General features: G+C 72.3%; 48 protein-coding genes (1 of these 48 running past the window's edge). 23 read left to right on the forward strand and 25 right to left on the reverse strand.

The window, feature by feature from the left end; translation table 11 throughout:
• From AB0J64_RS22335 to AB0J64_RS22350, 4 genes are all read left to right on the forward strand, one after another.
• On the forward strand, window positions 1-1,366 hold a 1,366-nt coding region (locus tag AB0J64_RS22335), incomplete at its 5' end, for a DUF5060 domain-containing protein (RefSeq protein WP_364029611.1).
• A gap of 2 nt (window positions 1,367-1,368) precedes the next feature.
• Window positions 1,369-2,364 (forward strand): DUF5605 domain-containing protein, encoded by a 996-nt coding sequence (locus tag AB0J64_RS22340; protein WP_364029614.1) that lies wholly within the window; start codon window positions 1,369-1,371, stop codon window positions 2,362-2,364.
• The gene (locus AB0J64_RS22345) at window positions 2,361-4,382 is read left to right on the forward strand and encodes a hypothetical protein (protein WP_364029617.1); all 2,022 of its coding nucleotides are present in this window, start codon (window positions 2,361-2,363) and stop codon (window positions 4,380-4,382) included. Before AB0J64_RS22340 ends, AB0J64_RS22345 begins: the two co-directional genes overlap by 4 nt.
• The gene (locus AB0J64_RS22350; RefSeq protein ID WP_364029620.1) at window positions 4,379-5,674 is read left to right on the forward strand and encodes a glycoside hydrolase family 28 protein; all 1,296 of its coding nucleotides are present in this window, start codon (window positions 4,379-4,381) and stop codon (window positions 5,672-5,674) included. Before AB0J64_RS22345 ends, AB0J64_RS22350 begins: the two co-directional genes overlap by 4 nt.
• On the opposite strand, the gene AB0J64_RS22355 is transcribed toward AB0J64_RS22350, so the two are convergent.
• From AB0J64_RS22355 to AB0J64_RS22365, 3 genes are read right to left on the reverse strand one after another with little or no spacing between them, the layout of a single operon-like run.
• Window positions 5,665-7,434, reverse strand: coding sequence for an ABC transporter ATP-binding protein (locus AB0J64_RS22355; RefSeq protein ID WP_364029623.1), 1,770 nt, complete (start codon window positions 7,432-7,434; stop codon window positions 5,665-5,667). The genes AB0J64_RS22350 and AB0J64_RS22355 overlap by 10 nt on opposite strands.
• Window positions 7,431-9,248: an ABC transporter ATP-binding protein gene (locus tag AB0J64_RS22360; protein ID WP_364029626.1), complete on the reverse strand. Its 1,818-nt coding sequence runs from the start codon at window positions 9,246-9,248 to the stop codon at window positions 7,431-7,433. The genes AB0J64_RS22355 and AB0J64_RS22360 overlap by 4 nt, the downstream gene beginning before the upstream one ends.
• A 49-nt stretch (window positions 9,249-9,297) precedes the next feature.
• Window positions 9,298-11,184, reverse strand: a complete 1,887-nt coding sequence (locus tag AB0J64_RS22365; protein ID WP_364029629.1) for a beta-L-arabinofuranosidase domain-containing protein — start codon at window positions 11,182-11,184, stop codon at window positions 9,298-9,300.
• A gap of 103 nt (window positions 11,185-11,287) precedes the next feature.
• On the opposite strand from AB0J64_RS22365, the gene AB0J64_RS22370 reads away from it, so the two are divergent.
• Complete coding sequence (locus AB0J64_RS22370; protein ID WP_364029632.1) at window positions 11,288-13,018, forward strand: hypothetical protein; 1,731 nt, start codon at window positions 11,288-11,290, stop codon at window positions 13,016-13,018.
• Window positions 13,019-13,109: 91 nt separating this feature from the next.
• Window positions 13,110-14,192 (forward strand): GDSL-type esterase/lipase family protein, encoded by a 1,083-nt coding sequence (locus tag AB0J64_RS22375; protein WP_364029635.1) that lies wholly within the window; start codon window positions 13,110-13,112, stop codon window positions 14,190-14,192.
• Between the two features lie 6 nt (window positions 14,193-14,198).
• On the opposite strand, the gene AB0J64_RS22380 is transcribed toward AB0J64_RS22375, so the two are convergent.
• The 3 genes from AB0J64_RS22380 to AB0J64_RS22390 all read right to left on the reverse strand — a co-directional run bounded on the left by AB0J64_RS22380 (window position 14,199) and on the right by AB0J64_RS22390 (window position 20,146).
• Complete coding sequence (locus tag AB0J64_RS22380; protein WP_364029638.1) at window positions 14,199-15,509, reverse strand: ATP-binding protein; 1,311 nt, start codon at window positions 15,507-15,509, stop codon at window positions 14,199-14,201.
• Between the two features lie 64 nt (window positions 15,510-15,573).
• Window positions 15,574-17,217, reverse strand: coding sequence for an acyltransferase (locus tag AB0J64_RS22385; RefSeq protein ID WP_364029641.1), 1,644 nt, complete (start codon window positions 17,215-17,217; stop codon window positions 15,574-15,576).
• Window positions 17,218-17,221: 4 nt separating this feature from the next.
• Window positions 17,222-20,146 (reverse strand): glycoside hydrolase family 2 TIM barrel-domain containing protein, encoded by a 2,925-nt coding sequence (locus AB0J64_RS22390; RefSeq protein ID WP_364029644.1) that lies wholly within the window; start codon window positions 20,144-20,146, stop codon window positions 17,222-17,224.
• Between the two features lie 161 nt (window positions 20,147-20,307).
• Here AB0J64_RS22390 and AB0J64_RS22395 point away from each other — a divergent pair, with 161 nt between their 5' ends.
• The 6 genes from AB0J64_RS22395 (at window position 20,308) to AB0J64_RS22420 (ending at window position 28,011) form a co-directional block, all read left to right on the forward strand.
• Window positions 20,308-21,807: an alpha-L-fucosidase gene (locus AB0J64_RS22395; RefSeq protein ID WP_364029647.1), complete on the forward strand. Its 1,500-nt coding sequence runs from the start codon at window positions 20,308-20,310 to the stop codon at window positions 21,805-21,807.
• 15 nt (window positions 21,808-21,822) lie between these two features.
• Window positions 21,823-24,315 carry a family 78 glycoside hydrolase catalytic domain gene (locus AB0J64_RS22400; RefSeq protein WP_364029650.1) on the forward strand — a complete coding sequence of 831 codons (2,493 nt, stop codon included), beginning with the start codon at window positions 21,823-21,825 and terminating at the stop codon, window positions 24,313-24,315.
• Window positions 24,291-25,298 (forward strand): hypothetical protein, encoded by a 1,008-nt coding sequence (locus AB0J64_RS22405; protein ID WP_364029652.1) that lies wholly within the window; start codon window positions 24,291-24,293, stop codon window positions 25,296-25,298. The genes AB0J64_RS22400 and AB0J64_RS22405 overlap by 25 nt, the downstream gene beginning before the upstream one ends.
• Before the next feature lie 9 nt (window positions 25,299-25,307).
• Window positions 25,308-26,699 carry a glycoside hydrolase family 28 protein gene (locus AB0J64_RS22410; protein WP_364029655.1) on the forward strand — a complete coding sequence of 464 codons (1,392 nt, stop codon included), beginning with the start codon at window positions 25,308-25,310 and terminating at the stop codon, window positions 26,697-26,699.
• Between the two features lie 79 nt (window positions 26,700-26,778).
• Window positions 26,779-27,387 (forward strand): hypothetical protein, encoded by a 609-nt coding sequence (locus AB0J64_RS22415; protein WP_364029658.1) that lies wholly within the window; start codon window positions 26,779-26,781, stop codon window positions 27,385-27,387.
• 81 nt (window positions 27,388-27,468) lie between these two features.
• Window positions 27,469-28,011 carry a hypothetical protein gene (locus AB0J64_RS22420; protein WP_364029661.1) on the forward strand — a complete coding sequence of 181 codons (543 nt, stop codon included), beginning with the start codon at window positions 27,469-27,471 and terminating at the stop codon, window positions 28,009-28,011.
• Between the two features lie 20 nt (window positions 28,012-28,031).
• Here the strand turns inward: AB0J64_RS22420 and AB0J64_RS22425 are convergent, their stop codons facing one another.
• Entirely contained in the window at window positions 28,032-28,334 is a 303-nt protein-coding gene (locus AB0J64_RS22425; RefSeq protein ID WP_364029664.1) for a hypothetical protein, read from the reverse strand.
• A gap of 146 nt (window positions 28,335-28,480) precedes the next feature.
• On the opposite strand from AB0J64_RS22425, the gene AB0J64_RS22430 reads away from it, so the two are divergent.
• Entirely contained in the window at window positions 28,481-29,080 is a 600-nt protein-coding gene (locus tag AB0J64_RS22430; RefSeq protein ID WP_364029667.1) for a hypothetical protein, read from the forward strand.
• Between the two features lie 4 nt (window positions 29,081-29,084).
• Here AB0J64_RS22430 and AB0J64_RS22435 read toward each other — a convergent pair whose 3' ends face one another.
• A complete protein-coding gene (locus AB0J64_RS22435; RefSeq protein WP_364029670.1) occupies window positions 29,085-29,966 on the reverse strand; it encodes a MurR/RpiR family transcriptional regulator in 882 nt (293 codons plus the stop codon).
• Between the two features lie 147 nt (window positions 29,967-30,113).
• On the opposite strand from AB0J64_RS22435, the gene AB0J64_RS22440 reads away from it, so the two are divergent.
• Genes AB0J64_RS22440 through AB0J64_RS22460 form a run of 5 tightly spaced genes read left to right on the forward strand, consistent with a single transcriptional unit; the run spans window position 30,114 to window position 35,258 of the window.
• Window positions 30,114-31,487 carry an MFS transporter gene (locus AB0J64_RS22440; RefSeq protein ID WP_364029673.1) on the forward strand — a complete coding sequence of 458 codons (1,374 nt, stop codon included), beginning with the start codon at window positions 30,114-30,116 and terminating at the stop codon, window positions 31,485-31,487.
• Window positions 31,484-31,912 carry a GAF domain-containing protein gene (locus AB0J64_RS22445; protein WP_364029676.1) on the forward strand — a complete coding sequence of 143 codons (429 nt, stop codon included), beginning with the start codon at window positions 31,484-31,486 and terminating at the stop codon, window positions 31,910-31,912. Before AB0J64_RS22440 ends, AB0J64_RS22445 begins: the two co-directional genes overlap by 4 nt.
• A complete protein-coding gene (locus AB0J64_RS22450) occupies window positions 31,909-33,120 on the forward strand; it encodes an amidohydrolase family protein (protein ID WP_364029679.1) in 1,212 nt (403 codons plus the stop codon). Before AB0J64_RS22445 ends, AB0J64_RS22450 begins: the two co-directional genes overlap by 4 nt.
• Complete coding sequence (locus tag AB0J64_RS22455) at window positions 33,117-33,914, forward strand: alpha/beta fold hydrolase (protein WP_364029682.1); 798 nt, start codon at window positions 33,117-33,119, stop codon at window positions 33,912-33,914. Before AB0J64_RS22450 ends, AB0J64_RS22455 begins: the two co-directional genes overlap by 4 nt.
• A 36-nt stretch (window positions 33,915-33,950) precedes the next feature.
• The gene (locus tag AB0J64_RS22460) at window positions 33,951-35,258 is read left to right on the forward strand and encodes a penicillin-binding transpeptidase domain-containing protein (protein WP_364029685.1); all 1,308 of its coding nucleotides are present in this window, start codon (window positions 33,951-33,953) and stop codon (window positions 35,256-35,258) included.
• Here AB0J64_RS22460 and AB0J64_RS22465 read toward each other — a convergent pair.
• Genes AB0J64_RS22465 through AB0J64_RS22475 form a run of 3 tightly spaced genes read right to left on the reverse strand, consistent with a single transcriptional unit; the run spans window position 35,253 to window position 38,469 of the window.
• Window positions 35,253-35,918, reverse strand: a complete 666-nt coding sequence (locus AB0J64_RS22465; RefSeq protein WP_364029688.1) for a GntR family transcriptional regulator — start codon at window positions 35,916-35,918, stop codon at window positions 35,253-35,255. The two genes, AB0J64_RS22460 and AB0J64_RS22465, sit on opposite strands and share 6 nt — an antisense overlap.
• A complete protein-coding gene (locus AB0J64_RS22470; RefSeq protein ID WP_364029691.1) occupies window positions 35,915-37,039 on the reverse strand; it encodes a CoA transferase in 1,125 nt (374 codons plus the stop codon). The genes AB0J64_RS22465 and AB0J64_RS22470 overlap by 4 nt, the downstream gene beginning before the upstream one ends.
• Window positions 37,036-38,469, reverse strand: a complete 1,434-nt coding sequence (locus tag AB0J64_RS22475) for an aldehyde dehydrogenase family protein (RefSeq protein WP_364029694.1) — start codon at window positions 38,467-38,469, stop codon at window positions 37,036-37,038. Before AB0J64_RS22475 ends, AB0J64_RS22470 begins: the two co-directional genes overlap by 4 nt.
• Window positions 38,470-38,536: 67 nt before the next feature.
• Here AB0J64_RS22475 and AB0J64_RS22480 point away from each other — a divergent pair, with 67 nt between their 5' ends.
• The gene (locus AB0J64_RS22480; protein ID WP_364029697.1) at window positions 38,537-39,700 is read left to right on the forward strand and encodes an acyl-CoA dehydrogenase family protein; all 1,164 of its coding nucleotides are present in this window, start codon (window positions 38,537-38,539) and stop codon (window positions 39,698-39,700) included.
• 1 nt (window position 39,701) lies between these two features.
• Here the strand turns inward: AB0J64_RS22480 and AB0J64_RS22485 are convergent, their stop codons facing one another.
• The 9 genes from AB0J64_RS22485 to AB0J64_RS22525 form a co-directional block, all read right to left on the reverse strand.
• Window positions 39,702-40,769, reverse strand: a complete 1,068-nt coding sequence (locus tag AB0J64_RS22485; RefSeq protein WP_364029700.1) for a C45 family peptidase — start codon at window positions 40,767-40,769, stop codon at window positions 39,702-39,704.
• A 136-nt stretch (window positions 40,770-40,905) separates the two neighbouring features.
• Window positions 40,906-41,397, reverse strand: a complete 492-nt coding sequence (locus tag AB0J64_RS22490; RefSeq protein WP_364029703.1) for an FMN-binding negative transcriptional regulator — start codon at window positions 41,395-41,397, stop codon at window positions 40,906-40,908.
• Between the two features lie 2 nt (window positions 41,398-41,399).
• The gene (locus AB0J64_RS22495) at window positions 41,400-42,386 is read right to left on the reverse strand and encodes a P1 family peptidase (protein WP_364029706.1); all 987 of its coding nucleotides are present in this window, start codon (window positions 42,384-42,386) and stop codon (window positions 41,400-41,402) included.
• A complete protein-coding gene (locus AB0J64_RS22500; protein WP_364029709.1) occupies window positions 42,383-43,120 on the reverse strand; it encodes a dipeptide/oligopeptide/nickel ABC transporter ATP-binding protein in 738 nt (245 codons plus the stop codon). The genes AB0J64_RS22495 and AB0J64_RS22500 overlap by 4 nt, the downstream gene beginning before the upstream one ends.
• Window positions 43,117-44,043, reverse strand: coding sequence for an ABC transporter ATP-binding protein (locus AB0J64_RS22505; protein ID WP_364029712.1), 927 nt, complete (start codon window positions 44,041-44,043; stop codon window positions 43,117-43,119). Before AB0J64_RS22505 ends, AB0J64_RS22500 begins: the two co-directional genes overlap by 4 nt.
• Window positions 44,040-44,858, reverse strand: a complete 819-nt coding sequence (locus AB0J64_RS22510; RefSeq protein ID WP_364029715.1) for an ABC transporter permease — start codon at window positions 44,856-44,858, stop codon at window positions 44,040-44,042. Before AB0J64_RS22510 ends, AB0J64_RS22505 begins: the two co-directional genes overlap by 4 nt.
• Window positions 44,855-45,835 (reverse strand): ABC transporter permease, encoded by a 981-nt coding sequence (locus AB0J64_RS22515; RefSeq protein WP_364029718.1) that lies wholly within the window; start codon window positions 45,833-45,835, stop codon window positions 44,855-44,857. The genes AB0J64_RS22510 and AB0J64_RS22515 overlap by 4 nt, the downstream gene beginning before the upstream one ends.
• Window positions 45,836-45,837: 2 nt before the next feature.
• Complete coding sequence (locus tag AB0J64_RS22520) at window positions 45,838-47,475, reverse strand: ABC transporter substrate-binding protein (protein ID WP_364029721.1); 1,638 nt, start codon at window positions 47,473-47,475, stop codon at window positions 45,838-45,840.
• 14 nt (window positions 47,476-47,489) lie between these two features.
• Window positions 47,490-49,403: a primary-amine oxidase gene (locus tag AB0J64_RS22525; protein ID WP_364029724.1), complete on the reverse strand. Its 1,914-nt coding sequence runs from the start codon at window positions 49,401-49,403 to the stop codon at window positions 47,490-47,492.
• Window positions 49,404-49,582: 179 nt separating this feature from the next.
• Between AB0J64_RS22525 and AB0J64_RS22530 the strand changes: the two genes are divergently transcribed.
• Window positions 49,583-50,647, forward strand: a complete 1,065-nt coding sequence (locus AB0J64_RS22530) for a LacI family DNA-binding transcriptional regulator (protein ID WP_364029727.1) — start codon at window positions 49,583-49,585, stop codon at window positions 50,645-50,647.
• Window positions 50,648-50,651: 4 nt separating this feature from the next.
• Here AB0J64_RS22530 and AB0J64_RS22535 read toward each other — a convergent pair whose 3' ends face one another.
• The gene (locus AB0J64_RS22535; protein ID WP_364029730.1) at window positions 50,652-51,314 is read right to left on the reverse strand and encodes a lytic polysaccharide monooxygenase; all 663 of its coding nucleotides are present in this window, start codon (window positions 51,312-51,314) and stop codon (window positions 50,652-50,654) included.
• Between the two features lie 305 nt (window positions 51,315-51,619).
• On the opposite strand from AB0J64_RS22535, the gene AB0J64_RS22540 reads away from it, so the two are divergent.
• On the forward strand, window positions 51,620-52,204 hold the full coding sequence (locus tag AB0J64_RS22540; RefSeq protein ID WP_364029917.1) for a Uma2 family endonuclease: 585 nt from the start codon (window positions 51,620-51,622) through the stop codon (window positions 52,202-52,204).
• A 6-nt stretch (window positions 52,205-52,210) separates the two neighbouring features.
• On the opposite strand, the gene AB0J64_RS22545 is transcribed toward AB0J64_RS22540, so the two are convergent.
• The 4 genes from AB0J64_RS22545 to AB0J64_RS22560 form a co-directional block, all read right to left on the reverse strand.
• Window positions 52,211-53,095 carry a TauD/TfdA family dioxygenase gene (locus tag AB0J64_RS22545; RefSeq protein ID WP_364029733.1) on the reverse strand — a complete coding sequence of 295 codons (885 nt, stop codon included), beginning with the start codon at window positions 53,093-53,095 and terminating at the stop codon, window positions 52,211-52,213.
• A gap of 64 nt (window positions 53,096-53,159) precedes the next feature.
• Complete coding sequence (locus tag AB0J64_RS22550) at window positions 53,160-53,891, reverse strand: response regulator (protein ID WP_364029736.1); 732 nt, start codon at window positions 53,889-53,891, stop codon at window positions 53,160-53,162.
• A 130-nt stretch (window positions 53,892-54,021) separates the two neighbouring features.
• Window positions 54,022-55,140: a hypothetical protein gene (locus tag AB0J64_RS22555; RefSeq protein ID WP_364029739.1), complete on the reverse strand. Its 1,119-nt coding sequence runs from the start codon at window positions 55,138-55,140 to the stop codon at window positions 54,022-54,024.
• On the reverse strand, window positions 55,137-56,291 hold the full coding sequence (locus tag AB0J64_RS22560) for a hypothetical protein (protein WP_364029742.1): 1,155 nt from the start codon (window positions 56,289-56,291) through the stop codon (window positions 55,137-55,139). Before AB0J64_RS22560 ends, AB0J64_RS22555 begins: the two co-directional genes overlap by 4 nt.
• A 287-nt stretch (window positions 56,292-56,578) precedes the next feature.
• Here AB0J64_RS22560 and AB0J64_RS22565 point away from each other — a divergent pair, with 287 nt between their 5' ends.
• Window positions 56,579-57,340 (forward strand): SpoIIE family protein phosphatase, encoded by a 762-nt coding sequence (locus AB0J64_RS22565; protein WP_364029745.1) that lies wholly within the window; start codon window positions 56,579-56,581, stop codon window positions 57,338-57,340.
• Between the two features lie 80 nt (window positions 57,341-57,420).
• A protein-coding gene (locus tag AB0J64_RS22570; protein ID WP_364029748.1) for a M6 family metalloprotease domain-containing protein crosses the window boundary here: on the forward strand, window positions 57,421-57,671 show its 5' end (the start). Its footprint extends 1,630 nt past the window's final position; only the first 251 of its 1,881 coding nucleotides appear in the window; the start codon lies at window positions 57,421-57,423; the stop codon falls past the right edge of the window.

The following is a 57,671-nucleotide window of genomic DNA, read 5'->3' on the forward strand; positions in this document are numbered from 1 at the left end:
ACGCTGGGGCGTCCACGAGCTCGAGCTGGCCGGTCCGGCGGGCGGCAACCCCTTCGCGGAGGTCCGCCTGTCGGCCCGGTACCGGTACCGCAACCGCATCGTGGAGGCCGAGGGCTTCTACGACGGCGACGGCGTCTACCGCGTCCGGTTCATGCCGGACGCGGTGGGTCCGTGGAGCTACACGACCGTAAGCAATGTGACCGAGCTGGACGGGCACGCGGGCGCCTTCGAGGTGTCGCCTGCCTCCGAGGGCAACCACGGCCCGGTGCGGGCCTCCGGCATCGACTTCGAGTACGCCGACGGCACGCCGTACCTGCCGTTCGGGACGACCTGCTACCACTGGACGCACGACATGGACGAGGAGCGCGAGCGCGAGACGCTGCGCACGCTCGCGGCCTCGCCGTTCAACAAGGTCCGCATGTGCGTGCTGCCGACCGGGCAGATGACGCCGCCGGAGGTGCCGTTCGCCGGCGACGACCCGGACGGCCTGGACAAGACCCGCTTCAACCCGGTGTTCTTCCGCCATCTGGAGGCCAGGATCCGGGACCTGCGGGACATCGGGGTCGAGGCCGACGTGATCCTCTTCCACCCGTACGACGGCGGCCTGCGCGGCGTGGAGGACATGGGCCGGGAGACCGACCACGCCTACCTGCGCCACGTCATCGCCCGGCTGGCGGCCTACCGCAACGTGTGGTGGTCGGCCGCCAACGAGTACGACTTCAACCAGGCCAAGACCGTGCACGACTGGGACGACATCCTGCGGACGATCCTGCGGCTGGACCCGTATGAGCACCTGCGCTCGATCCACAACGGGACCCGGATGTACGAGGTGGCGCCGCTGTACGACTTCACCAAGCCGTGGGTGACGCACCAGAGCGTCCAGCACTGGGACGCCACCCTGACCGACGCGTGGCTGCGGGAGTGCCCCAAGCCGGTGGTGATCGACGAGATCTCGTACGAGGGGAACGTGGGCAAGCGCTGGGGCAACATCACCGGCGCCGAGCTGGTGGACCGGTTCTGGGAGGGCATGGTGCGCGGCGGCTACGTCGGGCACGGCGAGGCGCTGACCGGTTTCCAGGAGCGGGCGTGGATCGGCAACGGCGGCGGGCTGCACGGCGAGAGCCCGCCCAGGATCGCCTTCCTGCGCGAGGTCATGGAGGCCCGCCGCGACGGCGTCGTCCTGCGCTACCTCGGGCGGCGCCAGTCCGCCGAGGTCACGGTCGAGCTGCCGGACGGGGAGCACGAGGTGGAGCTGATCGACACGTGGAACATGACGATCACCCCCGTGGACGGGGTGCATCGGGACCGGGTCCGCGTCGCGCTGCCGCGGCGGCCGTACCTGGCGCTGCGAATGACAAGGGTGTGATCATGACGTCGATGGCGACCACCGCGCTCGGCTGGCACCTCCACGGTGACAAGCGGCGCGCGCAGACGCTCGCCACGCTGGAGTCCTCGCCGTTCGACCGGGTGCGGATGGCGGCGTTCGCGACCAGGTGCACGCTCGACGAGCTCGAGGAGCGGCTTGCGGAGCTGGCGGCGATCGGCGTGGACGCGGAGCTGGTGCTGCTGCATCCCGGCGACGGCATCGCCGACCTGGGCGCGGCGGTCCGTTACCTGGAGGAGGTGGTCCCGCGGCTGGCTCCCCACGCGAACGTGTGGTGGTCGCTGGCCGCCGACCCCGGCGCCTTCCCGTTCCTGTCGGAGCACGACTGGGTGCGCCTGGCCGAGCTGGTGGCGGAGGAGGACCCCGGCCACCATCCGCTGTCGATCACCGTCGAGGCGGGGTCGCCGCTGCTGTGGCGGCGGGCCTTCACCCATGGGAGCGTGCGCGCGCCCAGCCCGCGGGACGCGTGGGTGCGGACGCGCGACCATCACAAGCCGGTGCTCATGGACATGTGCGGGTACGAGGGGGACGCGCACGATCCGTGGCTGAGCCTGACCCCGCAGGAGGTCGTGGCCCAGGCCTGGGACGGGGCGATGCGGCGGCGGTACGTGACGCACGGGGAGTCGTACCTGGACGACGACGGGCTGACCTGGTCGCAGGACGGCGGCACGCTGACCGGGGCGGCGGTGCCCCGGCTGGCGCTGCTGCGCCGGGTGCTCCGGGAGACGCCGCCGGAGGCACGCTACGTGGACCGCGACGCGCCGATGCTGGAGCTTCCCGGCGAGTTCTCCCTCGAGTTCTGCGGGGATCACCGGTTCCCGCAGCGGGAGTACGAGGTGCCCGCCGGGCGGTACGAGGTCGAGGTGATCGACACGTGGGAGATGACCGTCACCCCGCTGGGTGTGCGGGAGGGCGGGACGGTGACCGTCCCGCTGCCCGTCACGGTGGGGCAGGCCATCCGGCTGCGGCGGCTCCCGTGACGGGGGTACTCGCCGCCGTCGCGGAGCCGGGCGGGAAGGTCGTCGAGGTGGTGGCGGGCGCGGACGGTCCGGAGGTGTGGCTGCGTCACCGCGACGCGGGCGCCCCGCACCTCCGGGCGCCGCTCCACGGGATGCTCACGGCCTCCACCGGCCGCCCGTGGCGCATCGAGCCCGCCGAGCCCGGCTCCTTCGAGGTACGGGACGCCCAGGTGGTGGTGACGGCGCGGTGCGGGCCGCTGGGCGCGCGCCTCGTGCTGGCCTTCACCGCCGGCGGGCTGCTCGCCCTCACCACCACCTGGCGCAACGACTCCGCCCACGAGGTCACCGACGTGGCGGCCGGGCTGCTGCTGCCGCTCTCCACGCAGGACCCGTACGTCACCATGCCCGGCGTCCTCTACAACGACAATCCCTCCTCCGACCCGGACCGCCGGGTCCCCCACCTCGGGTACGTGTGCGAGGAGCACCGCCTGCCCGTTCCCGCCGTCAACGCCGCCTGGGACGACCGGTACATCAGCCTGTTCGCCCACCCGGAGCCCGCCCGCGCCGCCGACGGCACGGTGCGCTACGGATCGTTGGGCGTCATGCGGTCGCCGGGTCTCACGGTGGCGGCGATGACCGGGGTGATCGCGTTCGACGGCGCGCCGGACGTCTGCTACGTCAGCAAGGCCGAGGTGGCGGACCTGCCGATCGGCTACCGGGACCTCACGCCCGGCGAGACGATCGTCACCCGGCACACCGTCGACTGGGGCCCGGTCGAGCCACGCGGGCTCGGCTTCAGGAAGCTCGTGCACACGAAGCTCTACCAGGAGGACCGGGGCGCGCGTCCGCTGGAGCGCGAGGACATCGTCCGGCTCAAGACCGGCGCCATGGACGCGCGCTGGGCGGGCCACGGCTACCTCGCCTACGAGGGCACCCGCCACGGAAGGCCCCGCTCGTACCTGTACGGCTGGACCGGACAGTGCATGAAGCTGGCCCGCTGCGACGCCCTGCTGGGCCTCGACCGCGGCGAGCCCGAGCGGGTCGAGCGGGCCCGCCGCGCCGCTGACTTCTACGTCGAGGGCAGCACGACGCCGGTGCGCGGCCTGCGCTCCGGCCGCTACCTGCTCGACGACGGCAGGTGGGAGATGTTCCGCAAGGACGGCCCGGAGAATTGGCCCGAGTTCGTCTCCAGCCGCGCCCACGGCGAGACGATCGCCGACCTGGCCGAGCTGGCGCTCCAGTTCCGGGAGGCGGGGCTGGAGGTGCCGCCGGCGTGGGAGGAGGCGGTGGCGGACGCCGCCGCGCTCTTCTGGCACTCGAGGCTGCCCGAGGGCGTCGTCCCGCTCGGCTGGACACCGGCGGGCACGCCGGTCACGCGCCTGGTCTCCGCCGCTGGCGCCGCGTGCGTGCAGGCCATGCTGGGGGCGTACCGCCTCAGCGGCGAGCGGGTGTGGCTGCTGCGGGCCGAGGAGATGCTCGGCCACTACCACCGGCTGCACGCGGCCACGTTCGAGCGGCCGTTCGCGCACGCCACGCTGGACGCCTCCGGCGAGGACAAGGAGGCCGGGATGTACTACTTCCAGGCCGCCTTCGACCTGTACCGGCTGACCGGCCGTGAGAGGTACGCGGAGTGGGCGGAGGCGGCGGCCGACTGGCTGCTGACGTTCGTCTACGTATGGTCGCCGGAGTTCGACGCGGGCAGCACGTTCGAGCGGCGCGGCTTCAAGGCGTGCGGCTGGCCGGCGGTCAGCGTGCAGAACCACCACCTCGACGTGTTCTTCCCGACCTCCGAGCTGATGGAGTTCGGCCTGGCGACCGGCAGGCCCTGGTACGCGGCCAGGGCCGACACGATCCTGCACGCCATGGGCCAGGGCATCTGCCAGGAGCCCGGCGACTGGGGCTTCGAGACGCCCGGTGAGCAGGGCGAAGGGTTCTTCCAGACCAACTGGCAGCGCAAGGGCGAGGCGAACACGTGGAACCCGTCCTGGGTGATCGCCCTGCCCCTCTACCACGCGCTGCGCATGAGGAAGGCGACATGACGGAGGAAGAGGCCTGGCGGTACGCGGACGAGCTCCGGGACCGGGTGCGGCCACCGGAGTTCCCCGACCGCTGGTTCGACGTCACCGAGTTCGGCTCGGGAACGCAGGCGTTCCGCGCCGCCGTCCGGGCATGCCACGAAGCGGGCGGCGGCCACGTGCGGGTGCCCCCGGGGACGTACCCCACCGGCGCCGTCCACCTGCTCAGCAACGTGGACCTGCACGTCGAGGCGGGCGCGACGATCCTGTTCAGCACCGACCCCGCCGACTATCTCCCGGCCGTCTACACCCGCTTCTCGGCCATCGAGTGCTACAACTACTCCCCCTTCATCTACGCCTACGGCCAGGAGAACATCGCGATCACGGGCGCCGGGACGCTGGACGGCGGTGCGGGGCCCGAGCACTGGTGGCCGTGGGTGGGCACGCCGGAGTTCGGCTGGCGGCCGGGCACGCCGCACGAGGCCGAGGACTGGGCCGCGTTGCAGCGGATGGCCGCCGAGGGCGTGCCGGTCGAGGAGCGCGTGTTCGGGGCGGGCCACTACCTGCGGCCCAACCTGATCCAGCCGTACCTGTGCCGCAACGTGCTCGTCGAGGGCGTGCGGATCGTCCGCTCCCCCATGTGGGAGATCCACCCGGTCCGGTGCGAGAACGTCCTGGTCCGCAACGTGACGATCCACTCGCGCGGCCCCAACAACGACGGCTGCGACCCCGAGTCGTGCCGGTCGGTGGTGATCTCGGGCTGCGTGTTCGACGTCGGTGACGACTGCGTCGCCATCAAGGCGGGGCGCGGTCCGGACGGGCGGCGGGTGGGGGTGCCGTGCGAGGACGTGCTGATCGAGGACTGCGACATGCGCTACCGGTACGGGTCCGTCGCGATCGGCACCGACACGACCGGCGGCATCCGCAACGTGTTCGTCCGCCGCTGCCGCTGGGGCGGCGACGGGCTGTACTTCGGCCTCTACATCAAGACGAACTCGGTGCGCGGCGGCTTCGTGGAGAACGTCTACGTCAAGGACATCGAGATCGACGGGCTGACCAAGGAGGCCGTCTCGATCGACCTCTACCACGGCGACGGGCACAACGGCGACGAGGCGCCGCTCGTCCGCGACATCCACGTGAGCGGGCTGCGCAGCGACCGGACGCGCAGCGCGTACCTGCTGCGGGGCTATCCGGAGCAGCCGCTACGGCAGATCACCATCAGGGACAGCTCGTTCACCGGGGTGCAGCGGGCGGACGTGGCGTGCGACGTCGAGGGCCTCTCGGTCACGGGCGTCATGGTCGAGCCTCACGAGTAGGCCTCGGCCTGCGCGCTGTAGAGCGTGGCGTACCGGCCGGCGAGCGTCATCAGCTCCTCGTGGGAGCCCTGCTCCGTGACCCGGCCCTCCTCCAGGACGACGATGTGGTCGGCGCTGCGGACGGTGGAGAACCGGTGCGAGACCAGCAGCGTGATCCGGCCGCGCCCGGTGGCCGCGTGGCGCAGGAAGTGCTCGTACAGCTCGTGCTCGGCCTGCGGGTCGAGTGCGGCGGTGGGCTCGTCCAGCACCAGCAGCAGCGGGTGCGGCCGCATCAGCGCGCGGGCCAGTGCCAGCCGCTGCCACTGGCCGTGCGACAGCTCGGCGCCCGCGTAGAGCCGGCCGAGCTGGGTGTCGATCCCGTCGGGGAGCCGCTCGGCGATCGGCGTGGCGCCGGCCCTGTCCAGGGCCTGCGCCACCGCGGCGGGGTCCTCGACCGACGGCAGCCAGCCGACGCCGACCGCCTCCCGCAGCGGGAGCTGGAACTTCACGAAGTCCTGGAAGACGCCGGTCAACCGCAGCCGCCACGCCGGCAGGTCGAGCTCGGGAAGCGGGACGCGGTCGGCCGTGATGTGGCCTTCCGTGGGCGCGTACATGCCGCTGAGCAGCTTGACCAGGGTGGTCTTGCCCGCGCCGTTGCTGCCCACCAGGGCGACCGTGGAGCCGGCGCGCAGTGTCAGGTCCACGCCGGACAGCACCGGCTCCGCCGAGCCCGGGTAGGTGAAGCCGACGCCGTGGAGCTCGATGCCGTCCCGGAGCTCGTCCGGGGCGGGCCGGGTGCCGGTGGGCCGCTGGCGGCGCGCGTAGTCGAGCAGCCAGAGGTAGTGGCGGGTGGAGTGCCCGGCGTCGGCGATCTGGGAGAAGCCCTGCACGGTGCCGTACACCTGGAAGCGGAGCTGGGTGCCGAGGCTGATGACCATCATGAGGTCGCCGAGCGTGGCCTCGCCGCGGCCGACCATCCTGGTCATCAGCACCAGCGCGGCGACGAACCCGGCGGCGTAGCAGAGCCAGCCGGCCAGCTCCCAGCCGATCGCGCCGATGCGGGCCCTGAGCACGGCGTCGATCACACGGTGGCGGGCGGCATCGGCCGCGGCGTCCAGGACGGGACCGGCGCCCGAGACGTAGATCTCCTTGCCGGTCTCCGGCTCGATGCACATCCGGTGCAGGCGCTGCTCCAGGCGGGACTGCTCGGCGGTGGCGACGCGCGCGTCGGCCAGCCGCCGCCGGGCGCGCCCGGCGGCCCACAGCGGTGGGAGCGCCAGCACGGCCAGCGCGGACAGCGCCGGGTGCACCGAGGCGAGCAGCCACAGCGACAGCCCGGCGCTCACCACCGCCATGGCCGTGTCGGACAGCGCCCAGCAGGAGCCGGCCAGGGCGCGCGTGCTGCGGCGCAGCAGGCTCAGCCGGTCGAGGTAGTCGGTGCGTTCGAGGTGCTCGAGCGTGGGGATGGCGGCGGTGGCGTCGAGGATCTCGCCGCTGATCTCGATGTCGACCCGGTTGATCAGGTCGTCCTGGTAGTTGTAGCGCGTACGGTTGCCGGCGGCCAGGACGGTGTAGGCCAGGGTGCCGACCACGACGGCCACGACGAGCGCACCGACGGCGTGCTCGCCCGCGGCGTCCACGGCCCAGCGCTGGCCGAGGGCGGTGAGGGCGGTCGCGGCGGCCTGGGCGACGGACAGGACGGTGATCACCGCGAAGGCGGCCCTGTCGGTCCGCCAGGCGAGGGCGAACATGTGGCGGACCAGCCGGAGGTTCTCGGTCATCGGCTCGTCGCTCCCGTGTCGGTGAAACGGGCGGCCTGCAGGCGGAAGAGCCGGGCGTAGGCGCCCTCCTCCGCCAGCAGGGTCGCGTGGCTGCCCTGCTCGGACACCTGGCCGCCCTCCAGCAGCACGATCCGGTCGGCGTTGCGCACGGTGGAGAGCCGGTGCGAGATCAGCAGCACCGTGGCGCCCGGCACCGCCGCGACGACCTGCCGGTAGAAGCTCGCCTCGGCCTCGACGTCCAGGTGCGCCGTCGGCTCGTCCAGGATGAGCACGTCGCGGCCGTGCTCGACGGCGAAGATGGCCCTGGCGATGGCGACGCGCTGCCACTGGCCGCCGGACAGGTCGGTGCCGTCGGAGCGGTCGCGCGCGAGAGGGGTGTCGTAGCCGCCCGGCAGCGCCTCGATCTCTGCGCCGATGCCGGCGCGGCGGGCCGCGGCGCGGATCCCGTCGAGGTCGGAACGGTGTTCCGGCGCGGCCATCGCGATGTTGTCGGCGGCGGAGAGCGGGTAGCGGTTGAAGTCCTGGAACACCACGGCCACGCGGCGGCGCCACTCCGGCAGGTCGCCGAGGCCGAGGGTGCCGCCGTCCACCAGCACCCGCCCCGAGGTGGGCGGGAACAGGCCGGCGAGCAGTTTGATCAGCGTGGTCTTGCCGGCGCCGTTCTGCCCCACCAGGGCCAGCACCTCGCCGGGGTGGACGGCCAGGTTCACCCCGGCGACGACGTCGCGGTCCGTGCCGGGGTAGCGGAAGACCAGGTCCTCCAGGCGGATCTCGGCCGGCACGGACGTTCCGCGCGGCGCGCTCCCGGCCTCGGCGGGCGGCGCGTGGTGCGTGCTCAGGCGGTCGAGCGCGCGGACGGCGCCGAGTCCGAACTCGATGTCGAACGCCTCGTAGCCCATGGAGCTGATGGACAGGAGTCCGAACGCGGACACCAGCACGGTCACCAGGTCGGACGGGGAGAGCGTGCCGTGCACGGCGGCCAGGCCGGGGAAGAGCAGGGCGGCCCCGGCCGACACCGCCGCCAGCACGGCCGTCAGCCACTGCTGCCGCAGGATGTCGCGCCGGTACGCCCAGATGGTCCGTGCCCAGGCCAGCACCTCCCGGTTCCGGCGGCGTACCACCCACTCCTGCAGTCCGAACAGGCGGATCTCCTTGGCGGCCGGAGCGGTCGAGGCGACGTCCGACCAGTGCTCGCCCCGGCGGCGAAGGTCCTCACGGGCGTCCGCCACCGCCGCCAGGCCGATCCACCAGCGGCGGATGAGCGCACGCTGGGTCAGGGCCGTGGCCAGCAGGAAGACGGCCAGCAGCGGCGAGAAACCCACCGCCACCACGGTCGCGGAGCCCACTGCGGCCAGCATCCTGAACACCAGCCGGAGCTGGCCGACGGCGGCCGTGCCCGGGGAGCGGACCCGGCCGCCGCCCGGGTCGGAGGCGCGGGAGGCGTCGTCGGCGAACGCCGGATCCTCCAGATGCGCCATGTCGGCGGGCCCGAGCGCGAGCCGGCGGACCTTCCGCATCACGCGGGCGTCCACACGCCCGGCCACGAACTGCTCCAGCGCGCCGCCGAGCGCCTCGAGCACCTCGGTGACCGCCAGTAGGGCCGCCATCGTGACGAGCGGCCACACGATCGCGGTGGCGGGCTCCCGGCCGCTCGCGGAGCCGATGAGCGCGGCCACCAGCCATCCGGTGGACAGGGCGGTGGCGGCCGGCGCCAGCGCCCCTCCGGCGTGCACGAGCACCAGGCCGGCGACGGCTTTCCGATCTTGGAACGACAACTGTAACAGGCGGATGCGTTCGACCAGCAGCGTCCTCACGGAGCGGGGGCCTCCATGCGTGGGGGGGATCAGGCCCGGAGATCATATGTCAGCGATGCATGGGTGCCCAGACCGTCATCGGGCCCACTCCGCGGTTGGCCCACGCGTAGTAGGGCACGAACGTGAGATCGACCGGGCCCCCGTGCTCCGGTTCACGGGGGCCGGCGGCGGTGCGGTAGGGGAAGCCGCCGTCCTCCTCCCGGTGCACGTGGGCCCGGCCGCGCGCGATGACCGGCACCACATCGGCGGGCAGCCCGGCCACCGCCGTCCCGTCGCGCAGGTCCGCCCCGGCCACGCACAGGTCGTCCACGATGACGCCGGGGTGGTCGGCCTGCTCCAGGCAGTAGACGAGGGGGCCGCGCTCGACGGCGACCTGCCCGCGGGCCACGTCGAGCCGGGGCACGGCCGCGGTGAGGCGGGGCCGTACGCCGAGGTCCAGGGCGATCCGGTCGCCCGGCCGCCAGGTGCGCCGGAGGCGGTGGTAGGAGCCCGGCTCGGCGGGCCGGTCGTCCATGCCCGCCATGGACACTTCCGCCGCGTCGGCCCAGGCGGGGATGCGGGCCGAGAAGGTCCACGGCCGGTCGGGGGTCTCCCGTACGACGATCTCCACCCGGCCGCTCCACGGGTAGTCGGTCTCCACCTCCAGCACCACGTCGCCCGCCCGCACGGTGCCGGGGGCGTACAGGTGGAGCTGGACGCCGTCGCCGTCCCGGGTGGCCAGGTAGTGGTCGAGTGAGGAGAGCAGGCGCATCACATTGGGCGGGCAGCAGGCGGTGCCGTACCAGTCCTGGCGGCCGCGGGCGGGCGCGCGGAAGTCGTCGGGGTTCGCGCCCGCGCGCACGCGCAGCGCGTTGACGTAGAAGAAGCGGTCGCCGCCGAGGGAGAGGCCGGGCAGGACGGCGTTGTGGAGCGTGCGCTCGATGAGGTCCGCGAAGGCGGCCCTGCCGGTGGCCAGCAGCATGCGCCACGACCACTGGATGCTGCCGACGGCCGCGCAGGTCTCGCAGTACGCGGTCTCGGGGGCCAGGTCGTGGGGGCCGCCGAACTGCTCGCCGTACCAGACGGAGCCGAGGCCGCCGGTCAGGTACGTCTTGGTCGCCACCATGTCCCGCCACTGCCGTTCCAGGGCGTCCAGCAGTCCGAGGTCGGAGGTCTCGACGGCCACGTCGGCCGCCCCCGCGGCCAGGTACATGGCGCGCACCGCGTGTCCCTCGACGGTGGCCGCCTCGCGCACCGGCACCCGGTCCTGGCGGATGCCCGGCCCGTGGTGGCCCTTGAGCGGGAGGAGCGCGTGGCCGCGGGTGGCGACGAACCGGGCGGCGAGGTCCAGGTACGAGCGGGTGCCGGTCTCCCTGTGCAGCTCCACCAGGGCCGTCTCGACCTCGGGGTGGCCGTCGAGCGCGTTCTCGGGCAGCGTCGCGACCAGGTGGTCGGCGAACCGGGTGGCGACCTGAAGCAGCGTGCGGTCGCCGACCGCGCGGCTGCCCGCGACGGCGGCCTGCATGAGGTGGCCCGCGCAGTAGAGCTCGTGGCTGGAGGCCAGGTCGGAGTAGCGTTCGCGGCCGGTGAGCTGGGTGTGGGTGTGCAGGTAGCCGTCCGGGCACTGCGCGGCCGCGACGAGCTCGGCGGCCTCCTTGTACGACGCGGCCAGGTCGTCGTCCTCGGCCCTGCCGCGCTCCCAGGCCAGCGCCTCCAGCCACTTGTAGACATCGGAGTCCGCGAACACCTTGCCCCGGTGCCGCCCGGTCAGCCGGAGGTTGTCGAACGCGCCGGACTCGCGTACCCGCTCGCCGCCCAGCGGGATCGTCACCTCGCGGTTCACGCGCTGCCGCGCGCCCCAGAAGCCACCTCCGACACGCCCGCCCGCCACGGGCCGGAGGGTCACCGCGGCGTCGGGACGAGGCCGTACGACCGAAGACATCCGATCATCGCTCATATCGCCATCCTGCTTCAGCTTTCCATATCTAACAAGATACGAATATTTATGCTCATGGGTGGGCATGGGAGAGCCGAGTCTCTGTTGACGCGAAGGGATGCCCATGCCCGAGATCCCCGACACGGTGCTGCTCGAAGAACGGGCCGAGCTGGCGATGAACGCGGTGGCCGGACTGCCCGACCCGGACATGGACGGCATTCCGTACTTCAGCGCCGACCTGCTGGCCCGCCCCGCGACGCTGCGCCACGGCGACTGGGACTACGGCTCCAGCCACGGACGGCTCCTCGACGCCTGTCTCCTCGCCAGGCACATGACGGGCAAGGACACGTGGCGGGAGGTCGAGGAGGGGTTCAGGCGGCGGCTGATCGGCTTCTTCGGCGAGGACGGGCTGAGCTACCGGCTCGCGCGGCCCGAGGTGGGCTGGCCCGCGAACGCCAACCTCATCGACCAGCGCGCCGTGCTCCTGTCACTCACCACGTGGTACGTGTCCGACGGCGACCCCGAAGCGCGGAAGGTGGTGGACCGGCACGTGGCCGCGCTCAAGCGGATCGCGGTCAAGGAGCGGGACGTGTGGTTCTACCCCGCCTCCGAGTACACCCCGGACGGCTGGCCCTCCCCGAACGCCGTCGCACTCCACCTGGCCCCCGACCCGGCCTCGTTCAGCGGGCGGCTGATCATGCCGCTGCTCCGGTACCACCAGGCCACCGGCAACGAGGACGCGCTGGAGCTGTGCGGGTGGTTCGCGCGGCTGATCGTGCACAAGAGCGGGGTGTTCGGCGAGGACGGGAGCTTCAACCCCGCCCGCGCGTACCGCAGCGGCCACTTCCACACCCGACTCGGCACCCTGGAGGGGCTCGCCCGCTACGCCCGCCACGCCGGCGACCACGAGCTCACCGCGTACGTCCGCCGCGCCTACGACTGGGCGCTCGGCCAGGCCACCGCGTTCGGCTGGACGCCCGGCGACCTCGCGGACCAGCGGTACGAGCACGAGAGCTGCTCCCTGGTGGACCTGATCGGCGCCGGCACCACGCTGGCGGGGTCCGGGCACACCGCGTACTGGGGCGTCGTCGAACGGTTCCTGCGCAACCACCTCGTGGAGTCGCAGCTGCTCGACCTGAGCTGGGTCGAGTCCGCGCCCGACACCTCGGGCGACGAGCCCGGCTGGACGACCCACGTCCGGGTGGGCGAGCGGGTACGCGGCGCCTTCGCCGGGTACGGCGCCCCCAACGACTTCGTCTGCGACGTGGAGCTGGGCCGGGGGCACACGGCCGACGTGCAGGCGTGCTGCGTCGGCTCGGGCGTGCGCGGCCTGTTCTGGGGGTGGAACTCCATCGTCACCGCCGGCCCCCGCGCCGTCCGGGTCAACCTGCTGCTCACCCGGGCCACCCGGCAGGTCACCGTGCTCAGCCACCTTCCCCACGAGGGCCGGGTCGACCTGGACGTCCACGAGGACCTGCCCGAGCTGCGGGTGCGGGTGCCGGACTGGGCCGGGTACGCCAAGGTCCGCGTGACCCGCGACGGGGGCGGGCCAGGCGATGCGGGCGGCGGCGGCTTCGACGGGACGCAGGCAGGGGCGTGGGCGCCGGACGGCTACCTGTCGATCCCCGCGCCACGGCGTGGCGAGCGGATCACGGTCACCTTCCCTGTGCCGGAGACGACCTCCACCGAGGTGGCGGCGGGACGGGAGTACCGCGTGCGGTGGCGGGGCGACGACGTGATCGGCATCAGTCCCGAGGGGACCGCCCGGCCGATGTACAGCGGGCGCAAGGTCCATCCGACCGCGCCCCGGCGCGACTACACGCTGACCCGCCCGGCGAAGGAGTGGGCCTGGTGAGCCGGCCTCTTCCTGAGGCGCCCTCCGGCGACCCGTCAAAGCCGCACGACCTGCCGTCGGGCCGCTACGAGTGCACAGCGGCGTGGGAGCGATGAGCCGTCTGGTGACCACGTGGGCGGCGGCCTCCGAACGGGTGGGCGGCTCGTTGTGCGACGTGACCGTCCGCAACATCGTCCGGACCACCGTCGCCGGGACGGATTTACGTGTCCGGCTGACGAACGCCTTCGGGGACCGGCCGGTGACGTTCGGGCACGTGTACGTGGGCGTGCCGGGGCCGGGCGCGGCGCTGGAGCCCGGATCGAACCGGATGGTCACGTTCGGCGGATGTCCCGACGTGACGCTGGCACCAGGCGCGACGAGGCTCAGCGACCCGCTGCCGGGCCGGGTGCCGCCGCTGGCGCGTCTCGCCATAAGCGTCCATCTCCTGGGCAGATGTGCGACACCCACGGGCCGCAACCGCGCCACGACCCCCGCCTACCGATCACGGCCCGGCGACCACGCCGCCGACGAGACCGGAGCCGCGTATACGGAGGCGGCGGCGATGTGGCATTGGCTGGACGCGCTGATCGTCTCCGCGCCCGCCCAGGTGTCCGTCGTCGCGGTGCTCGGGGACTCGTTCACCGTGGGTGTCGGGGCCGAGGCCGGGCGCGGCTGGGCGGACCTCCTCGCCGAGTGCGGACGGTACGCGATCGCCAACGAGGGCGTGTCCGGCGGACGCGTCCTGACCCATGGCACCGGCCGCCCCGCCGAGGAGCGCCTGATCGCCGAGGTGCTGACCAAGCCGGGAGTCGACACTGTGATCCTGTTGGCCGGGATCAACGACCTCGGCGCGGGCGCACGCGCGAACGCGCTCATTGCCGCGTACCGCCGAATGATCGAGCAAGCGCACGCCACGGGGGTGCGCGTGATCGGCGGCACGCTGGCGCCGTTCGCCGGGGCCGAGTACTTCACCGACGCCGGCGAACGGGCCCGTAAGTCCGTGAACGCGTTCATCCGGCGGGGCGGCGCGTTCGACGGGCTGGCCGACTTCGACGCCGCCCTCCGCGACCCCGCCGAGCCCGGCCGGCTCCGCCTCGAATACGACTCCGGCGACCACCTGCACCCGAGCACCGCGGGCCACCACGCGATGGCCGCCGCGGTTCGCTCGGCGGTGACGGGGATCGGGAAACCGTGATCCTGGTCAGCCTCCCGATGGGCCCCTGCCGTAGAGGGCGGGGAGGTCGACGAGGAGGAGATCGGAGCGGCGGGCGGCGAACTGGAGCAGGTCGGGGTGGAAGCCGTGCAGGGAGTAGAGCGCGAGGGTGGTGTCGGCGGTGTGGTAGCCCTGATCGGCGAGGAGGCCGCGGATGTGTTCCAGCCGGTGGAGGTCGCCGGTGCCGCGGCGGGCGGCGGTAGCTTTGGCCTCGCCGATCAGGGCAATGCGGGCGCGGGGGGCCTGAGGGCGTTCGCCCAGGGCGAGGGCGATCACGTCAACCTCGTGTTTGGTGCGGGCCGCCGGGTCGGCGACCTCGGTGGTGCCGATCGGGCCGGGCAGGCCGGAGGGGAGAACAGCATGGGCGTGCTGGCGGGTCCAGGCGCGAGCGAGGTCTTCGAAGTGCGGGCCGAGGATCTTGGAGTTGAAGGTGGGAGCGGCGGCCTGCCATGCCTGTTCGGCGAAGCCCTGCTCGACTGCGGCCACTTGGGGGAGCGTGATGAGCTGGTTGAAGCGGATGACCGGGTCGGTGAGGGTGATGACAGGGTGGCGGGGACGGAGGATGTCCTGCTCACGCTGGACGTAGCCGGTGGACTCCAGGACGTCCAGAGGGTGGGTGACGGCGTTGCGCTGTCTGCCGAGTGCGGAGCCGACTTTGGAGGGAGTGGAGGCTCCCTGCGCGATGGCGGTGAGGATGTCGTAGTAGAGGGTGTGCTGGGTAATCCGGGGGTCCTCACGGAGGAGGCATTCGGTCTCGGTGCATGAGTAGACCGCGCGTCCCGGGTCGAGGAGAGTGTGAGTGAGCCAGCGGTCGAAGTCCTCGCCGGGCGAGGGGCGGGAGGCGATGGGCTGGTAGCCAGGAGCCCCGCCGAGCACGGCGTGCACGCGTAGCGCGGTGAAGGGGTCCTCGATATCCCAGAACCTGCGGCTGGTGCGGTAGTCGAAGGCACTCAGCCGCAGGTCGATCACGGCCCGGCCGCGCAGCGGTTTGGTGCCGGAGAGAAGCTCATGCATGACGCTCATGGCTGATCCGCACAGGATGAGCCGGGCGCCTATGCCCCGGCCGCCACGCTGGTGCTCATCGTAGAGTTGCTGGATGAGGCCGGGCACTTCGGGGGAGTGCTGCAGCAGGTACGGCAGTTCGTCGATGACCACCAGCGGGATGGCGGCCTGCCGGGCAGCGACGTCCAGCGCATTGGTGAGGACCTCGCGCCAGTCCGTCAGCCGCAGGGTCCCGGGCCGCAGACCGGCGTGGGCAGCGATGGCCTCGGTGAAGCGCCGGAGCGCGGTCGACTGCAACAGAATCTGTCTAAGTCTACTTCGACATTTTCTGCCCTGGTCGATGTGTCCATACAGCGTCGAATCAGCCGAAGACCGCTTGGACGGCCGGCTCGGGGCGGTGGATGCCCCGCGGTCGGTAGCCGAGGGCGTCCGAGACGCCGAGGTAGTCGGCCAGCAGCCAGACGATGGCCAGCCACATCTCCGTGCCCTGCAGCCCCGGCGTGCGAGTCGTGCCGCTCCCCCGGCTCAGGGCGAAGCTGAAGCCCGCGCCGTCGTGCCAGCCGCCCACCGCCCGTACGAGGTGCTGCCGCGCCCACGCCTCCCCCTCCTCGCGCCGGTGCCGGGTCTGCCTGCCCAGCGTCCACAGCGGGTGGATGACGTCGAGCACGTTGCAGGCGTTGCCGGTGTCCGGGCCGAAGTAGCGCGGGTCGGCGGCCTGGGCGAGCACGGTGTCGACGGCCCGCTCGGGGTACGGCAACGGCAGGCCGAACTGCGCGAACGTCCCCCGCGTCAGCCGGTAGTAGCCGTTGACCACCTGCAGCCAGCCCGCGTCGGGATCCGGCTCGCCCCACATCCCGTGGGCCTGGCTGCAGCGGGTCAGCAGCCACCCGTACAGGGTCTCGAGCTCGCCCCGTACGCCGAAGTCGGCGAGGTTGCGGTGCAGGCCCGTTCCGAACGTGTCCACCCACGAGCCCGCCGTCCAGGCGTTGCGGCTCCAGTCGAGGGAGTCGAGGGTGGCGATCAGGTCCTGCGAGCCGAGGTTCGCGACGGCGTGGACCGGGTGGTGGAAGCGGGTGCCGAGCAGGTCGAGGGCGTAGCCGACGCAGAGCACGTGGTAGGCGGCGGCTCCGTCAAGCTCCAGCGAGCCCTTCGATGAGTCGCTGGCGCCGATCTCCGGGATCAGGCCTGTGGCCGGGTCCTGGCGGTCGCGCAGGAACGCGACGATCTCCTCCCGTGCCGGAGTCGGAGGCGGCCCGTCGAGGAGCAGGTCGGCGATCTCGACCGCGTCGCACCAGGCGCGGACGGTCGGCGGGGCGTCCGGGCGGTCCACGTACCGCTCCCCCGTCCAGCAGCGACCGAGCACCGCCTCCGCCTGGTCCCTGGCGCGGGTGGCGAAGTCGGCGAGCAGCCGTTCCAGGTCCTGACCGGCGCTCGGCGCGGAGCGCGGGGTGCGGCGGTCGCGGATGCGGCGGGCCGGGTTGCCCGCGACCATGGCCCAGGCGGGCACGTCCTTGGTGACGACCGCGCCCGCGCCGACGATGGCGTGGTCGCCGATCGTCACCCCGTCGAGCACGACCACGTTCGAGCCGATCCACACGTCGTCGCCGATCCGGATGCCCTTCGACGTGGTCGCCTGGCGGAAGACCGGTCGGTCCGGCGCGGTCCCGTGGTTGAAGCCGAGCAGGGACGTGTGCGCGCCCACCCGCACCGCGTTCCCCAGCACGACGTCACCCCGCACCACGGCGTACGGGTTGATCGTGCAGTCGTCGCCCATGACGATGTCGTGGGTGACGTACGCGTGGGCGGCGATGTAGCAGTGGTCGCCCATGCGCAGGCTGTCGGCGTACACGGCCGCCAGCGGTGAGACGAACACCTTGCCCGCCACATCGACGGCGGTCCTGGCCCGCAGCGCCTCCAAGTGGCGCTCCTGGGCGAGACGGTCCTCGTCGGTCGCGTGGTCCCAGAACAGCCACGGGCAGAAGTCGAACTTCGTCGGTTCCGTCATGCGATCAGAATCCTCTCAGCGCGGTCAACGTCATCGACCAGGAGTAGCGCCGGACCGGCAGCCGGTACCGCTCGGGCAGGGCGGGACCGCAGGAGGCGCTGCCGATGCCCTGCTGGCCGTGGTCCAGGTTCAGCCAGACGCGACCGGAGTCGCGCAGGTCGTAAGGGCGGCGGGCGGCCTGCAGCGCCTCGCTCGTCCACCGGCGCGCGGTGAAGTCCAGGTACGGCTCGCCGTCCACGCGCAGCGTCGGCAGCCCCGCACCCGACAGCTCCAGCCGGCGGGTCTCGACGTGGTTGCCGTTCTCCTGCGGCACGACGTACGGGGTCTGGAGCGCGTCGATCGGCAGCGCGAACCGGCCGACCCGCGCGGCCGCCCGGCTGTCGGCGTACGACTCGCCCGGCCCCCGGCCGAACCACTCGACGTCGGTGTAGCCGCCGGGCAGCGCGAACCTGGCGCCCATGCGCGGCGGGCTCACGTCGAGGTGGCCGTACGCGGTGTCGTCCCAGTCGCCGACGGGCTCGGCCTCGATCCGCAGGTGCAGTGCGCCGTCCTGCCATCGCCAGGTGTACGTGGTGAGGAAGCCGAGTGTCCGGGTGGCCGGGCCGCTGCGGCCGTGGACGACGAGCGTGCGATCGTCTGGCCGTTCGATGTCGCCGGTGCGGTGGAGGAAGCGGTCGAGCCCCACGGCCGCCCAGTCGGCGGCCAGCGCGTTCCTCGGACCCTGGCCGCGGTCGTTCTCCGTCGGGGCGCGCCACACGTCGAGCACCGGTCCGTCCAGCGCGAGGTCGTGGAGCCGGGTCAGTCGCCCGCTTCTCGGCTCGAACACCGCCCCGCCCAGCCGCAGCTCCCCGTCGGACGCCTCGCTCACCGCGGGAAGCGGGCGGCGGCGGCGAGTGCCGGTGCCGAGGCAGGCCTGGCCGAAGGCGACCACGTGTCCGGCCGGCGCCCAGCGCGTGGCGGTCGCGAGCACCGCCTCGACCGTGATCCACGTCTCGCCCTCCGCCGCGACCGCCACCTCGGGCATCGGCACCCGCACCCTCTCACGCGGCCCGCACGACGGCACGGGCAGCGGCCCGCCCTGCCCCACCGGGGAGCCGTCCACCTCCACCCACCAGCGGAAGTCCAGGTGGCCGAGGTCGGTCAGGTCATGCTTGTTGGCGATGACCACCTCACCGGCCGCCGCGTCCACCGTGATCCCGACCGGTTCGATCGCCTTGCGCAGCTCCGCCAGGCCGGGCGACGGCGTGCGATCGGGGAACAGCAGCCCGTCCAGGCAGTACCGCCCCCCGTTCGGCTCGTAGTCGATGTCGCCGCCGTGCCGGTAGTACGGGCGGCCGAGCGGGTCGTGCCCGGTCAGCCCGTGGTCGATCCACTCCCACACGAACGCCCCGCAGAACCGCTCGTGCGCCTCCAGAATCGCCTGGTAGTCGCTCAGCGAGCCGGGCCCGTTCCCCATGGCGTGGGCGTACTCGCACAGCAGGAACGGCAGCCCGCGACGGCGTACGTCGTCGGGCGACCCCGTTGTCACCCCCTCGGGCGTGTCCTCCTTCCGCTCCCCGATGCGCTCCAGGTCGTCCAGCGACGGGTACATCAGGCTGTAGAAGTCGGAGTGGCGGTAGCTCGGGTCGCGCTCGTAGTGCAGCGGCCTGCTGGGGTCGTGCGCCCTGATCCACCGCTCGATCTCCTCGAACGCCGGCCCGCTCCCGCTCTCGTTGCCCAGGGACCAGATCACCACGCTGGGATGGTTCCTGTCGCGCCGCACCATGCGCCGGGCGCGGTCGAGGAGCGCGTCGCGCCACATCGGCTCGGCCGGCGGGTTGCCCTCCCAGCCCGCGTAGATGAACCCGTGGGTCTCGATGTCGCACTCGTCCACCACCCACAGGCCGTACTCGTCGCAGAGCCGCAGGAACTCCGGGTGCGGCGGGTAGTGGGCGGTGCGTACGGCGTTGACGTTGTGCTGCTTCATCAGCTCGATGTCGCGGATCATGGTGTCGCGGTCGAGGGCGCGCCCGCGCTCGGGGTGGTGCTCGTGCCGGTTGACGCCGCGGAACAGCACCGGCGCCCCGTTGACGAGCAGCCGCCCGCCGGCGATCTCGACGGTCCTGAAGCCGATCGGCAGGTCGATCGTCTCGCCGGCGGCCTTCAGGGTGCCGCGGTAGAGGCGCGGGTGCTCGGCGCTCCACGGCTCGACGTCCGGGACGGTGACCTCCTCTCCCGTGGCGAGGGCCAGCCCCAGTTCGGGGAGCTCGACCAGGCCGGGGGCGTCGGCGGTGACGCGGAGAGTGCCGGAGCGGCCGGAGGCGTCGTAGGAGGCGTGGACGGTGAAGTCGTCGATGCCGCCCGAGGGGCGGGCGAGCAGTTCCACGTCGCGGAAGATGCCCGGCAGCCACCACATGTCCTGGTCCTCGAGGTAGCTGCCGGACGACCAGCGCTGCACGCGTACGGCGAGCAGGTTGCCGCGCGGCCGGACCAGCCCGCTGACGTCGAACTCGAACGGCAGCCTGCTCCCCTTCGAGTGACCGAGCAACGAGCCGTTCAGCCACACGGTGCCGCAGGAGTCGACCCCCTGGAAGCGCAGCACGGTCCGGCCCCGGGGCCAGTCGGCGGGCAGGTCGAAGCCGAGGCGGTAGTCGCCCGTGGGATTGTGCTCGGGGAGCCGCGGCGGATCGATGGGGAACGGGTAGGCGGTGTTGGTGTAGAGCGGGCGGTCGTACCCCTCCAGCACCCAGTGCGACGGCACCCGGATCGTGTCCCAGCCGGTGTCGTCGAGTGCCGGGTCGGGCAGCGACGGGCCGGTGCCGTCGGCCGTGTCCGAGAGGCGGAAGCGCCACCGGCCGTTGAGCGACAGGCGCGGCGCGTCGGAGAGGAAGTCCGCACGCGCCGCACGCCGCCCGGAGCCCGGCGCCGGGTCCTCGTGGAAATCGACCATACCGAACGTGCCTCCGAGACAAAACGTTTTAACGGTATACGCCGGAATCAGCGCTGACCACCCCACGGAGCCCACAAGGCTGCGGAGTCGCTGATGCATTGACAACAGAGGATGAATAAATATACCATAGGTAAATCGTTTCAATAAGGTAGGTGCGCCCATTGAGCGAATTTCTGCCGGACTGGGAGTCTTTACGCCGTCACCGCATCCCCGACTGGTTCGGAGCGGCCAAGTTCGGCATCTGGTCGCACTGGGGGCCGCAGTCCGTGGCGAGCTCCGGCGACTGGTACGCCCGCCACCTCTACGGCATGCAGCCCTGCTCCGAGCCCTGGGAACGGCGAAGGGCCGACCGCCAGCACGCCCACCACCGCGAACACTTCGGTCCGGGAGAAGGCGCGAAGGACCTCTTCCGTCGCTGGCACGCCGAGCGCTTCGACCCCGAAGAGCTGATCGACCTGTACGTCTCCAGCGGCGCCCGCTACTTCGTCGCCCTGGCCACCCACTGCGACAACTTCGACCTCTGGGACTCCAAGCAGCACGCCTGGAACGCCACCCGCGTCGGCCCCCGGCGCGACATCGTCGGCGCGTGGGAGCGGGCGGCCCGCGCGGCGGGACTGCCGTTCGGACTGAGCTTCCACCACAACTGGACCTGGCGCTGGCTCGACGTCGCGCACGGCACCGACCCCGCCACCGGCGAGCCGCACGACGGCGCGCTGAGCAAGCGGGACGGCCAGGGCACCTGGTGGGAGGGAATGGACCCGGCCGAGCTCTACCCGGCAAGGCACGCCCCGGGAGCCAAGCCCCCGCCACCCGTGGCGGACCGGTTCTACGCCCGCGTCCGCGAGGCGCTCGACCGCTACCGCCCCGACCTGGTCTACCTCGACGACGGCCGCCTGCCGTTCGACGCGGGCAGTGTGGTCGAGTCGGAGCCGGTCAGCACGCGAGGCCTCGAGCTGCTGGCCCACTACTACAGCACCTGCCCGACCGGCGGGCTCGTGACCGTCAAGGACGTCCCCGACGCCGACCGCACGGCCGTCGTCCTCGACTGCGAACGCCGCCAGCTCGACGACGCCCAGCCCCATCCCTGGCAGTTCGACACCAGCGACGGCGAGTGGTTCGACTGCTCCGACGACGACCCGATGTTCCACCCCCGCAAGACCGCGCAGCAGGTCCTCCACACGCTGATCGACGTGGTCAGCAAGAACGGCTGCCTGCTGCTCAACGTCCCCCAGCGCGCCGACGGCACCGTGGACGCCCGGGCGCGCGCCCTGCTGGGCGAGGTGGGCGACTGGCTGAGGGTGTGCGGCGAAGGGGTGTACGGCACGACGCCCTGGCTGCGCCCCGCCGAGGGCGTGACGGGTATGGGCGAGACCAGGGGCTACGAGGGCTACAACGAGGCCGACCGCGCCTACCGGCCGGGCGACATCCGCTTCACCAGGCGCGGCGACACGGTGTACGCCACCCTGCTCGCCTGGCCGGAGAGCCGGACCGCCGCGATCACCAGCCTGGGCACCGGCGAGGGCCTGCTGAAAGGCCGCCCGGCCACGGTCGAGCTCCTCGGCCACGGCCCGCTCACCTGGCGGCTGGCCGAGGAGGCGCTCTACGCCGACCTGCCCCCGGAACCGCCCACGAAGGCCGCGTACATGATCAAGATCACCTGACTTGGAGCCCACGCCATGGTGACGAACCTGCGAACGTGCGACCTGACCGACCCCCTCGGCATCGAGATCACCCGGCCGGCGCTCAGCTGGCAGCTGACCGGCACCACGGCGCAGACCGCTTACCACGTACAGGTCGAGCCGGGCTTGTGGGACAGCGGCGAGGTCAGCGGTTCGGAGCAGCGGGTGGTGTACGGCGGGCGGCCGCTGACCAGCCGCACGGCCGCGCGCTGGCGCGTGCGGATCCGCGACGCGAACGGCGAATGGTCCGATTGGAGCCCGGCCGCCCGCTTCGAGCTGGGGCTGCTGAGCCCGGACGACTGGACGGCCTCGTGGATCACCCACCCCGACTGGTACGACGAGGGCAACCCCCGCGCGGGAGAGGGCAGGCCGCTCCCCCTGCTCCAGGGCGGGTTCACCTTGGGAAAGCCGGTGGCCCGCGCCCGCCTCCACGTCGCCGGGCTCGGCGTCTACGTCGCGTCGGTCAACGGCGCGCCGGTGACCGACGCCGTGCTGGAGCCGCCGTACACCGACTTCACCAGGCGGGTCGTGTACGCCACGCACGACGTGACGGAGCTGCTGCGGGAGGGCGCGAACACGGTCGGCGTCGAGCTCGGCCCCGGGATCGCGCACGTGTTCCCGCACCAGGACCGGTACATGAAGTTCTTCGGCTCCATGCGCGCCCCGATGGCGATCGCCCAGCTCGAGGTGGACTACGCCGACGGCGCGCACGACCGGTTCGGCACGGACGCCGGCTGGCGGGCGGCCGAGGGCCCGACCGTGCGCTCGCACTGGTACGGCGGCGAGGACCACGATGCCCGCCGCACCGCCACGGAGTGGCGCACCGTGACCGTGGTACCCGCCGCGAAAGACGTTCTGCGCTCGCGGGCCTGCCCGCCGATCAGGGTCACCGAGCGGCTGCCCGCGACCGCCAAGCTCGTCGCCACCGACGGCACGCCGGTCTTCGACGTCGGCACGGTGGTCGCGGGCTGGGCCGAGCTGAGCCTGGACCTCCCCGCCGGGCACTACCTGCGGCTCGTCCCCGGCGACCAGCTCGACGCGTACGGCCGCGTGGTGCAGTCGAAGCCCACGACCGGCGCGCCGATCTTCAACACGTACGTGACGAAGGACGGGCCGCAGACCTGGCACCCGCGTTTCCGCTACGACGGCTTCCGCTACGTCGAGGTCCAGGGCCTGCCCGCACACGTCGGCGAGGAGGCCGTGACGGCGCTCGTGCTGCGCGCCGACAACACCCCCACAGGAGGCTTCGAGACCTCGAACCCCCTCGTCAACGACATCCACAAGATCATCGACAGGGCGGTGCGGGGCAACATGTACAGCGTGCTCACCGACTGCCCGCACCGGGAGAAGCTGGGCTGGCTGGAGCAGACCCACCTGCTCTTCGACGTCGTGGCCCACAACTACGACGTCGCCGCCTACTACCGCGAGCTGCTGGTCACCATCGCGGAGGCGCAGACCGGCGAGGGGCTGGTGCCCGACATCGCGCCGGAGTTCCTGGTGTTCGACCCGCCGTTCAGGGACGATCCCAACTGGGGCGGCGCGATCGTCCGCATCCCCTGGCAGCTCTACCGCTGGTACGGCGACCCGTCGGCGATGGAGACGCACTACGACGCGATGCGCCGCTACGTCGACTACCTCACGGGCAAGGCGAAGGACGGCGTCCTGGACCACGGCCTGGGCGACTGGATCGGCATCGACTCCTCGACCCCGGTGCCGCTGGTCTCGACCTGGGGCTACTGGCGGGCGGCGCGCACGATGGCGCGTGTGGCCGGCGTGCTGGGGCGCGACGACGACGCCAAGCGCTACCGCGCCCTGACCGAGCAGATCACCGCCGCCTTCGCCGGCACCCTGCCCGGCAGCCCGAGCCAGGCGTCGGAGCTCCTCGCGCTCGACATGGGCGTCCTCACCGACGAGCGCGTGCTCGACCGGATCTCCGAGGAGGTGGCGGGCGGCGGCATCACGGTCGGGGAGATCGCGCTGCCCGCGCTGTTCCGGGTGCTCGGCCGCGCGGGACGGCACGACGCGCTGTGGAAGTTCGCCACCTCGACGGACCACCCCAGCTACGGCTACCAGGTGCGGCACGGCGCCACCGCGCTCACGGAGGCGTGGGACGGGCCGACGCGAGGGCTGTCGCAGAACCACTACATGCTGGGCGCGATCGACGCCTGGTTCTACCGCGGCCTCGGCGGCATCGGCCAGGCGCCCGGGTCGAACGGCTTCCGCAGGCTGCTGATCGAGCCCGCCGCGCCCGGTGACCTGGAGTCGGTGCGGGCGCGCACCGGGACGCCGTACGGGACGGTCGAGGTCTCGTGGACTCGTGGTGACGGGGAGTTCGCGCTCGACGTGGAGGTCCCGGCGGGCTCGTCGGCCGAGGTGCGCCTGCCGGACCTGGGCCTCGCGCGGCACGCCGTGCCGGACGGAACGGTTCCGCTGGGGGGACGTGCCTATGAGGTGCCCGCCGGGCGGTGGACGTTCGGGATGGGCCGATGATCGACGCCGCGCGCGTCAGGACGCCGCACAAGGCCGGGCGGCTGCTGGTCGGGCCGTCGCGGGAGCCGGGCAGGTTCGACAGCCTCTTCGTGGACTGTCCCTTCGTCTGCTCCGACGGCGGCGAGTATCTCATGACGTACGTCGGCTTCGACGGGACCGGCTACCAGAGCGCGCTGAGCCGCTCGGCCGACCTGGTGTCGTGGACCCCGGGCGAGGTGATCCTGCCGCGCGACCCCGGCCACCCGTACCGGAGTTACAACGCGGCGCTCACCTCGATCGTCCGCGACAACCGGCTCGGCTCCCCCGGCCAGGTGACCTGGCTGGACGGACGGGCGGTCGGCACGTACCACGCCTATCCCGAGCCCGGCATGGAGAGGGGCGCGGCGGTCATCGGGTTCTGCGTCAGCGACGACCTGCGTACCTGGGAGGACACCGGGTCGGTGCTGCGCCCGCAGGACGGCGGCGCGTGGGAGCGCGGCGGACTCTACAAGTCGTGGCTGCTCCGCCACGACGGCCTCTACTACTGCTTCTACAACGCCAAGAACCGCACCTACGACGGCTGGCGCGAGCAGATCGGCTACGCGGTCTCGCCCGATCTCGAGCGCTGGGAGCGCCCGTACCCCGGACCGGTCGTGCCGCACGGCGGCGAGGGCGACTTCGACGAGCGGTTCGCCTCCGACCCGTGCGTGCTGCGGGACGGCGACTGGTGGGTGATGTTCTACTTCGGGCTCTCCTTCGACGGGCACGCCCGCGAGAGCTACGCGGTCTCCCGCGACCTGCGGACCTGGCACAAGAGCGGCGAGATCCTCATCGACGTGGGTCCGCCCGGCTCGGCCGACGACACCTACGCGCACAAGCCCGCGCTCGTCTCCCGCGACGGCCGCCTCCACCACTTCTACACGGCGGTACGCCGCGTCGAGCCGTACCAGGTCGGCGAGCACACCCTGGTCGAGCGGCGCGGCATCTCCATGGCCCACGGATAGGAGAACACGATGGATCGCAGGAGGTTCCTGGCCGCGGCCGCCGGGGCCGCGCTGGCGCCCCAACTGGCCGGCCGGGCGGAGGCGGCCACCAGCCATGAGGCCGACGCGTGGGCCAAGGTGCCGCAGATCAGGCGGCGCATCCGGCCGCCCCGCTTCCCCCGCCGCACCTTCGCCGTCACCGACCACGGGGCGGTCGGCGACGGCGCCTCGATGTGCACCGACGCGTTCAAGCAGGCGATCGCGGCCTGCGCCGCGGCGGGCGGCGGGCGGGTGCTCGTGCCCGCGGGGACGTACCTCACCGGTGCGATCCACCTGGCCGACAACATCGAGCTGCACCTGGAGGCGGGCGCGACGATCAGGTTCAGCCGGGACCCGGCCGACTACCTGCCGGTCGTGTACACCCGCTACGAGGGTGTCGAGCTGATGAACTACTCCCCGTTCGTCTACGCCTACGACCGGACGAACGTCGCCATCACCGGCAGCGGCACGATCGACGGCCAGGCCGACGCCACGCACTGGTGGGACTGGTCAGGCGACCCGCCGCCGGCCGAGAAGCCCGACAAGACCCTGCTCGCGACCATGGCCGAGCAGGGCGTGCCGGTGGCGGAGCGGGTGTTCGGCGAGGGCCACTATCTGCGCCCGAACCTCATCCAGCTCTACCGGTGCCGCAACGTCCTCATCGAGGGCGTGACGGTCAAGGACTCCCCCATGTGGAACATCCACCCGGTCCTGTGCACCAACGTGACCATCCGCGAGGTCACCGTGGACAGCCCGAACGGCCCCAACAACGACGGCTGCGACCCCGAGTCGTGCGTGGACGTGCTCATCGAGCGGTGCGAGTTCAACACCGGGGACGACTGTGTGGCGATCAAGGCGGGCAAGAACGCCGACGGCCGCCGGGTGAACGCCCCCACCATGAACGTCCTCGTCGACTCCTGCGTGATGCGCGACGGCAACGGCGGCGTGACCGTCGGCAGCGAGACCACCGGCGGCGTGCGCTGGGTCTTCGCCTGGAACTGCACGATGAGCAGCCCCAACCTGGAGCGCGCGATCCGCGTCAAGACCAACCCCGATCGCGGCGGCTACGTCAGGGACGTCTACTTCAGGGACATCACGGTGACGCAGGCGGCCGACGCGGTGATCGAGGTGGCCCTGAACTACGAGAACAAGGACACCGGCCCCTACTACCCCTACGTGGGCGGCATCGACGTCCGCCGCCTGCGGGCCGGGACCGCACCCCGGGCGTTCTCCCTGATCGGCAACCCGGCCAACCCCATCAGGGGCGTACGGGTGACGGACAGCGTCTTCGAGCAGATGGCCGAGGACGACGTCATACGCGACGTGACGGACCTGGTCCTGCGGAACGTGTGGATCAACGGCCGCCGCGCGACCGCCTCCTGACCTGACCGGGGCGGCTCAGGGGAAAGTCAGGGGCGATCACCGATGAGTGCCTCCCTCTCGAGACGGCATCGTGGTCACCATGAACCGCCTCACCCAGATCTCCTTCACCGCCGCGCCCGCCGCGCTGCTCGGCGGCTGGCTCCTCATGCGCCCCACGGGCTCCGACATCGCGGGCGGCCTCTGGTGGACGGCCGCGCACGTGGCGTGCCTGGCCGGGTTCCTCATGTTCGGCGTCATGACGCTGGGGCTGCGCGGCATGGCCGGTCCGGTGGCGGGCGGGCGCCGGGTGGCGCTGGAGGCGGCGACGGGCGTCGCGCTGCTGGGCCTGGCCGCCGCCGTCGTGCGGCTGGTGACGGTCCTGTACGCGGGGTTCGGCGGCGAGCCGGGGGCCGGGTTCGAGGCGATCGTGTACGGGATCGAGGCGCAGGTGTTCTTCGGCGCCCTGGTCGCGCTGGCAGTGATCCTGGCCGCGCTGGGGCGGGTCACGGTCGTGAGCGCGGGCGTGACGACCCTCGGCATGGTGGTGCTGGCCGTCGGGATGTACCAGACGGGCAGGGAGTCGGCCCTGGCCGCCGTGGGCATGGCGTTCATCTGGCTGGGCACGCTGCTGCTGGGCCGGGGGACGTCCGGGCAGGTCCCGCGGGTGGGGCCGGGCATCGGCTCCCCCGAGGTCAGCGCCGGCCGCTGACAGCGCGGTCGGCGCGGGCCTGAGGTGGGTACGTTGACCACGACCTCTCCGGACCCTGAAACGCAAAGGAAGTGGTTCCCCGTGCTCTACCTCTTCGGTTTCGAGCGCATCGGCGTGGCTGTGAGCGACATCTACTTCGTCGACCCCAACCCGACCGCGGGCCAGGAGGGCGCCGAGCGGGGCGTGCGCCTGGAGCTGCGTAGGCTCGAGCCGGGCGAGCTGCAGGGATCGATCTACTCGGCGCGGCCCATCACCGTCGACCGGCCCCTCTGGCGGGTGGACCTGCTGGAGTCGGTCACCGGCACCCCGGGGAGCTTCGACCGCACCCACCATCACCCCGCGCTGCGGGGGTGGGAGCCGGGCCGGCGGGTGTTCGACGAGCAGCTCTCCGGCGAGCCGCTGAAGTGGCTGGCGGAGCGGCTGGCCGACCTCGAAGGCGTGCTCGACCAGGCCGGGGTGGGCCGCGACGAGATCAGCCCGGCCGACGTGGCGGGCCTGCGCGAGCGCGCCCCTGAGATCGTCGACACCGTCAGCCGCCTGCTCGACGGCGTCCGCTCCGGCGCCCTCGCCACCCCGCCGAGCGACGCGCCGGGCAGCGACAGCGTCCGGGCCAGCTGGCTCTAGCCCCGCCCCGCACCGGCCTTTCAGCCACCCATCCCGTACGAGCCGACCAGCGTCGCCTCCACCCGTACCGGACCGCCGGCCAGCCGTTCGCCGAGCTCGCGCTGGAACTCGGCGAACGCGCCCGACTTCGCCAGCGGCGAATCGTCGCCCTCGGTGATCGCGACGTGGACGAAGCTCACCCCGTCGGCCAGCCGGAACGACATGTAGCGCAGCCCGCCGGGGTCCTCGGCGTTCAGCTCGGCGAAGACCTGCTCGATCAGCCGCTGGTTGGCCTCGGCCGCCTCGGGCCGCGTCTCGTACCTGATCATCACCATCGTGCTCATCGGTCCTCCTGGCCCAGTGCTCCGGTGTCACTCCTCTCCTATAAATCCGCGTGCCCGCCGGAACTCATCGGTCCGAGTAACGCGAAGGCGGCAGGGGTGGATGTTCTCGGTGATTGGCGCGGACTTCCAGACGGGCGGTTTGGAACGTGACAGCTCCTCCTGCTGAGCCGAAGAAGGACCACCGGGTCCAGATCATCGTCGCGATCATCGGCGCCTGCGCCGCGGTCGTCACCGCGCTGATCCCGGTCGTGCTCATGGCGAACAAATCCGACGACAAGCCCACCCCCAGCCCGGCGCCCGGAACCACCACGATGGCCGTCCCTTCGCCGTCCGGCAGGTCCAGGACGGCCGAGCCGGTCGTCGGGAGTTCGCCGGACGAATCGGTCTCCGTGCCGGAGGACTACCAGGGCACCTGGAGCGGCCGGATCGACTGGATGGTCCCCGGCTGGGGCTCGTACAACACCACGCTGACCATCACGCCGGGCTCGCTGACGGCGATGGTGGGCCAGTTCACCACGAACGGCGGCCAGTGCAGGGGGCTGCTCTACCTGGAGTCCGGTGGCGGCCCGGTGGTGCTGCGGCTGTCGACGACGTACAACGTGGGCTCCTGTTCGGTGCTGGCGGACGTGAAGCTGACGCTGAGCGGGGACGATGAGCTGGACTACGAGCTCGTCGGCGCGCAGTTCGCCAACATGATCGTCAATCAGCCCTCGCCCCCGGCCCGTGGGGCGCTGCGGCGCGAATGACCGCTCACGCCTGGGGAGCGGCCGGGCGGCGGTGCAGGAGGCCGAAGCGCGTCCACATGGACTCCGCCGCCTCGATCGAGGCCCCCGTGCGGGCCGGGTCCACGGCGGCGAGCTGGGTGACCAGGGCCTGGGCGACCGCCATGCCGGCCGTCAGCGACGGGAAGAACGCCTCACCCTCCGCCGGCACGATCACCACCTCCTCCGCCGCGTCGGCCAGCGCGGGGCTGGCCGCGTCCGTCAGGGCGAACACCCGCGCCCCGCGCGAACGGGCCAGGTTGGCGGCCAGGACCGTGCTCTCGTACAGCCGCCAGAAGCTGATCGCCACCATCACGTCCCCCGCCCCGATGGCGGCCACCGTGTTGGCCAGCTCCGCGTCGCCGTTGGTCACGGCCGTGACGGGATAGCCCGCCAGGCGGGCGTTGTGCGCGAGGGCGAGCCCGACGGCCGCGTAGCTGCCGTCAGCGACGATCACCGTACGGCGGGCCGCGGCGACGGCCTCGGCGATCGCCACCAGCACCCCTTCGTCCAGGCGCCGGTTCAGCAGCGCCAGGCTGTCCAGGTCGCGGCGGAGCGAACGGGAGCTGGGCGAGCCGCTGCCCCGGTGCTCGGCGGCGACCTGGCCGGCGCTCAGCGAGGACAGGTAGCGGGCGCGCAGCTCCTGCTGGAGCGCCGGCCACCCCGCGAACCCGAGCGCCTGGGCGGTGCGCGTCACCGTCGCCACGTTCACCCCCGCGAGCTGCGCCAGCTCCCCGGCCGACCCGAACGAGGCCCGGCGCGGCTGCGAGAGCAGCACCTCGAGCACGGCGGCCGCCTTGCCGCGCAGGCCACGCGCGGGCACGCGGGCGCGCAGCCAGCCCTCGAAGCCGTCCCTGGCGTGCTCTGTCACGTGTCCCTCTCCCAGCGTCCCGGCGGAACATGCTACGCGGTCGTGCCGCCATCAACTTGCAAAGACCATTGCATTTCGGAGTTTTCGCACTATATGTTGCTGCGCAATTGACCTGAAGGGCCACGACCTGGGGAAAGGTGTTCTTCGATGACCTTGTTGGCCCGTCTGGACCGGCTCCCGCTGAGCCGTCCCCACTACCTACTCCTCCTCATCGGCGGCCTCGGCTACACCTTCGACGGCATGGACTCGGCCGTGGTCGCGTTCCTGCTCCCGAGCGCGAAGGACGCCTGGAGCCTGTCCGACGGCCAGCTCGGCTTCATCGGGTCCGCGACCCCGTTCGGCTTCCTCTTCGGCGCGACCGTCGCGGGCCTGCTGGGCGACCGCATCGGCCGCAAGAAGGTGATGATGTATGCGCTCGCCTTCTACGCCGTCTTCTCCGTGGTCGCCGCGTTCGCCCCGAACTACGAGGTGTTCCTGGCGGCCAGGGTGCTCGCCGGGGCGGGCGCGGGCGCGGAGAGCGCGATCATCGCGCCGTTCCTGTCGGAGTTCGTCCCGGCCAAGCGGCGCGGCTGGTTCATCGGCGCGCTGGCCGGGTTCTTCTCGTTCGGGTTCGTGGCGGCCGCGCTGATCGGGCGGTTCGTGGTGCCGACGATGGACGACGGCTGGCGGATCGCGCAGGTGGTCACCGCGCTGCCGATCGTGATGCTGCTGTGGTGGCGCCGCTCGCTGCCCGAGTCGCCGCGCTACCTGCTGCAGAACGGCCGCGTGGACGAGGCCGAGTCGGTGGTCGCCGACCTCGAACGCCGCGTCGAGCGGGCCACGGGCCGGCCGCTCCCGCCGGTGCCCGAGTCCGCGGTCGCGCCCTCCACCGGCACGGCCAAGGTCAACCCGCTCAGCGCGCTCCGCTTCCTGTGGAGCCCGGTCATGGCCAGGCGCACGGCGGTCACGTGGCTGGTCTGGTTCGTGATCACGTTCTCGTACTACGGGTTCTTCTCGTGGATCCCCACCCTGCTCGTGCAGCGCGGCATCACGGTGACCAAGAGCTTCGAGTTCTCGATCATCATCTACCTGGCGCAGGTGCCCGGCTACTTCTCGGCCGCCTGGCTGTCGGAGCGGCTCGACCGCAAGAACATCATCGCGATCTACCTGGCCGGCTCGGCGGTCAGCGCGTTCTGGCTGTCGCAGATGGACACGCCCGTCACGATCACGCTCGCGGGCGCGGTGCTGTCGTTCTTCCTGAACGGCACGTACGCGGGCGTCTACTCCTACACCCCCGAGGTCTTCCCCACCTGGATCCGCGCCACCGGCACCGGCCTGTCGAGCGCGTTCGGGCGGGTCGGCAGCATCCTGGCTCCGACGATCATCGGGCTGTCGGCGGCGAAGCTCGGCTTCGGCGGCGTGTTCGGCCTGACGACGGCGGTGCTCGCGGCCGGGGTGGTGTGCGTGGTCGTGTTCGGCCTGGCCACGGCCGGGCGATCGCTGGAGGAACTGACGGAACCCGCCAAGGAGGTCACCCGATGACCGTACTGACCGAGCTCGAGGACCGGGTGCGGCAGGAGGTGGGAGTGCGGCTGTTCACCGTCCTGGCCTGGGTGCCGGAGCGGCGCGCGCTGCGACGGATCCACAGCAGCCATCCTGAGCAGTATCCGGTGGGCGGGGAGAAGACCGTGGAGGTCGCCCAGGGCTGGCTGGCGCGGTGCATCGAGGGGCGCGAGCCGTACTTCGGCAGGGACCGGGCCGCCGTGCGGGAGATCTTCGCCGACCACGAGCTGATCGAGAGCCTGGGCTGCGGGTCGATCATCAACATTCCGGTGGTTCATGAAGGGGAGGTGCTCGGCGTGCTGAACATCCTCGACGCCGAGGGAAGCTATGACGAGGAGTCGGTGGCGGCGGCCCGGACGCTGGCCCCGCTCGCCGTACCGGCGCTGCGTGGAGGTGACGCGTGAGCGGCCTGCTGCTGCGTGACGCCCTGGTGCTCGACGTGGCGAGCGGCGAGTACGCCGAAGGCGACCTGCGCTGCGAGGACGGCCGCGTCGTCGAGGCGGGGCCCCGGCTGAGCGCTCCGGAGGGCACGCGGGTGATCGACGTCGCGGGCGCCCACGTGGTGCCCGGCCTGATCGACGCGCACGTGCACGTCACCGCCTCCACCGCGAACCTCGGCTCGCTCGGCGCCATGTCCCCCTCGTACGTGACCGCCCACAGCGCCCGGATCATGAGCGACATGCTCGACCGCGGCTTCACCACGGTCCGCGACGCGTCCGGCGCCGACTTCGGGCTGGCCGACGCCCAGGCGGAGGGGCTGATCCGGGGCCCGCGGCTGCTGTTCTGCGGCAAGGGGCTGAGCCAGACGGGCGGCCACGCCGACTTCCGCGGCCGCGGCGAGCACCTGCACGACGACCACCCGTGCTGCGCGGGCGTCGGCCGCGTGGCCGACGGCGTCGACGCGGTACGCGCCGCGGCCCGCGACGAGCTGCGCAAGGGCGCGCACCACATCAAGGTCATGGCCTCCGGCGGCGTGGCCTCCCCGACCGACCGCATCGACTCGACCCAGTACTCCATGGACGAGCTGCGCGCGGTCGTCGAGGAGGCCGAGGCCGCCAACCGGTACGTCGCCGCCCACGCCTACACCGCCAGGGCCGCCAACCGGGCGCTCGAGGCGGGCGTACGCTCCATCGAGCACGGGAACCTGATCGACGACACGAGCGTCGAGCTGTTCCTGCGGCACGACGCGTTCCTGGTGCCGACGCTGGTGACGTACTGGGCGCTCAAGGAAGAGGGCATGGACTTCGGGCTGCCCGAGCGGAGCTGGCGCAAGGTGGACGAGGTGCTCGAGGCGGGCCTGGCCGCGCTGGAGCGCGCCGCCCGGGGCGGGGTGCGGCTGGCGTACGGGACGGACCTGCTGGGGGGCATGCACCGGCACCAGAACCACGAGTTCCGGCTGCGGCGCGAGGTGCAGCAGCCGATCGACGTGCTGCGGGCCGCCACCGTCGGGGCGGCGGAGCTGGTGGGGATGGCGGGCGAGCTCGGCACGCTGGCCGTGGGCGCGCACGCCGACCTGCTGGTGCTCGACGGCGACCCGCTGTCCGACATCGACGTCCTCGCCGACCCCACCCACATCCGCCACGTCATCCAAGGCGGCATAGTGGCAAGGTGACGACGCTGACGCGCACCGCTCTCGTGGTCGTCGCGGTGCTGGTCCTGCTGCTCGCCCTCCTGTGGGTGTTCCAGCGGCACCTCATCTACCTCCCCGACCGGGCCCCGGTGCCGCCCGCCGGGGAGGTGGTCCCGGGCGCGCGCGACGTCTCGTTCACCACCTCCGACGGCCTCCGGCTCGCCGGCTGGTACGTGCCCGGCACCCGCGACGTCACCGTCCTGATCGCCGGCGGCAACGCGGGCAACAGACGGGACCGCGCCCCGCTGGCCCGCGCCCTGTCGGAGCACGGGCTGGCGGTGCTCCTGATGGACTACCGCGGCTACGGCGGCAACCCGGGCACGCCGACGGAGGAGGGCCTCCACCGCGACGCCCTGGCCGCCCGCGAGCTCATCAGCGGCTCCCGCGTCATCTACTTCGGCGAGAGTCTGGGCGCGGGCGTGGTCACGAGGCTGGCGCTGGAGCGCCCGCCCGACGGCCTCGTGCTGCGCTCACCGTTCACCGACCTGGCCGCCGCCGGGCAGGCCAACTACCCGTTCCTGCCGGTCAGGCCGCTGCTGCGGGACCGCTTCCCGGTCGCGGAGAACGTCGCGCGGATCCGGGCACCGGTCGTGGTCGTGTACGGCACGCGCGACACCATCGTGCCCCCGCGGCTCAGCAGAGCGGTCGCCCAGGCGGCGGCCGGCCACGTCACGACCGTCGAGGTGGCCGGGGCGGGCCACAACGACCTGTCCATGCTGACCGGCCCCGACGTCGTGGCCGCCGTGGTCCGACTGGCCGAGCGGAACGGGTCATAATAAGCCGGCCGAGCCGTTGCTCTCCGAGGGGACCGCATGAAGCGATTACACGTCGGCGTGAGCGCCATCGGGGTGGGCGCGCTGCTGGCCGCCGGCTTCCTGCTGCTGCGGGACGGCGACGCGAGCGTGCCGCCGCGTGAACATCTGGCGGTCGCCGCCACGGCGAGCCGGCCGAACGTGCTGGTGGACGCCCAGGGCACCGTCATCGAGGAGTTCACCGGCGACTGCGCGTCCGGCCGGTACGCGTACCTGTGCACGCGGGTGAAGAACGAGCTCGGCGAGCAGTTGCTCGCCCGCGGCGGCCTGACCATCAAGACGGCGATCGACCCGCGCATGCAGCAGGCCGCCCAGCAGGCCATCGACCAGTTCGTCAGCCGTGACGACCAGCCGATCGCCGCCCAGGTCATGATCGTCCCGGGCACCGGCGAGATCAGGGCCATGGCCACCAGCAAGGCCCCCGACGACGTGCTCGCCTTCCAGCAGGGCAGCACGGCGATGACGTACACGCTGACCGCGGCGCTGGAAGGCGGCATGCGCTTCGACGACGGCTTCCCGTACGCCGCCGGGTATAAGGCATCGAGCTACACGGCGTTCAAGAACTGCAAGGGCCAGGCGACCGGCGAACCGTCTTTCACCATCACCAACGCGAGGCAGCGCCACAGCGAGTTCACGACGCTGCGCTCCGGCACCCAGGCCGCCGAGAACACCTTCTTCATGAAGCTGACCGAGACGGTCGGCCTGTGCGAGAGCGTGCAGGCCGCCAAGCGTCTCGGGCTCGAGCGGGGCGACGGCATGCCGCTGCAGGAGTACGAAACGTTCCCGCTGGGTGTCAACGAGGTGGACCCAGTCTCGGTCGCCAACTCGTATGCGACCCTCGCCGCCCGGGGCAGGCGCTGTCAGCCAAGGGCGGTCACGGAGGTGCGCGACGGAGCGTTTGTCCGAACCTTCGCCGCGCAGTGCCAGGAGGTGCTGGAGCCGCCGGTCGCCGACGCGGTGAACCGTGTGCTGGCGGAGGCGCAGTCCGCGAATCCCCTCAGCCTCGGCCGGGACGTGGCGGCCATGGAGGGCACCGCCGACGCCTTCACCACCGCCTGGTACGCCGGTTATACCCCCGACCTGACCTCCGCCGTCGCTCTCGGCCATCCTCTCGACCCGAACCGGCACAAGCTGTCGGACATCACCATCGGCGGCCTCCACTACGACGGCGTGTACGGCCTGTCGATCCCCGGCCCCATCTGGAAGGCCACGATGAGGGCGGTCCTCCCCCTCCTGCCAAGGACGGCGTTCGTCAAGCCTGACGCCGACCGGTTCGGCGGCTGCCGCGACCACTGCGCCCCCTCATGAGGGACGGGCGAGGAGCGACTCCAGCTCGGCGACCGCGTGATCGCGATGGACGTTGAGCGTCGCCACGGCCTCGTCGGCGGCACGGCGGCGCAGGGCGTCGAGCGTGGTGCGGTGCTCCTTGACGACCCGCTCCCGGTTGCCCGCGTCGCCGTAGTACATCGAGCGGTAGGCGTCCGTCGTGTCCCAGAGAGTCCTGATCAGGCGGGCCAGGCGCGGCAGGCCCGCGAGGTCGAACAGCGTCATGTGGAAGAGCCGGTTGGCCGTCGCCATGGCCGACACGTCGCCCGCCGCGGCGGCCCGCTCGACCTCCTCCTGGGCCGACTCCAGCCGGTCGAGGTCGTCGTCCGTGAGCCGGGCGACGGCGTGGCGGACTGCCTCCTCCTCCAGCAGCTCGCGGATGCGGTAGACCTCGCGCAGGTCGTCGAGCGAGAGCACGGCGACGCAGTAGCCCTTGTGCGCCTTGTAGGTGACCAGACCCTCGCCTTCGAGCGTCTTCAGCGCCTCGCGCAGGGGGACGCGGCTGACCTGCAGCTCCTCGGCCAGCGCGTCCTGCCGGATGGGGGTGCCGGGGCGGAGGCGGCCGGTGGTGATGGCGCGGCGCAGCTCGGCCAGCACGAACTGCTGGGCCGTCGGCGGCCTGCGTGCCTCGTCCGGACTCACGGCCCCAATATCTCACGAACCCATGCATCGTCCTGTCCGAGCCCGGGCGGCGGGCGGCGGTAGGAGGGCGGGGTGGCGCTGAGCCGCAGGGGGTTCGCGACCTGCCCGACGCCGTCCACCTGTACGGAGGGCTCCAGTCCGAGCTCCTCTGCCAGGGCGAAGGCGGCGGCCAGGTCGTTGATCGGGCCGCAGGGCACCCCGGCGGCCGTGAGCGTCTCGAACCACTCGTCGGCCGTACGGGCGGCCAGGGCCGCGTTGAGCTCCGCGACGAGGTCGTCCCTGGCGGCGACCCGGCCCGCGTTGGTGGCGTAGCGGGAGTCGCCGGCGAGATCCGCGCGGTTCAGCGCCTCGCAGAGGGCCCGGAACTGGCGGTCGTTCCCGGCCGCGATCACCAGCGGGCGGTCGGCGGCCTCGAAGACCTCGTACGGGACGATGCTCGGATGCCGGTTGCCCATCGCCCGGGGCACCACCCCGGCGGCGGCGTAGGCCGAGGCGTGGTTGGTGAGCGCCGAGAGGAGGGAGGAGAGCAGCGAGACCTCGACGCGCTGCCCCTCGCCGGTGCGGTCACGGTGGCGGAGCGCGGCCAGGATGCCCAGCCCGGCGTGCAGGCCGGTGATCACGTCCACCAGCGCCACGCCCGCCTTCGTCCCCGACCCGTCCGGCTCCCCGGTGACGCTCATGAGCCCGCCGACGGCCTGCGCGATCAGGTCGTACCCCGGCAGCCCGGCACCCGGTCCTGAGCCGAACCCGGTGATCGAGCAGTACACCAGGCCGGGGTTGAGCTCGCGCAGCGAGGAGTAACCGAGTCCGAGCCGCTCCATCGTGCCGGGCCGGAAGTTCTCCACGAGCACGTCCGCCCGGGCGGCCAGGGCCCGCGCCACCTCCGCGTCCGCCCGCAGGTCGAGCGCGATCGAGCGCTTGTTGCGGTTGACGCCCAGGTAGTACGTCGCCTCGCCGCCGGCCGCGTAGGGCGGCCCCCAGGCGCGGGTGTCGTCCCCGGCGCCCGGCCGCTCGACCTTGACCACCTCGGCTCCCAGGTCGGCGAGGAGCATCGTCGCGTACGGCCCCGCCAGCACCCGGCTGAAGTCGGCCACCAGCAGCCCGGAGAGCGGACCCGTCACGCCGGCGTCCCCATGTAGACGGTCGTCGTGCGGGTGTAGAACTCGCGGGCGGCCCGTCCCTGCTCCTTGGGCCCGAAGCCGCTCTGCTTCGTCCCGCCGAACGGCACGTAGGGAAAGGTCCCGGCCGACTCCGAGTTGATGTGCAGCACGCCGACGTCCAGCCGCTCGACCGCCCGCAGCGCCACCCCGAGGTCGCGGGTGAACAGAGCCGCCGACAGGCCGTGGTCGCTCAGGTTGGCCAGCTCCAGCGCCTCCTCGGTCCCCGAGGCCCGCACCGCTCCGACCACGGGCCCGAACAGCTCGGTGTGCCAGAAGTCCAGCCCGATCCCCGGCAGGTCGAGCACGGTCGGCGGCACGAACCAGCCCTCCCCCTCCGGCGAGGCGGCGCCCGCCAGCGGCTTGGCCCCTTCCTCCACGGCCTGCGCGATCCCTGCGGTCACCCGGTCGCGGGCGGCGGAGCTGACCAGGGGGCCCATCTCGACGCCGGACTCCAGCGGGTCGCCGACCACGAGTCGGGCGGCCCGGTCGGCCACCCGTTCCAGCAGCTCGTCCGCGACCTGGGAGGCCACGATGAGCCGCGAGGTGGCCGTGCACTTCTGGCCGGTCGAGCGGAACGCGCCGAGGCAGACCTGCTCGGCGGCGTGGTCGAGGTCGGCGTCGGCGAGCACCACGGAGGCGTTCTTGCCGCCCATCTCCGTCTGCACGGGCTTGCCCAGCTCGCCGCAGCGCGCGATCACGGCCCGCCCGACCGCGGTGGAGCCGGTGAACGAGATCGCGTCCACGCCGGGATGGTCCACGACGGCCGAGCCGACCTCGCTCTCGCCGTACACGAGGTTGAGCACCCCGTCGGGCAGCCCGGCCGACGTCAATGCCTGCGCCAGCCGGTAGGCCAGCAACGGCACCAGCGAGGACGGCTTCCACACGACGGTGTTGCCGTAGCTGAGGGCCGGGGCGATCTTCCAGGCGGGGATGACGATCGGGAAGTTGAACGGCGTGATCAGCCCCGCCACGCCGATGGGCTTGCGGACCACGAGGACGTTCTCGCCGGGCCGCGGAGAAGCGAAGATCTCACCGCTCTCCCTGTCGGCCTCGCCCGCGTAGTAGCGCAGGATCCGGGCCGCGCCGCGCACCTCGGCGACCGCCTCCGGCAGCGTCTTGCCCTCCTCACGGGCCAACTCGGCGCCCCACTCGTCGGCCGAGCCGTCGACGAGGTCCGCCGCGGCGACGAGCACGGCCGCGCGGGCGTGGTGCGGCGTCGCCGCCCACTCGGGCGCCGCCGAACGGGCCGCGGCGACCGCCCGCTCCACCTCGGCCGCGGAGGCGGACCGCCCCCTCGCGACCACTTCGCCGGGCCTGGCCGGGTTGGTGTCGGCGAACTCCTCGCCCGCTCCCTCGACCCAGCGACCACCGATGAGATTCAGAACGTCCATGGTCAACGCACCCTAACTATGCCATATTGGATTTTCAATATTGGATCCAAAATACAAAGGAGCCCGGATGGTCACCCCGACCGCGCTGTTCGCCCTCGACACGCTGCTGACCGAGGAGGAGCGGGAGATCAGGAACACGGTCAGGCGCGTGTGCGACCGGGAGATCCGCCCGCACGTCGCCGCCTGGTTCGAGGCCGGGGAGCTGCCGGCCCGCGAGCTGGCCCGCACGCTCGGCTCGGTCGGCGTGCTCGGCATGCACCTCGACGGGTACGGCTGCGCCGGCATGGGCGCGGTCTCGTACGGGCTGGCCTGCCTGGAGCTGGAGGCGGCGGACTCCGGGCTGCGCAGCCTGGTGTCGGTGCAGGGGTCCCTCGCGATGTACGCCATCTGGAAGTACGGCAGCGAGGAGCAGAAGCAGGAGTGGCTGCCCGCGATGGCGGCCGGCGAGCGCATCGGCTGCTTCGGCCTGACCGAGCCGGACTTCGGCTCGGACCCGGCGGGCATGCGGACCACGGCCAAGCGGGAGGGCGGCGACTGGGTGCTGAACGGCACCAAGATGTGGATCACCAACGGCTCGGTCTCGGACGTGGCGGTGGTCTGGGCGCGTACGGACGAGGGCGTCAGGGGCTTCCTGGTCCCGGCGGGCACGCCCGGCTTCACCGCGAACGACGTCAAGCAGAAGGTGTCGCTGCGCGCGAGCGTGACGAGCGAGCTGGTGCTCGACGGCGTGCGCCTGCCGGACGAGGCCGTGCTGCCGGGAGCCAGGGGCCTGTCGGGGCCGCTCGGCTGCCTGAACGAGGCGCGGTTCGGGATCGTGTTCGGGGCGATGGGGGCGGCGCTCGACTGCCTGGAGACGGCGATCGCGTACGCGGGCGACCGCGAGGTGTTCGCCAGGCCGCTGGCGTCGTACCAGCTCACCCAGGACAAGCTCGCCGACATGGCGCTGGAGCTGGGCAAGGGCCTCCTGCTCGCCGTGCACCTCGGCCGGCTGAAGGAGGCGGGGACGATCACCCCCGAGCAGATCAGCGCCGGCAAGCTGAACAACGTGCGCGAGGCCCTGGAGATCGCCAGGAAGTGCCGCACGCTGCTCGGCGCGAGCGGCATCACCCTGGAGTACCCGGTGATCAGGCACGCCGTGAACCTCGAGTCGGTGCTGACCTACGAGGGCACGTCCGAGATCCACTCCCTGGTGCTGGGCAAGGCCCTCACCGGGATCGGCGCGTTCCACTAGCTCAGAATGTCTGCCAGGTCGCCTCGGTGACCTGGCACGGCCCGCCCTGGTGCACCCGCAGCCGCGCGGCGGGCAGGTCCAGCGCGATCGTCGCGACGGTCTCCCAGCGCTGGTTGATCGGCTGCGTCTGGTCGGGGTGGGCGCAGACGGGCGCGTCGTCGGGGCCGTGGCTGAGCATGGCCAGCGCGCGCGTGGTGTGGTCGTCGCTCTTCAGGCTCTCGGTGCTGGCCCGCAGGTGCTGGAGCCTGGCGTACGTGCTGGGCCGGTCGGTGGCGTGCCGCTCGCGGGCCGCCAGGCCGGGGTCGAGGAAGTGGTTGCAGTGCTGCAGCACGCCGTCCGGCTCCGGCGGGATGACGGCGACGCCGGCCGGGGAGATCTCGATCGAGCCCGCGTCCGACGAGGTCACCGCCGTGATGACGGTCGAGGCCGACACCGTGGCGGAGCGCGCGATGTCGGCGGCCTCCTCCACCGTGGTCGCGTCGTCGAGGATCCGGCGGGCGATCAGGTGCACGGGCACGCCGAGGTCGGCGGTGTCGGAGTCGTGGCGCAGGATGTTGAAGTGGATGCCGAGCCCGGCCGTGTTCACGCCGATCTTGGCGAGCGCCCCGGCCTCGGTGAACGTGCGCACGACATGCCCGGGGCGTGGCTCCAGCTCCCAGAGCATGGGCGCGTCGCGCAGGTGGTCGTGCCAGTCCCAGGTCTGCACCGTACGCGGCGGCAGGCCGTCGCCCGGCAGCACGACGGAGGTGGAGCACTCCCCCTCGCCGGTCGCGTCGATGGCGGCCAGGATCTCGGTGCGCGCGTTGACGACGGCGACCTGCCAGGGCCGCAGGCCGGCGCCGGCCGCGATCCCGGAGATCTCCTCCGCCAGGTGCGGCGCCCAGTCCGCGGTGCGCTCGAGTGCCTGCTCGCCCCACGCGCGGACCTGCCCCGCGGTGGCGCCGGCGACGGTGAACAGGTCGGAGTAGCCGGCGAGGTTGGCGATGATCGCCTTGCGCCGGTGCGTGCCGAGCTCCTTGCCACGTGCTCGGGGATCGATTTCTGACGACGTGAAGGTGGGAAAGGTCATGAACCGTCCATCAGGTCGGCGAGCCGGGGGTTCTCGGTGGCGAACGAGGCGCGGACACGCGCGTACCGCTCGGCGTCGATGTCCTGGCTCAGCTTGAACATGCTCTTCTCGGTATGCACATACACCCGAAAAGCCACTACCCCGGGCAGCAGCGCGGCGAACCTCTCCCTGGACGCCGGGGTCGGCTCCCACGCGGGCGAGCGCGCCGACTCCAGGGCCGCGACGGTCCGCTCCACCACGTCGAGCGCGCCGACTCCAGGGCCGCGACGGTCCGCTCCACCACGTCGAGCGCGTCGTCGAGCAGTTCGACCCGGCCCGTCACGTGCACGGCCGCGTAGTCCCACGTCGGCACGGCCGGGTCGGTGCCGTACACGGTGGGTGAGACGTACCCGTGGGGTCCCGAGAAGACGACGAGCACGTCGGGCGAGGACTCGAAGGAGCGCCAGTGGGGGTTGGCGCGGGCCATGTGGCCGACCAGGGTGACACGGTCCTCGTCCGGGATGACGGGCACGTGCGTGGCGACGGGGACGCCGTCCACCGCGCTGACCACCAGGGCGAACGGGTTCTCCCTGATCAGCGCGGCGGCCTGGGACGGGTCCTTGGCGGCGTAGCGGGGGAAGACGTGCACGCTCACTCCACCGCGCTCAGGACGGCGTCCCAGGCGATCTCGGACGCGAGCGTCCCGAGGCCCGTGGGCTTGACGCTCACCAGGTCCACCTCGTCCGTGGTCATCGCGAACAGCACGTCGCCGTCGTTCAGGGTGTGGAACGGCTGGATGCCGCGGTGCATGGAGCTGTGCACCTGGCGGCCGACCTGGAGCAGCTCGACGTCGGTCAGCTTCACGTTCGTCACCATGACGGTCAGCGTGGTGTTGCCCATGACGGCCGGGGCCGGGTCGCCCACCGCCGCCGCGTAGTCCGCGGCGGGGTGGCGGCGGGCGCCGTCCGCGGCGTGGTAGTTGCCGCGTACGACCTGCCCCTGCCGGTCGACGACCGCTCCGACGGCGTTGACCACGGTCGCCACGAACACCTTGGCCTCGCCGAACGTGCCGAACGCCGCACCCTGTCCGGCGAACTCGGCCCGGCCGTAGTCGACCTTGCCCGCGCTCGCCGTGCGTCCCGCGCCGCACCGGCCCACCGGGAAGCGGCCTTCGACGGCGTTGCGCAGCGCGGCCCTGCCCAGCTCGGCGTCCGGGTAGACGGCGGTGTCCCTGGCGGAGAAGTCGTAGATCACCGCGCCGGACACGAGCTGGAGATCGTCCCATCGGGTCCGGTTGTCCCTGCGGGCCAGCAGCTCGTCGCTGACGCCCGCCGCGGCGGCCAGCCCGTACACCGAGCCGCCGGCGAAGCAGATGGCGTGGTTGAAGTCGTACCCGCCGCTCATGCCCACCGCGCCGCCGCGCGCGTCCACCGCCGTGCGCGCGCCGGCCGGGACGTGGATCACAGTGCAGCCGGTGGGGCCCTCCGCGTACTCGGCCGTGCCGACGAGCACGCCGGGCAGGTCGAACGCGACGGACCCGCGCCCCGGGCTGGCCTGCGGGGTCAGCGGCAGGTCCGCATTGCGCGGCACGCCGGGCGCGAACGCGGACGGCCTCGCGAGGCGGGGCTCGTTCGTCACAATGCCTCCAGAAGCTGCTTCGAGTACTCATGGGCGGGCGCCGTGTAGAAGGTCGCGGTGTCGGCGGTCTCGAGGATCTCGCCCTTGCGCATGACGGCGATCCGGTCGGCGACGTAGCGGACCGCGCCGAGGTCGTGGGAGATGAACAGGGCGCTGAAGCCGTACTCGGCCTGCAGGTCCTTGATGAGGTTGAGAATCTGGACCTGCACCGAGACGTCCAGCGCGCTGACCGCCTCGTCGAACACGATGAACCTGGGCCTGGTGACCAGCGCCCTGGCGATGGACACGCGCTGCCGCTGGCCGCCGGAGAGCTCGTGCGGGTAACGGCCGGCGAACGACGCCTCGAGGCCGACGTGCTCCAGCATCTCGGTGACCGCGTCCCCGGCCGGGCGGCCCAGCACGGCCAGGGGCTCGGCGACGCTCTGGCCGACGCGCATGCGCGGGTTGAGCGACCAGTGGGGGTGCTGGAGCACGGCCTGCATCCGGCCCGCCAGCTCGCGCCGCCGCCCCGGGAAGGGACGGCCGTCGAACCTGACCGTGCCCGACGTGGGCCGCTGCAGGCCCAGCGCGACCCGGCTGGTGGTCGTCTTGCCCGAGCCGGACTCGCCGACCAGGCCGAGCGTCTCACCCTCGGCGACGGAGAGCGAGACGTGCCTCATGGCGTCCAGGTGGATCCGCCTGAAAGGCGGCCCGGCGGCGAAGGTGACGGTGACATCGTCGAGCTCCAGGATCATGCCGCGACCTCTCCAGCGCGGTGGCACAGGACGTCCTGGTCGCCTACCTTGACCGGCTCCGGGCGCTCGTGGTGACAGCGCTCGAGCGCCAGCGCGCACCGGGGCGCGAAGGCGCAGCCAGGCGACGGGCCGGTGAGCACGGGGGGCCGCCCGGGCACCGGCTCCAGCCGGACGCCGTGGGCCGCCGCCGCGGGCGCCGACCCGGCCAGCGCCGCCGTGTAGGGGTGGGCGGGCCTGCCGAGCACCGTCCGGGCGGGCCCGGACTCCACGACGCGGCCTCCGTACATGACGGCGACCCGGTCGCACCTGCGGGCGACCGCGGGCAGGTCGTGGCTGAGCCACAGGATGCCCGTCCCCGCCTCGGCGGCCAGCGAGAAGACCACGTTCAGCACCTCCTCACGCACCTGGCTGTCCAGGGCGGCGGTCGGCTCGTCGGCGACGAGCAGCTCGGGCGAGGTGGCCATGGCCATCGCGATCGCCACCCGCTGCGCCATGCCGCCGGAGAGCTGGTGCGGGTACGCGCGCACGACGCGAGGGTCGTCGAGCTTGACCCGTCCCAGGTGGAAGCCCACGTCGGCGCCGCGCCCGAGCACCAGGCGGAGCTGGTTGCCGACGCGCATGGTCGGGTCGAGCGAGGCGATCGGGTCCTGGAAGACGAACCCGAGATGCCGTTTGCGCAGCCGCCGCAGCCGCTCGGGCGGCAGGTCGAACACCGGCTCCCCCGCCACCACGACCTCCCCCTCGCTCCGCCGGGCCGTCCCGGGGAGCAGCCGGCCGACGGCCGAGCCGAGCGTGGACTTGCCGGAGCCGCTCTCCCCGACCAGGCCGACCGTCACGCCCTGCGCCACCTCCAGGTCGGCGCCGTCCAGCGCCCTGGTCCCGGCGTAGTCGATCACCAGATTCCGCACGGTGAGCAGGCTCATGTGAGTGACCTCGTCTCCCGGGGTTCGAGCCGGTCGCGCAGCCCGTCGCCCACCACGTTGATCGCCAGGATGGCCGCCACCAGCGCGACCCCAGGGCCGAGGACCAGCCAGGGCGCGGCGATCATGTAGGTGCCGCCCTGCTGGATCAGCACGCCGAGCGAGGCCTGCGGCGGCTGCACGCCGAACCCGAGGAAGCTCAGCCCGCCCTCGACCGCGATCCCGACGGACAGCGCGTACGTGCCCTGCACCGCGATCGTCCCCGCCACGTTCGGCAGCACGTGGCGGCCGAGCACGCGCGACAGCCGCGCGCCGCTGATGACGGCGGAGGTGACGTAGTCGCGCTGCGACACGGCCACGGCGGCGGCCCGCACCAGCCGGGTCATCAGCGGGATCGTCACCAGCACGATGCTGGCCAGCGCCGCCGTCTGCCCCGGCCCGAGCACGGCGGCGACCAGGATCGCGAGCACGATGGCGGGGAAGGAGTAGAGCACCTCCACCAGGCGCATCACCAGCTCGTTCAGGTAGCCGCCGCGGTATCCGGCGATGATGCCGAACGTCGCGCTCAGCGCCGCCGTCACCAGCACGGCGACGGACGACAGCAGCAGCGTGGTGCCGACGCCCTCCATGACGCGCGGCAGCACCGAACGGCCCAGGTTGTCGGTGCCCAGCCACCAGCCGGGACCCGGCGGCTGCAGGCGCGGCCCGACGATCGCGTCCGGGTCTCCCCCGGCCCCGGCCAGCGAGCCCAGCGCGAACACCACCAGGACCGCCAGGCAGACGAGCCCGCCGATGGACAGCCGGTCCCATCTCTTCACGAGCGCCTCCCCGCCAGCACGCCGAGGCGCGGGTCGAGCACCCCGACGAGCAGATCGATCAGCACGTTCATCACGATGAACACCGCCGCCGCCAGCAGCACCCCGGCCTGCACGACCGCGTAGTCGCGGCGGCCGACGGCCTGCACGATGTACGAGCCGATGCCCGGCAGGTTGAACACGTGCTCCACGATCAGCGCCCCGCCCAGCAGGTACGCGATGATCGTGCCGAGCAGCGTGACCACGGGCGTGGCGGCGTTGCGCAGGATGTGGTGCCTGACGATGAACCACGGCGACTCGCCGCGCCCGACGGCCGCCGTGACGTACGGCTCGACCAGCACGCCCAGCACCGCGTCCCGGGTGGTCCTGGCGGTGACCGAGATGGCGAACACCGACAGGACGGCGGCCGGCAGCACCATCGCGGCCAGGTTCGCGCCCGGGTCACGGGTGAACGGCACCCACGCGCCGACCTCCAGGCCGAGCGCGTACCGGGAGAAGACGAACACGACCAGGCTGCCCAGCACGAACTCCGGCACGCTGACGCCCAGCCCGCTGACCAGCCGCCCCACCGTCCCACCGCCGCCCGGCGAGCGGACTGACTGGGCGCGGACAGCGGTCAGCACGCCCAGCGGCACCCCGGCCAGCGCGCTGACGGCCACGGCCAGCACAGTCAGCTCGGCGGTCACCGGCAGGCGGGCCAGGAGCTCGGCGCCGACCGGCTGGCGGCTGATCATGGAGATGCCGAAGTCGCCGCCCGCGACGGCGGCCAGCCAGTGCCCGTACTGCAGGAACACCGGCTGGTCGAGCCCGTAGCGGGCGGCCAGCTCCGCCTTCTGCTCCGCCGTGGCGAACGGCCCGAGCACGGTCTCGGCGAAGCCGCCGGGCATCAGCCGCACCGCCGCGAAGATCAGCACGGAGACGCCCAGGAGCGTGGCGGCCGAGCTGAGCGCCCTGCCGGCCCACCACATCAGCAGGCGCATGGCTACTGCGCCTTCTTCACGCGGGCGTCGGCGATCAGGCGCAGCACATTGCCGTAGCCCTCGGTGGCGTACAGGCTGGGGCTGAGCGCGTCGGTACGGAACGCGACCGTGGCGGGGCGGGTGACCAGCGGGATCATCTGCGCGTCCGCGTCGGCCTTCGCGCAGACGGCCGACAGCGCCTTGTCCCTCTGCTCGGTGTCCTTGTTGGCCGCGTCGATGAGCGCGTTCAGCTCCTTGTCCGGCTTCATGAAGCCGACGTTGAAGCCGGCCGTCTCCGGGTTCCACCACTTGGTGACCATGCCGGGGTCGGCGTACCCGGCGAACCAGGACAGTGCGGCGTCGAACTCGGCGGGCGCCTTGCCGTACACCTTGCCCGACCAGCTCGCCTCGTCCAGCTGCTCGATCTTCACGGTGATGCCGGCCTGCTGGAGGTTCTGCTGGATGACCTGGGCGACCGCGGGGGCGGGCTCGGTGGAGAAGATGCTCAGCGTGAACGTCAGGTTCTGCGCGCCCGCCTCGGCCAGCAGCTTTTTCGCCTCGTCCAGGCTCTTCGAGGCCGACGGCAGCGCGGCCGGGTCGCACGCGCCGGGCAGGCCCGCCGGGGTGACGGCGGTCGGCCGGCCCTTGCCGCCGAGCGCCACGTCGGCGATCTGCTGCTGGTCGAGGGCGATGGCGACGGCCTGGCGCACCCTCGGGTCGGCGAACTTCGAGTTCGGGGCCTGGGTGTTGAGCATCAGGTAGTAGAAGTCGGTGGTGGCCTGGGTGACGACCTGGACGTTCTTCGCCCCCGCCAGCATGCTCGCGGAGTCGACGTTGCCCAGCGTGGCCAGGGCGGCGCCGCCGTTCTGCAGCGCGGCGATGCGCGCGGCCTCCTCCGGCGCGATCGTGATGTTGACGGCGTCGGCCGCGGGCTTGCCCTTGGCCCAGTACTTGTCGTTGCGCTTGAAGGTCCAGGACACGTCCTGGCGGTGGTTCTCGACCACGTACGGGCCGGTGCCGAGGAGCGTCTTGGCCGGGTCGACCGACTTGTCGTCGATCTCCTTCATGGGCAGGACAGCGGCCGGGATGTTGGCGAGGGCGGCCAGGAACGGCGTGTACGGCTCGCTCAGGGTGACCTTCACCGTGCGGTCGCCGTCCTTGGTGACCGACTTGACCGGGCCGAGCTGGCCGCGCCAGACCGACTTGGACGCCAGCAGCCGCTTCAGGCTGCCCACCACGTCGTCGGCGGTCATCTCGCGGCCGTTGGAGAAGGTGACGCCGTCGCGCAGGTGGAAGACGTACGTCTTGGGGTCGGGGGTCTCCCACTTGTCGGCCAGCAGCGGCTGGACGGAGAAGTCGGGGCCCACCGTGACCAGCGTCTCGTAGGACAGCGAGAGCAGCTGCCAGGTGGTCGCGACGTCGGCGAGCTGGGGGTCGTACCCGGTGGCGGCGCCGCTGTCGATGTGCACCGAGAGGTTGAGCGTGCCCCCGGCGGGCAGCGACTGGTCGGCTTCGGCGAGGTAGCCCTTGGGGGCGGCCTGGCCAGGGGCGGTGGACGGGGCGGTCGTGGTGGTGGCGGCGCAGGCCGAGGCCAGCAGGGCGGCCGTGACGCCGCAGGCCAGGCGTAGGGCCAGGCGTAGGGCCAGGCGTTGGGTACGCATGGGCCTCTTCTCCTCTAGTGGCAGGGATGTTCGGCGGCGGCGCTCGGCGGGACGTCGAGCGTGGGGTTGCGGTCGAAGAAGCCGACCGGCTTGAGTACGAACCCGCAGGTGTCGACCGGCATGATCGGCCAGTCCTCGGTACGGGGGAAATGTGTCAGGCCGAACGTGTGCCACAGCACGATGTCCTGCCCGTCGATGTCGCGGTCGGCCCCGGTGTAGGCGGGCAGGCCGGCGCCGCCGGGATGCTGGTTGACCAGGTCCCCGGCGGGATAGCGCTCCGCCGGGTGGTAACGCGTCACCCACAGATGCCTGGTGGCGAACTCGGCCCGCTTCGCGATGGCCGCTTCCGGGCTCGCCATCAGGGTGGGCCTCCCCTCGGGATGCAGGGCGTACCCGACGGGGCGGCCGAGGCGGTTGCGCACGCCGGGGTTGACGACGTGCCAGGTGCGCTCCTTGGCGAGGTCGGCGTCGCGCCGCGCCTCCCGCTCGGTGCGCAGCCGTTTCGCCGTGCGGCCGAAGGCGTTGCCGTACGGGTTCTCCGCGCTGACCGGGTGGGGCGCCGCCTCCACCTCGTCCACCGCGTTCGCCACGCCGTCCACCGTCATGTCCAGCCGGGCGCTGAACAGGTGCTGGTGGTACGGCGCCGCCAGCCCCGGCGCGACCTCCGAGCCGTAGGGCGCGGCGCGGGCGTCGTAGGCGCCCGTGAACACGATGCCGGTGGCCTTCACCTCCAGCTCGATGGTGCCGTCGAGGTAGAGATACCAGTAGAAGCCGTAGTCGTAGTTGCCCACGGTGACGAAGAACGAGATCACCAGGCGCCGCTGCCTGCGGGTCTCCCTGGAGCCGTTGGCCGGATCGGTGTGCTTCCACAGCACGCCGTAGTCCTCCTCATGCATGCAGATCGCGTTCGTGATCACCTTGGGGACGCCTGCGCCGTCCGTCACGACCGCGTCGAAGTATGTGATCTCGCCGAGACAGTCGCAGCCGAGCTCCAGCGAGTTGGCCAGCTTACCGAGCTGGTACTCGCCGGTGTCGAAGTAGTTCTGCCAGAACCGGATCGGGCTCGGGTCGCCGTACGGGACCAGCATCTCGGCCACCGACGCCCGGTAGACGATCGGCCTGACGCGACCTCCGTCCTCGAAGCCGATCTGGTGCAGGGTGAGCCCCTCGCGCATGTCGTACCCGAGGCGCAGGCTCCACTTCTCCCAGGTGACCAGCGGGCCGTCGACCGTGAAGCTGGGGCCCTCCGGCTGGGTGATGTGGATGGGCCGCTGCGTGGTGCGGTGCGGGCCGTGGTGGTAGTCGCCGGGCTCCTCGGGGATCGGCTGGGGTCCGGTGTCCACGATCTCCATGACCGCGCCCTTGACCAGGTCCACGTACGCGACCAGGCCGTCCACGGGGTGGGCCCACGGCAGGCTCTCGGGCGTGGGCATCCGGTGCGCCAGCACCCTCGCCACCCGCCTGCCCTCCTCCTTGGCGAGTCCGAAGTGGCCCGCGCTCAGCGCCGCCAGGTAGACGGTCGCCGGATCCTCGATGCCCCTGCGCCGCAGCGCCTCCGCCCACTGCGCGTCCTCTCGCAGCACCCGCCTGACCAGGGCGTGCTCCTCGTCCAGCATCGGCACCTGGCCGTCGGTGACCGGGTCGATCGGCCTGCGCGCCTCGACCGTGCCCCCGCTGATCGACACGATCACGTCCTCGGCCGCCTCCGTGGCCAGGTCCAGGAGGAAGGCGCGGGCACGGCGCTCGACGGGGGTTTCCGGTCCGTACGTCAGCACCTCGCCCTTCGGCGGCTCCTCGAGGCCGAGATAGGCCACCCGTACCGTGTCGGTCAGCAGGCCCTCCGCGACCAGGATCCGCCTGACCTCGTCGATCTCCTGGGGAGCGAGGGGGTCGAGCGGATGGGGGACTTTCCCGGTGGACAGGTGCAACGTTCCGCCCCTTTCTGCTGCCGGAACGTTCCGGCAAGGTTTCGGCTAACTTAATTGCGCCGCCGGACGGAGACAAGACCCAAAAGCCACCCGAAACAGACCGTTTACCGGAGCGGTTGGGGAACGGAGCCCCGCCTTGCCCCGAAGAGAGCGGGCGATCGGGCCGCTACCATCGGGGCGTGCAGGCAGACGAGCGAGCAGGACGCGGTGCGCGCGCGGCGGAGGAGCCCGTCACGATCCTCACCGTCGCCCGGGAGGCGGGGGTGTCCAAGACGACGGCCTCCGACGCGCTGCGCGGCTCCGGGCGGGTGTCGGAGCACACCCGGGAGGCGGTCGCGCGGGTCGCGGAGCGGCTCGGCTACGTGCCCAACGGCTCGGCCAGGCACCTGCGCAGGGCCAGCACCGGCACCATCGGCCTGCACGTGCCGGAGGTCCTGACCCGCTCCTCGTACTACATGTCGTTCGTGTTCGGCGTGGTGGAGCAGGCGGCGCGGCACGACTACGACGTCACGCTGATCACGTCCGGCCAGCGCCGCTCACGGCCGCCGCGCGTGGACGGCCTGGTGCTCGGCGACCCGCTCGGGGGCGACCCGGTCGTGGAGAGCCTGATGGCGACGGGGCTGCCGACGGTCTCGTGCGAACGCTTCCCCGGCTCACGGCAGCCCGACGGGGTGGTGTGGTCGGAGCACGCCGCGATGCTGGCCCGCCTGCTCGACCACCTGCGTGAGTCGGGCGCGGCGCGGCCGGCGCTCATCGTGGCCGGGGACGAGAGCGACTGGGCGGGCAGCGTGCACCGGGGTTACCTGGAGTGGTGCGCCGCGCACGGGGTCGTGCCGCTGGTGCGGCGGGTGTCGTTCGACGCTTCGGGCGACGAGGTCAGAGCCGCCGCCCGCGCCCTCCTCGACACCGCCGGACCGGGCACGGCGACACCCGGCCTCCGGGAGTCGCGGGAGGGCGACGGGCCGCTGGACGCCCTGGTGTGCGCTCCCGCCGGGGCGGCGGCCGAGGTGGCGCCGTTGCTGCGGGAGGCCGGCGCCAACGTGCTGCTCGCCTCCTGCGTGGACAACGCCGCCACCCGCCAGTCGGACCCGCCGATCACCGCGATCGACCTACGCCCGAAGGAAGCGGGGGCGAGCTGCGCGGAGCTGCTGTTCGAGCTGCTGTCCGGGGCCGCGCCGATGGGCACCGAGCGCGTGCACCCGATAGAGCTCAACCTCCGCGCCTCGACCCGCCCCCGTCCCTAGCGGCTCAGCCGAAGTTGACGTCGCTGCAGAAGTAGAACGACTGGTCCATGTGGGAGGCCTGCCAGATCGTGTAGATCACGTGACGGCCGGTGCGCGAGCCCTTGCTGATGTTGTTGATCATGTACACGTCGCTGGGCGCGTACTTGGGAGTCGTGCGGACCAGTTCCAGATTGTTCCAGCCCAGGGGCGTCGTGAGGGCGTCGTAGCCCTGACGGGTGATGTAGACCCTGATGTAGTCCGCGCCGTGCCTGGCCTGGTCGTTCAGGCGGATGTTGAACGTGCTGCCGAGGTTCGCCATCGTCCACGGTCCCGGCTTGTCCATGGAGCGGTAGCGGCCGCCTTCGGTCAGGCCGGCGCTGCACAGCTGGCCGTTGGGGATGACCGCCTCATGGTTGCCGCCGACCCCGTTGCGATAGAGGCCGTTCCAGTTCCACATGGCGTTGGTGTTGTCCTGCCACGCCTGCCAGCACATGGGGTCCTGCTGCTGCATGGCCGGATTCTGGAAGTCGTTGCCCCAGCGCAGCCAGCAGCCGTAGTTGCGGGAGGCGGGGTCCACGACCGAGCCGTGCGCCGAGGCGGAGCCGGCAAGGGGGATGACGATGATCATCGCCATGGAGAGCAGCAGAGCCAGGGCGCGCCGCGCCCAGGGGTGGGGTCCTTTGGGCATAGTGCGATCTCCGTGTTCCGGTCGGGGGGGTTCCGGTGGTAGGGAGCGCTCCGCGGGGCGACAGTATCTGACGGCATGAGTCCGCACAAATGACGGATCATGTCAACGCGCCGCTCTGGTGCCGGATTACAGGTCGATATCCCGGATGAGCAGCGGAAAGGGCTTTCCCTTAGGCCCTCAAACCGGTGAAACTTTCACCACCCCTCCATTTCGGACAGTGTTCATTCGGAAACTTAGGGTAGGGAAATCTCGGCAAGTAGCATGTGAGCGAGGGCAAGGTTCCCGATACTTGGTGGGTGACCGCAATGGCGACGATGGAACCGACTGCGGGGCGCGAGGTTGTCCTTCCTCCGCTGCCGTACACGGTCGACGACCTGCTGAAGTTCCCCGACGACGGGAACCGCTACGAGCTCTTCAACGGGAGCCTACTGGTGAGCCCTGCCCCCACAAAGCTGCACCAGCTTGCCATCACCCAGCTGCTTCTCATTCTCGCAGAGGCGGCACCTCCCAAGGTGATGCCCCTTTCAACCGTTAACCTACGGGTTACGGACAAGGACTACTACATCCCCGACTTTGTCGTCGTCACCCAAGAGTCGATGCACACCGACGAGCTCATGTTCTCGCCAGAAGAGCTCCTGCTTGCGGTGGAGGTGGTCAGTCCGAGCACCAGGATGAGGGACAGGGTCCTCAAGGCCACGGCGTATGCGGCGGCGGGCATCCCCGTCTATTGGCGGATCGAATTGGGCGAAGGGCCGACTCTCTACGTCTACGAGCTCAACGGCGACAGCTACGACCCACCGACCGCCTACAAGGCCGGTACCGTCGCCAACTTGACAGCGCCGTTCCCAGTCAGCTTCGACCCTGCCAACTTGGAGGCGAGCCGCGGCTGACCGTCCTCACGTCGTTGTGAGCCAGAGCCGGAGGAGATGGCGGCGGCGGTGTGGCTCCGGGTGGTCCTCGTAGGCGGTGCGGCTGTGCAGGACGACGTGGTTGTTGAGGAACTGCATGTCGCCCGCCCGCAGGTCCATGGTCAGAGCGAAACGGGTGTCGTTGGTCAGCTCGTCGAGGAGGGCCATGGCCTCCTCCTGCGCCGGGGTGAAAGGCGGCACGGTGGTGCCGCGCTGGGCCGAGCGCAGGTAGTCGGGGCCGTACGCGACCGACACCCTTCCGTCGCCGTCAACCGTGCAGATCGGCTTGGTGGAGAAGCTGTCCGGGCCGTCGCCGGTGCGGCGGTCGTGCCACCACGGCTGGTAGAGAAGCTCCGCCAGGTCGGGGCGGGTGCGGACGAGCGCGTTGTGCACCGACACCGAGCTGACGATCGCGCTGAGCCCGCCGGATTTCGCCGGGCGCACGCAGAGGAGGGCCACCACGTCCGTCGGGTCGCTGTGGAAGCCGAGACGGCCGCTGTGCTGGTAGCTCTTCGCGCGTGACGGGTCGGCTCCCGTGTCGCGGACGTGCATGAGCGGCCGCGCGCCTGGACCCTGCGGGACGATGGCGCCGACGTGGCGGGCAAGGCCGAGCGCGGCCCTCTCGCTCTGCCGCTCGGTCATCTGCTCCACGGGCACCCCCTGGACCAGCACGAAGCCCCGGCCGTGCATGAGCTCGTCGCGGACCCGGTGGAGGGTCGGGGCGAGCGTCGGCAAGGGGAAGCCCTCTTCGGAGTCGCAGGCGGCGAGCACCTCTCGCCTGTGCGCCTCCGTCAGCGGGATCCGCCAGGCGTCGCCGTCGCGGAGCTCCGCGCCAAGCCACTCCCCCGGTCCCACGACCTCCGCGACCGCCATCGCCGCCACCGCCTCTCAGCCGACTGTTCTCACCATGCCCTTCTTCGCCGGTGGCCGCAGCACCTCATCGCCCAGAGCGGAAGGAGTCGGAGGCGCGGGCGGCCCGCGACGTGTAGACCGTCACCTCGTCCGGCTGCACCAGCCCGTCCTGGATGGCGCAGATGAGCAGCTTCTCCTTGGTCGGCGCGGGGCGGCCCGCGGCGGCGTACTTGACCCGCGCCCGGTCGATGTACTGGCGTACGGTGCGCTCCTTGATGCCCATCCTGGCCGCCACCGACGCCTTCGACATCGACTGGAACCAGAACAGCAGGGCCGCACGCTCCTTGTCCGACAGCTGCGGCCGGTGCGGGCCCTCGTCCGTGGCGATCGCCTGGGCCATGGGCAGGGTGACGCTCGGCCGGTCGGCCGCCACCTCCATGATGGTCTCCAGACAGGACTCCCGCGTGGCCCGCCCCTTGCCGATGAAGGCCGAGGCGCCCGCGTCCAGCACCGCGCGTACGGTCTCCGGCTCCTCGTGCTCCGAGAAGACGATGACCCGCTGGCCGCCCGCGCACAGCCCGGCGACGCGGTCCACGACCATGGTGCCGTTGAGGTTGAGGTCCAGCAGGAGCACGTCGGCCGCCACGCCGCGGACCGACTCGATCGTCGGCCCCTGGGCGACCAGCCTGACCTGGCCCGGCTCGGCGAACCACGACCTGACGCCGTCCACCACCACCTGATGGTCCTCCACCAGGGCGACCGTCACCCGCCCCGCCGCCCCGCTGCGATCTGCCCCCGGCTCCGTCTCCCGTCCCATCCGTCCGTCCGTCCCCAGTTCCCTCGCCCAGCCGATCCGGCCCGTCCCAGTTCCGTCGTTCCCTAGATCGGGTACGTTACGGGTTCGCGCGCCGGCCCCCCTCCGGTCGGCGCGCTCCCCGCCCCACCCCTCATGGGCCCTGCCAGATGCTGTTGACCCACACGTCGCCGTCCTGCCGCTGGTAGGTGACGATGACCCCGCTCGGCTCGCGTACCGGGACGGCGCTGACGGGCAGGTCGTCATTGTCCGCCACGACGGCCACGCTCACCATGGTCGACATCGCCGACACGGTCACCCGGGCCCGCGACCGCGCGCCGTCCAGCGCCCGGACGGGCGCCCTGAGCAGGTCCTCCCGTACGCCCTTCGGCAGCACCGGCATCCGCTGCCCGAACGGCGGCGCCGTCACCAGCACCTGGCGCCGCTCCGCCGCGTCGATGCGCTCGCGCAGCACGGACACCAGCTCGTCGGGTACGTCCTCCCGTTCCGTGATGAGCCTGCGCAGCCGCATGGCCCCGGCCGTGCAGTCCTCGCGTACGCGGGGATCCCCCGGATCGGCCCCGTCTGCGAGCTGATCGAGCAGCGACTCCGCCACTTCACGGATCGCGGCGTAGCGGCGGAGCCGGTCGGAGTGGATGCGGTGGGCGGACTCCCGCCAGGCGTCGTCGGCGGCCAGCCGGCGGGCCAGCAGCGCGGCGTCCTCGGCCCTGACCCGGAGCGTGTGGCAGCCCGCCGCGTACCCGAGCTGGAGCGTGGCGCTCCCGACCACGACCATGAGGTACCTGGCGATGGAGATCCGGTCGACCGTGCCCGTCACGATCATGGCGGTCAGCATGATGCCGGCGTTGGCGGACAGGAACGCGATCAGCTCGACCCGCCACCGGGGCCGGTTCCACAGGAGCATGACACCGAGCCAGCCCACCGAGCCCCAGCCCCAGTCGGCCGGGGCGAGCAGGCCCTCCGGGCGGCCGGACACGATCACCGCGACGTCCACGGCCAGCGCGGCGGCGGCCAGCGGGCCCACCCTGGCCGGGCCGCCGAACGTTTTCGCCAGCGCCCGCGCGGCGATCACCCCGATCGCCGCGTAACCGATCCACGCCGCCGCGGCCAGTGCCGGCCAGCGGAAGGACGGCCAGCCCGAGATGGTGACGGTGAGGTCGTAGCCGAGGTGCCAGGCCGCGGCGATCACCACGGCGCCGAGCGCGGTGTAGCTGGCGTACCGCTGGGCGACCTCCTCGATGTCGTCGATCACGGCCGCCACCACAGGCTCACCCGGGTGCCTTCGTCACCGGAGCGGATGTCGGCGCCGGCGTTCGGCAGCGAGCGCATCGTGTCGAGGATCGACCCGCGTACGCCGAACCGGTCCGGCGGCACCCGCGCGAGGTCGAAGCCGCCACCCGTGTCCGCGATCTCCACCCGGATCTCCCCGTCGCGGCTGCTGGAGACCAGCTCGGCCTCGCGCACTCCGGCGTGCAGCGCCACGTTGGACAGCGCCTCGGTGACCGCGCGGGCGAAGCGCTCGGCGACCTCCCCCGGCACTGTCTCCGGCGTCAGCCGCCTGCGTACGGCCAGCCCCGTCGCGCGTCCCGCCACCTCGTCGAGCAGGGCGTCCAGGGCGATGGGCGCGGAGCGGGCGCGCGGTCTGTCGCGCAGCTGCTCCAGCGCCGCCAGATCGGCCGCCGCCTGCCGGCGCAGTGTGGGCGAGTGCCGCTCGTACGTGCCCAGCCCGACCATCGTCAGCGTGTGCAGCGACGTCTCGTGAACGCTGCCGACCTGGCGCAGCTCGTCCTCGCGCCGCAGCCGTTCGACGATGAGGGCGATCTCGGCGCGGGCGCTGTCCCGCAGGAACGCGTCCGCCGAGGCGGCGGAGCGGCGCAGCAGCGTCATCAGCACCGCGATCGCGAGGATCTGCACGAGGTGGATCAGCAGCGTCCCGGCCACATCCTGGTACGGGGCGGCCAGCCGCATCCCGGCCAGGTACGCCGCCGCCACGAGCAGGCCGACGGGCACCGCCGCCCAGGGCCGCCACGTGACCCCCGAGACGACGATGGTCATCGTGACCAGCCCCGCGATCCAGCTCGATCCCCCGTCGAGCGCCGCGCCCGCGACGAGATGGCGCTGCGCGAGGCAGAGCGTGACCGTGATGGCCGCGTCACCCGCCACCAGCCAGGCGGGAGTCCGTGCCCTGCGCCGGGCCACGCGCAGGAACAGCCCGGTCCACACGAGGTCGATCGCCAGCGCGGGCGCCAGCCACGCCGCGGACACCGGCGGGACGGCGCCGAGGAGCGCGGCCACGACCGCCACGAGGCCCACCACGCCCCGCGCCCCGGCGCAGGTGCGGGCGATCGTCCGCTCCATGTGCCTGGCCGCCGAGTCGTATCGGGTGGAACCGGAGTGAGACATGGGCCGCCTGCTCGCGATGAGAGCACAAGACGGGCTTTACGATAACGCATCCGGCATGAGTGAGCACGCTGTGAATACACCCATTTTGTGGAGGCTGGTGGAGACAGGGGGCACATGGTGGTTTCCTCGGTCCGGCTCTTCTGGCACCGTCGCTCACCGGGCCGCTGGTGGCATGACGGCTGATCGGCCGTCATCCGCTACGACGGCCGATCAGCCGTCAGTCGCGTCTCCTCCACAAGAGCGTGTACTGGGTGCGGGTCGCGAACGATGCGACGAGAGGGGACCTCATGACCTTCCTGGTGATCTCGATCCTGGTCGGCTGCCTGTCGGTGATGACGGCCCGCGGCCGGCAGGGGAACTGGCCGTCCGGCATGCCGGTGACGCGGCCGCGGCTGGTGACGGCCGGCGGCACGTACGCGGGCCGGCGCGGGCGGCAGACGGACGCGTACGTCATCCAGGAGCGGCTGGTCGCGGTGGCCCACGGGGCGAACGGCGAGCCGGCCTGCACGGCCGCGGCCCTGGCGCTGGGCGCGGTGGTCGCCGCCAGGCCGCAGTACCAGGAGGACCTCGACGAGTGCGCGCAGCTCGCGCACCGTGCCGTGCGCACCGCGGCCCTGCGGAACGCCTCGACGCCCGAGCTGGTCAGCACCCTGGACGTGGTCGTCCTCGAGCCCGGCGAGCGCCCGTCCCTGCGCTTCGTCCACGTCGGCGACGGCGCGATCTGGCACTGCGCGAAGGGCGCGGAGCCGCAGCCGCTCACGACGTCGCACTCCTTCGGCGAGCCCGGGAAGGAGGGCCGGCTGCTGCGCGGGCTCGGCCTGCCGTCGGCGCTCAACCCCGAGGCCGGATCCGTCCCGCTCCGCCCGGGCGACCGTGTCGTCATCGTCTCTGACGGCGTGGTCAGGGCACTCGGTGCGGCGCGCATGAAGGAGCTGTTCACCGACGGCGTGTCGCCCGGCGCCTGCCTGGACCGGCTGTACGACGAGATGGCCGCCGCCGAGCCGGAGGACGACGCAACGGTGATCATCGCCGACTACGTCACGGCTTGAGTACGGGGGTACTCAGGCGGTTCCACCGGCGCTCGGTGACGATCGGAGGGAATCTCCCACTGGACACCGGAGGGCTCGCGATGAGCGCCATATTCGGAGAGACGCTGAGCTTCACCCAGGCGGAGGGCGAGGAGGTGCGGCTCGTGGTGTTCGGGGACGAGCACTACGCCCGCTACGAGACTCTCGACGGCTACACCAGCGTCTACGACGCCTCCGCCGGCGCCTACTGCTACGCCGACCTGAAGGACGGGCGATTCCAGTCCACGGGGGTCAGGATCGACTCCTACGACGCGCCCGGCGGCGTGCCGCGCCACCTGCGCGAGTCGGGCCC

Origin of the sequence: Nonomuraea sp. NPDC049695, assembly GCF_040674955.1 — a bacterium.
Lineage (GTDB): Bacteria > Actinomycetota > Actinomycetes > Streptosporangiales > Streptosporangiaceae > Nonomuraea > Nonomuraea helvata.

Bases quoted from the DNA above. Each gene is read 5' to 3' on its own strand.
- AB0J64_RS22515 (WP_364029718.1), bottom strand. From the start codon at position 45,835: ATGCGCCTGCTGATGTGGTGGGCCGGCAGGGCGCTCAGCTCGGCCGCC.
- AB0J64_RS22565 (WP_364029745.1), top strand. From the start codon at position 56,579: ATGACCTTCCTGGTGATCTCGATCCTGGTCGGCTGCCTGTCGGTGATG.
- AB0J64_RS22440 (WP_364029673.1), top strand. From the start codon at position 30,114: ATGACCTTGTTGGCCCGTCTGGACCGGCTCCCGCTGAGCCGTCCCCAC.
- AB0J64_RS22540 (WP_364029917.1), top strand. From the start codon at position 51,620: ATGGCGACGATGGAACCGACTGCGGGGCGCGAGGTTGTCCTTCCTCCG.
- AB0J64_RS22550 (WP_364029736.1), bottom strand. From the start codon at position 53,891: ATGGGACGGGAGACGGAGCCGGGGGCAGATCGCAGCGGGGCGGCGGGG.
- AB0J64_RS22520 (WP_364029721.1), bottom strand. From the start codon at position 47,475: ATGCGTACCCAACGCCTGGCCCTACGCCTGGCCCTACGCCTGGCCTGC.
- AB0J64_RS22415 (WP_364029658.1), top strand. From the start codon at position 26,779: ATGAACCGCCTCACCCAGATCTCCTTCACCGCCGCGCCCGCCGCGCTG.
- AB0J64_RS22400 (WP_364029650.1), top strand. From the start codon at position 21,823: ATGGTGACGAACCTGCGAACGTGCGACCTGACCGACCCCCTCGGCATC.
- AB0J64_RS22375 (WP_364029635.1), top strand. From the start codon at position 13,110: ATGAGCCGTCTGGTGACCACGTGGGCGGCGGCCTCCGAACGGGTGGGC.
- AB0J64_RS22340 (WP_364029614.1), top strand. From the start codon at position 1,369: ATGACGTCGATGGCGACCACCGCGCTCGGCTGGCACCTCCACGGTGAC.
- AB0J64_RS22365 (WP_364029629.1), bottom strand. From the start codon at position 11,184: ATGAGCGATGATCGGATGTCTTCGGTCGTACGGCCTCGTCCCGACGCC.
- AB0J64_RS22480 (WP_364029697.1), top strand. From the start codon at position 38,537: ATGGTCACCCCGACCGCGCTGTTCGCCCTCGACACGCTGCTGACCGAG.
- AB0J64_RS22460 (WP_364029685.1), top strand. From the start codon at position 33,951: ATGAAGCGATTACACGTCGGCGTGAGCGCCATCGGGGTGGGCGCGCTG.
- AB0J64_RS22445 (WP_364029676.1), top strand. From the start codon at position 31,484: ATGACCGTACTGACCGAGCTCGAGGACCGGGTGCGGCAGGAGGTGGGA.
- AB0J64_RS22355 (WP_364029623.1), bottom strand. From the start codon at position 7,434: ATGACCGAGAACCTCCGGCTGGTCCGCCACATGTTCGCCCTCGCCTGG.
- AB0J64_RS22370 (WP_364029632.1), top strand. From the start codon at position 11,288: ATGCCCGAGATCCCCGACACGGTGCTGCTCGAAGAACGGGCCGAGCTG.
- AB0J64_RS22410 (WP_364029655.1), top strand. From the start codon at position 25,308: ATGGATCGCAGGAGGTTCCTGGCCGCGGCCGCCGGGGCCGCGCTGGCG.
- AB0J64_RS22485 (WP_364029700.1), bottom strand. From the start codon at position 40,769: ATGACCTTTCCCACCTTCACGTCGTCAGAAATCGATCCCCGAGCACGT.
- AB0J64_RS22560 (WP_364029742.1), bottom strand. From the start codon at position 56,291: ATGTCTCACTCCGGTTCCACCCGATACGACTCGGCGGCCAGGCACATG.
- AB0J64_RS22385 (WP_364029641.1), bottom strand. From the start codon at position 17,217: ATGACGGAACCGACGAAGTTCGACTTCTGCCCGTGGCTGTTCTGGGAC.
- AB0J64_RS22500 (WP_364029709.1), bottom strand. From the start codon at position 43,120: ATGATCCTGGAGCTCGACGATGTCACCGTCACCTTCGCCGCCGGGCCG.
- AB0J64_RS22390 (WP_364029644.1), bottom strand. From the start codon at position 20,146: ATGGTCGATTTCCACGAGGACCCGGCGCCGGGCTCCGGGCGGCGTGCG.
- AB0J64_RS22535 (WP_364029730.1), bottom strand. From the start codon at position 51,314: ATGCCCAAAGGACCCCACCCCTGGGCGCGGCGCGCCCTGGCTCTGCTG.
- AB0J64_RS22425 (WP_364029664.1), bottom strand. From the start codon at position 28,334: ATGAGCACGATGGTGATGATCAGGTACGAGACGCGGCCCGAGGCGGCC.
- AB0J64_RS22545 (WP_364029733.1), bottom strand. From the start codon at position 53,095: ATGGCGGTCGCGGAGGTCGTGGGACCGGGGGAGTGGCTTGGCGCGGAG.
- AB0J64_RS22475 (WP_364029694.1), bottom strand. From the start codon at position 38,469: ATGGACGTTCTGAATCTCATCGGTGGTCGCTGGGTCGAGGGAGCGGGC.
- AB0J64_RS22505 (WP_364029712.1), bottom strand. From the start codon at position 44,043: ATGAGCCTGCTCACCGTGCGGAATCTGGTGATCGACTACGCCGGGACC.
- AB0J64_RS22350 (WP_364029620.1), top strand. From the start codon at position 4,379: ATGACGGAGGAAGAGGCCTGGCGGTACGCGGACGAGCTCCGGGACCGG.